Raw genomic sequence first — 43798 nt, forward strand, 5'->3', positions numbered from 1 at the left:
TCTATCAAAAGTGCGTATTTTTGTCAATCAATTCAACACCGGAAAATCGTATAGTATCTAATTAGCCATTTTATGTCGCATTTTTTAGACAAATTCTTAATTTCATAATATTTATATTTAATATTAATCAACACTTTGTCAAAGTATTGGTTACATTGATTGAGAGCAAATCCAATAATATTTATAAAAAAGTCAACAAATAGGTTTTATGGCTATTATTTTCTCTTTGGGCTGACATCTAGAGCAGAAACGCGCATTTATGCTAAATATGCCAAACATGAGTTATCACTAAGTATATCAATAACCTATGACTTTCACCGTGAGGAAGTTTACTATGAATGACTTAAATGAGTTAAAGCGCTGGGTTGAAATTGTGCAAAGATCTGCAATCCCTTCTGATGGTGATCAACTCACAACAAATGAAAAAGAAGCGCTTGCACAATGCTGCCGGATTCTAGCTCAAACAGCTCAGCTGATTGCGGATAAAGTTGCTGCCTAGTTGGTACTATGCCCCAAAGGTCGATATAAATATTCCAATGGGCGCATAGTAAAATCATGTTATGCGTCTATACCGCGAGACTTAAGGAACTCAGCGTAGGTCCCTTTAAAATCAGTAACTTTATTATTTTTAATTTCTATGATTCGGGTTGCTAGTGAATCAACAAACACACGATCGTGAGAAACAAAAAATAAAGTTCCACTGTATTGTTCAAGAGCCGCATTGAGAGATTCAATAGACTCCATATCCATGTGGTTGGTAGGCTCATCCATGAGTAACATATTGGGCTTATGCATCATCAGCTTGCCGAGAAGCATACGACCCTTTTCTCCTCCGGATAGCACTTTTATTGATTTTTTTATGTCATCTTGGGAAAAGAGCATACGACCTAAAAAGCTGCGAATTACTTGCTCATCATCGCCGGCTTGACGCCATTGCCCCATCCATTCCATCAAGTTAAGATCTTGTGCAAAATCAACAGCATGATCTTGAGCATAGTAACCAATATTAGCATTTTCTGACCATTTGAACTGACCAGTCCGTGGAACAAGGGTTCCAGCTAGTGTATTGAGTAATGTTGTTTTGCCCACACCATTTTCACCGATGATAGCAACCCGCTCACCAACTTCGAAAATAGCATCAAATCCAGAAAATAAATCTCCATCAAATCCTTGGGATAAGTTTTCTATAGTCAAAGCATTTCTGAACAGTTCTTTTGACTGCTCAAACCTAATGAATGGATTCTGTCGACTTGAAGCCTTAACTTCATCAAGCTGGATTTTATCAATTTTCTTCGCTCGTGAAGTCGCTTGTTTGGCCTTAGATGCATTAGCAGAGAAGCGAGCAACGAAGGTTTGCAGTTCTGCTATTTGTGCTTTTTTCTTTGCATTGTCAGACAATAAGCGCTCTCTAACCTGAGTGGCAGCTGTCATATATTCGTCATAGTTACCAGGGTAAACTCGTAACTCACCATAATCTAAATCTGCCATATGAGTACATACTGAATTAAGAAAATGACGATCATGAGAAATAATAATCATGGTACAGTTTTTCTGATTAAGTGTGTCTTCTAACCAACGAATTGTATCCATATCAAGGTTATTGGTTGGCTCATCAAGCAACATAATGTGTGGGTCAGCAAATAAAACCTGTGCCAACAAAACACGAAGTTTCCAACCAGGTGCAATCTCACTCATCAATCCATAGTGCTGTTCTACAGGAATGCCCACAGCTAACAATAATTCGCCCGCTTTCGCATCCGCCATATAGCCATCCATTTCTGCAAACTCAACTTCGAGTTCAGCAACTTTAATACCATCCTTTTCTGTCATTTCAGGTAGGGAATAGATACGATCACGTTCTTGCTTTATTTGCCATAACTCTTTATAGCCCATGATAACAGTATCAATGACAGTAAATTCTTCATACGCAAACTGATCCTGATTCAGTTTTGCAACACGCTCATTAGGGTCGTAGCTCACGTTACCGCCCGTAGGCTCTAGTTCACCACTTAAGATTTTCATGAAGGTAGACTTACCGCACCCATTTGCACCTATCAAACCGTAACGGTTTCCATCTCCAAATTTGACAGAAATATTTTCGAATAACGGCTTAGATCCAAATTGTTGCGTAATATTGTTGGTACTTATGATAAGACTATCCCCCTCTCTAACTCATTTTGCTAGAGAAATTTTGTTTGAAAAAAATTAGCGAGGGATTGTATCAAATTAGAACTATGAACTACATCAATTGTTCAAGCCTATTCGTTATCTATGGATTCTGTATTCATGCTGTATTGATTAGGGTTTAAATTGCTCTCCAATCACTCAGCTCAACACATCTACCACGATATAGAATTTCGCTTTCTGGATCTCTATTTACGGTTACTAGTAGCTCTGAACTACTCTTCAACATGTTCCATTCTTTTGGAGACATATAACGAATATCATTAATATTTTTAAGACTATCAATGAGTTTTAACTCGCCTGTCACTTCATCACGCATCCACACCATAGCTTTGCTTTCAGCTATTTTGTCCATAGACAAGTTTCTTTGTATACGCAGACTAGACTGCCCAGGCTTATCTCCTTGATAAGCAACAAGTGCAAAATGATTTTTTTGTTCACCCGAAGACATCATTGCAAGATAGTTTGCCGGGCGTACTTCTACTATTTTTGCCTCTGTAGAACCATACATAAACATTGACTGAAGCAATACACCAACAAACATTGAGAAAGCCATACCTGTAGGTAGCCACCACCAACGTACGCTTTTTTCTCGTTTTCTAAGTCCAAAAGTACTATTGGCAATTTTTTTCCAAACTCGTTGTGGAGGCTTTTTTAGCCTTGTAGAAGAAACGTTGAGATCAGAGCTTGGGTTTATTCCTGATAAATGTTGCTGCCATTGCTCAATATGTACCCACCAACTTGGATCCGCTTTGATTAAAGCTTCCATTCTACGACGTACGCTGGGTGTTTGTGTGCCAAGTACATATTCACCAGCGAGTCTGTCTCTCAACTCGGAGTTTTGATAACGCTGGCTTTTTATTGTGTTAAGCATCGTTTCAATTCCTGTAACCCGCGACGAATCCATGATTTAACGGTGCCGAGCGGTGTTTTTACATGATGCACTATCTCTTGATGGCTCATTCCGTGCTGATACGCCAATACGATTGCATTTCGTTTCTCTTCCCCTAAAGATTCAAGGCAATACGTTAACCCAGAGTCAGGGGTATATTCAGACATTTCGTTTGCTTCTTCAAATAAATTGTCTGTTTGTTCTTCTCTCAGCCGATTTCGCTTTCTGACTTCATCAATAGCCATATTTCTCATAGTTTGGCAGAGCCAGGCCCATGGGTAATCTAAAACACACTCTTGGGGGCTATACCAAAGTTTTACATAGCCCTCTTGCAAAATGTCAGCCGCAATCTGCTCATCTTTGACCACATTATATATAAGACTAAATAACCTTGAACTGGTTAACTGATAAAGCGCTTCGAAAGCCTCTCGGTCTCGAAGCGCAATTTTGGAGAGCAGTAAACCTATCTGATGTTTATCGTTGCTCACTTTTTCCTCATTGAGTGATTAGGTGCCAAACGTTTTTGACACCATCGCCCGTGGTTTCACCAGCTTGGGTGTCTTTAAACCAACGATATAGCGGTTTACCCTCAAAAGTCCACTGATATGTGTCATCCTTGCGTTGTATCACACCAAATCCACCAGTAACCTTGATATTTTCAATACCCTTTTGCGTTAAGTCCGAATTTACATACGCTGGCGGCCATTTAACCTCACAGTCGCCGTAGCAAATAGATTGATCTTCTTTATCTTTGTCAAAGGTATACAGGCTTAAGTTATTGTCATCAACCAAGTATCGGCGAGTGCCATCATTATAAAGCTTTACAGCAACATCATCAGTACGTGCAAGTGGCCATACTCCCTTAACACCAGCGCCCGCAATATCTCCCTCTTTTTTATCTTTGAACCATCGATAAAGCGGCTTACCGTTCAATGCCCATTGTTTACTTCCATCATTTCGAGTAACTTGACTAAACTTTGAATTACTCGATAGCTGTCGGCTTACTTTATCACTGCTCAATAAAGGAGGCCAAAGGGTTTCACAATCATCAGTACATACTGATTTTCCAGCCGGGTCTTTGGTAAAGGTATAAAGCGTTTTCCCAGCTCCATCTACGTAAACTTCACCGACTGAAGTATCCGTTGTATTTGTAGATGCATAAGCCATAGGTGCAATAATAAGTGTCGATAGAATTAATTTTTTCATTATTTAGTTTCCTTAACTATTGAGTCCAGCCTTCACGTGTAAAAAATGGCTTACCTTCTTCACTATTTACAAAATTGATAAAGTCCTGAGTTTGGGGTTCTGCACCCTGAGTTTTTGCTAAGTTCAGATCGCGGTAAATCCGTCTCTCTTGTTCAATTTCGACATAATCAACTTTATCTGAATGGTTTAGAGGCCAGTGAATCCAGGTTATCCAAGCATCAGCCTTCTGTGATTGAAATGCTTTGAAACTCGCCCCGCTTCCTTTGGCGTAGGCAATAATTTTACTGCGAAAGTTTTTAACATCAGCCAACGAGCCTCTACGCCCGGCTATATCCTCCCATACACCTGTACCTGACGTGTTGTATACACCTAGGCCCTCAGTTACCACGATACGCGAAGGACGATCAAGTAAATCTTGAATGCCAGTGATTTTTTTCGGGTTCCCTTTTGGAACGGCGATGACAGCTCTTCTTAGGTAAATAGGTTGAACATTCTCATCGGTGATGAACGGATAGGTTTCAACAAAAGCGCTCATGGATTGCTCCGACGAACCAAAGATTAAATCGGCATTTTTCTGTGCATCACGAGTCCATCTAGATTCAGGGCCAGCAATAACCTCTACAGGTACACCCGTTTTCGTTGTATATGCTTTCGCTGCATTACGCAATGCAGTATCAGGGCCTCCTGGACCATACACATTAATCACACCATCTTTTGGTTGGTGCTTAATAGTCGAGTCAAGTGTTGGCGATGCAATAGAAAATGTACTGACAACTGCCAATGTTAAAACGGCTACGCTAATATGACGCTTCATGTATTCTCCTAACTATAAAAGGTTTCATACAAGAGACGTACTCGGATGAGTTTTGGATGCACCCAGAATATATATTTTTTTAAAAAAACTTATAACCGCTCACTTTTTCCTTAACTAACTAATACTAAAGATAATTCTTTTCCTTTCATTCGCTAGTTTCAATAAATTAACGATTGATGGATGCTAGATTGGTTTCCTAATACTGTATTTTTAACCAACCGTTCATCGGTTAAAGAGCTCGGCTTTTCCCGCAGTAACAATGCTAATGAACTTTAGATCTTGAGCAGATTTTTAGAGAAGGTGACAATTAGCTCACATAAGTGCAAAATACTCCTTATTATATGTGAATTATTACCGCTCTACTGGCAGCAGAGATTCTTATGGCACGTACAATCGAATACACATACAAAGGTAAAAAGAAAACATTGACGTTTTCTTACCAACAACATCACAATATCCATGAAGCCGTTGCCCAAGCAGAAGGCATCGATATCTCTGACTATCTGAAAATGGAACAGCAAATTGAAGCAATATCAGATACAAAGTCAGTTCGAAACTTTCGAGACAATCACTTTAGAAAGTTAGGCTTTGATAAAATCACTCTTGCACAAAAAGAAAATCGCAGTATCAGCTCCAAGGGAAAATAAAATTACTTAGGGGTTATCCTTGTTATAACCCCAGAGTTTACTTAAGTTTTACCTTCACCGTGTAACCAATTTTAAAGCACCTACTATTAAATCTTTCACACAACACGTTAGTAACTTAATGCTTAACCATTAAAGATATACTTCATCGGCCTTTGTTATTACCAATACGTTGAGATTAATCCCTGACGTCTATATTCAACAATACATATAACGTATAGGTTAGATTAATCTTTCTTTATTAAATTCATCTAAAAAACCAAATCCAACCTGGTAATAAAATACCAATAAAATGATAGAATCGACAATAAAAGCACTTAAGATCAGTGATTTAAAATACATGATAATATTTGAATTTTATTGAATTAACATAACAGTCAATAATTCATAATTAATTGATAAATTCATTATTATTTCATTTGTGTTTTTTTAGAACAAAGATAGCATCTGCACCAGTTTTACACAGGTGAGATTCATGATTATTATGCGTTCTATTAAAAGTTTCTATTCATTATCAAGCATGTTGCTTGTTATACCTGCTTTAAGCTTTGCATCAAATATCGAAAACAGCACAAATAGTATTAGTTATTTTGTTGGTGTGGAGGGTGGTTATCAAGTTTCATCTGATAATAACTATGCTCAAAGCGACCCACACAGTGCTATTGGCGGCATCTATGGCGGCATTAACCTAACTGACACTCTAAGTTGGGATTTGGGTTATCAATATCTAGGTCAAATGGATAGCGCTTATAATTTTATCCAAGTAGATACTTCTTTGTTCCGCACTGGCCTCCGTTATACCTACCCAGTTTATAAACAGTTATCTGTCTATGGGTATGCTGGGGCGGCTTATTGGTCGCTAGACAAATCTTCAATCAATACCAATATCAGTGATGATGGATTCTCTCCTATTTACAAACTTGGTATCACCACCCCCGTAGCAGAAAACTTATATCTAGATATTGGTTACCAATACATAGATGGCATAGGAAGCCAGAACACTGGTGAATTTGATAGTCATGGCGCTCTTATCGGGCTGACCTATCGATTTGGACGTGCTGACGAACCTCAGATAATCATTCCTGAACCTATAGAGACTCCCAAAGAAGAATGTAAACCAGAACTTGTAGAACCTCGCACTATTTATCACTTTTCAACTCAACTTTCAAAAGAAATGAAAACATTCGGGGTCGATCAAGCAGAGTTGTCTCTTCAGCAAAAAGAAATTCAGCATATTGCCCAACTACTTGCAGACAACCCTACAGCCAAGGTGAAAGTAATTGGTCACACAGATTCTTCGGGTTCTGAAGCCTACAACCAAAAACTTTCTAAAAAGCGAGCGATATATATTGCAACAAAACTCGAAAATAACGGCGTAGATAAAGAGCGCATCATAGTCCAAGGATATGGAGAAATGGCCCCTATTGCGAGCAACGAAACCATTGAAGGTCGAGCTTTAAACCGACGTGTTGATATCACTGTTTTTGTTTCAGAGTAATTAGGGTCCCAAAATGAACAAAGTAAAATACACTATACAACTGACCACTTTAGCAGCAACAATTTTACTACTAGTAGGTTGCGGCTCCGGAGGCGCTTTCGAAGGTGACAACGTGAGCTCAAATAACTCAAATACAGGTGGATCTAATCAAGTTACCGTGAATCCAGAAGCTCGAGTCTATGAACTCACCATAGAGACAGGAAATAGAGAAATTTATTCTTCTCTTCAATATCAAGTTTCTGGTAAATACGACGATGGCAGTGAGCAAGATATTACTAGTCTGGTCAAGTTTGAAGTCACAAATAACATAGTATCGTTTGATGATGAAGGTGTTGCATTACCTAATATGCTAGGTACGACTCAAGTTACTGCGACCCTCAATGGTGTAACAAGCGACCCTGTTACTCTTGATGTGATAGAAACGTTAGTTTGTGGACACACAACAGGCAACACCCTAAACAAAAACCTGGGCGGTGGTATTGATGATGACAGCAAGAGCACAGCATCAGGCGAGTGTCTGAAGATAAGAGAGATTCTTGATCCAAGCAACAACAAATACAAGTGGTTTACAAGTACACCATCGCTTCAATTAATGAATAAGCTCGGTTACATAACGACTCCTGAAGATGACACTCCAAATAACTCGGGTGACAGTTACGCTCAAGCCAAAACTGAAGATGGCAACGATGGCCCTGCCGGTTTTAGCTTTGCTGCATTTCGCCAAGATGGCCTTAATGCAATACCCCCAACAACTGTTGGCCCAATGGATCATGATGCTGGTAAATTTGGTCAAGCATATCGTTGGTGTGAAAAGCTAAATGAAATAGAGTTCGCTGGTAAAACTGGGTGGCAAATCCCCTCATGGAATGAGCTAATGTATATGACTGATTTTGAAGCATCCGTTGGAAGTATGTACGACCGTTTTGGGTGGCCCGTAGGTCTTCCATATCAAGCTTGGCAATCTTGGAACGGTAAGTTTGATAACTTTAGACTGCTTGAGCCAAGAGAAGCTAATAACCTTACCGATGCAACGGCTGACCAAGCTAGATACGTTTCTTGTGTCGTTGATTTATAATCACTAAACACAGAAAAGATGTGTATCTAAACATATTAAAAGAGCTTGCCTTGGCAAGCTCTTTTTTTATTTGATATTTAGGAACGCAGCACCGCGCACGCCACCGGAATCTCCGTGTTGAGCTTTGATAATCTTTGGACACTTAGCAACAGAAAGCAGATATTTAGGGATACGTTTAGGCATCTCTTCATAAATCGCCTCAAAATTTGACAGCCCACCACCTAAAACCACAGCATGAGGATCATTAATAGTAAAAATATTGGCTAAACAAATTGCCAACAATTCCATAAAACGATCAACATGCTCTACCGCTTTATTCTCTCTAGTTTGATAGGCACTGATAATATCAAGCGCCTTTTTTTCTTCCCCAAAATAGTGCGTATAGAGTAATTCAAAGCCACGTCCAGATAGGTAGTTATCTAAACAACCGCTTTTACCACATCCACAGCCAAATAAAGGTGCATTTTCTCCCAGATAAAGCCATGCATCGAGAGGCAGTCGCATGTGCCCTACTTCGCCAGCTACATGATTCCGACCAGACAAGACCTTACCGTCATGCACTATACCACCACCAAACCCAGTACCGAGAATAAGCCCAAGAACGGATTCTTCTCCCTCAAGGCTTTTGTCCCAAGCTTCAGATAAAGCAAAGCAATTTGCATCATTTTCAATTTTAATTTGACGACCGATCCTCGCTTCCAAATCTTTACGCAGTGGCTTACCGTTTGCAGCTGGAATATTAACGGTCAACACAGTTTGGTCGTCAGCATTTTCCATTCCTGGGATCCCAAGTCCGATATTCCCTTTGTACCCCAGTTGTTCATCATATTTCTCAACTAACTCTGCAATGGTATTGATAAGCAGTTGATAGTCATCTGTTGGTGTAGCAACGCGTTCTGTTACAACACGCTCTAGTTGATCGTTAAAGGCACCAAACTCAATCTTTGTTCCTCCAACATCAAAACCGTAAAACATTAACCTCTCCTAACACTTAGACAAAACACTGTAATTTTTCATTATCTATATCAATAGACCCACAATCAGTGACACCACACCTATTTGTGTACCATCCAAGTCTGATTGATTAGAGCATCACCACAAGCAAGCTTGAACTACTCCAGTTTGTAGCTAAGACTCGCAACCGCCTAAGATGGATTCTCGCGATTAAGATAGTGTTGTAATTTCGGCCTTTGAATATCTGATTTACTTTGGCTTTTACTCATCAGATAAGTCTCTTTAAATACATCAAACCATAATGACAAAGTTTGTGCCGCCAATTTTTCACCCAACTGACTAAATACTATACTTGCGACTTCTGCTGTTGCGAGGTGCTGAGAGTTATCACTACGCCTCATTACATACTGTGAGAGAGATTGAGGCGAAATGGAAAGTACCGGCAAGCTATCTAGATAGGGGGACTTTCTGAACATTCGTCTCGCTTCTCTCCAACTTCCATCCAAAAAAATCAGTAATGGCTTTTTACCATGGTTAAGCCATGCGTTATTTAAATCTAATATACGACACTTAGACTCAACGTTCTCTTTTGGAAAAACCACAATCGGCTGGTATTGTGGGTTGTTCATAAGTTCCAACATTTGTTTATCAGGATCAGTTCGGCTCCATTGATACGCATACCCCTCCTTTATCGTATCTAGAATTAAACGTCCTGTGTTACTGGGCTTAAATACTTCATTACTCGATAATAGTAGTATGATTGCAATATTTGCATCAACTTCAGGTTGATAAGGGCATAGACAGAGGTTTTGTTCAACTTGACAAAATTGACATCGGTTAACCTTACTGCCTCTAGCTTTAAAGGACCGAGTTGAACACAATAAGCGCTGTTTATACAAGCGATGATATGAGTGGATTCTCATTGAGATTGGTAGATAATGATGAAAAGACACTAGCTTACACTGTGATAGACATGTTGCAAACGCAAGACTGGAGGAAAGTTACTCTATGAATAATCTAGATATCATTCGACTGAGTATATTTATTGTCGTTTTATTAGCATGTGCATTGTGGGAATGGACAATGCCGAAAAGACAACTTTGCCAAAGCAAGCGGCTGCGTTGGGTAAACAACCTTAGTTTGGTCTCATTTAATTCAATATTCCTTAGCTTATTCATGCCAATCCTCGCCTTTGAAACTGCCAATATTGCGCAACAAAACCACTTCGGGTTATTGAATTTTATTCAATTACCAAAACTTGCTGAGTTTATCCTATGCATCCTACTCCTTGATTTTGTAATCTATGTTCAACATATTGCCTTTCACAAAATACCATGGCTTTGGAGATTGCATAGAATGCATCATAGCGATCAAGACATTGATGTCACCACAGGAACTCGATTTCATCCTATTGAAATTATGATTTCAATGTGGATTAAAATTGCTGCCGTTATGTCATTGGGTATCTCTCCCATTGCCGTGGTTGTTTTTGAAATCTTACTCAATGCAAGTGCCATGTTTAATCATAGTAATGCTCGTTTATCGTTGAGATTCGACTCATTGATGCGTAAAGTCATTGTCACACCTGATATGCATCGAGTGCATCACTCTAAAACGCCACGAGAAACGCACTCGAACTTTGGCTTCTTTTTGTCCATTTGGGATAAGTATTTTAACACTTACATCGCTCAACCAGAGTTGGGGCATCAGAATATAAAAATTGGTATCCCATTGTTTGAAACAGAAAGTGAACAAAGAATCGATAGAATGATCACTCAACCATTTAGGAATAAATAGTAATTGATACCATGGATAGGCTGATACGACAAATACAAGTAATACTTTTAATCCTCATCATCACTGGGTGCTCTTCTCACACTGAAAATCAATTTTTAGCAGAGAGTGAGATCAGTACTAATACATTAGTTTCACCCAGTGCTAATGAACTCAAACACAACTTACTAAGTTTCTACCATGATTGGGAAGGTGTTCCATACCAGTTGGGGGGCAGCAATCGATACGGAATTGATTGCTCAGCTTTTGTTCAACGGGTATACCTTAGTGTTCTTAATATACGTTTACCCCGAACCACCAGCTTACAAGTAAAGCTTGGTTATAACGTTAATTATCAGAACGCACAAATAGGAGACTTAACGTTTTTCAAAACATCTCCTTCTGTCAGACATGTAGGTATATATATTGGTAAGAAACAGTTTGTACACGCTTCGACATCAAAAGGAGTGATCATTTCTAGATTAGATAACCCTTATTGGGCTTCGAAATTTTGGCATTTTAGACGGGTCACTTCCCCGTCCAATTTGGATTGATTTTTAATCGTATTTTGCCACTGCGGAATCAAATAAGTTTTTGAGAAGAGCTATCAATTCATCGAGAAAAGTAATCTGTCCATTTGTCGCAGGCTTTGACCAAACCCCAGCAAGAACTTCACCCAAATCTTCAACAACAGCATCTACTTCTTTCAACAACTGAAATCGAACCGTGGAATGTAACTCTGGATTTTGCTCAAAAATGGTCATGATATTACTCGCCACCATATCAGTAACAACATCCTCAACACTCTCTGCCCCGACATCACCATCATCCGATGAAAATATATCGAGATTAAAAGCCAAGTGCTCAATAAGTGCAAGATAGCCATCGGTTTCAACAACCACTGTCGTTCTCCATTCGTTTTTATGTTTTCGAGTCACTACCTAATACTAAGACATATGATTGATTTTTCACAACCCAATTCGATTCATAGACATGTATAAATTCTAAAATTCATACATGTCTCATGAGACTATACTTTACAACCTATTAGGGCCAGCTCTGGGACACATATATTGTTAGATCATTTCGCTCAATAATCATGAATTACCTACCCACAAGCATGATGAAGATCACATAATAATTATTTTATCGAAAAGCTCAGCTAAACGATTGAATTTTTTGCTGTCTGATTAAGAATTGAGCAATGCCTTAATCTACAATATCAATATTGAACTCCTCATAATGATGGAACAAGATATGTGGCAAGCCATTGCTAATCAATTGTCTGAAACACTTATGTTTTCCTTTGATATTATCGAAAAAAACGCTATCAGTGGAGGTGATATTAACCATTGTTATATGATAAGTGACGGTGAACAACGCTATTTTGTTAAAATAAATCAACGAGACTTCTATTCTAAATTTGAAATCGAAGCAGAAAGCATCCACATTCTGAGACAAAGTGGCAGTGTTTCGGTTCCCGAACATATCCATACAGGAAAAACCAAAGACCACGCATTTCTTATACTTAATTACTTACCAATAAAACCCCTTGATGAAGCCGATAAAAGCTACGAATTTGGTCAGCAACTTGCAAAATTGCACCAGTGGGGAGAACAAAAAGAATATGGCTTCGACCAAGACAATTATATTGGTTCGACTTTACAACCTAATAAATGGGATCGGAAATGGGGACGTTTTTTTGCTGAACAACGCATAGGCTGGCAGCTACAACTTATGAAAGAAAAAGGAGTAACTTTGGTCAATATTAGTGACTTTACTCACCTAATCCAAGATAGACTGGCCAATCATCAACCTCAAGCATCTTTATTACACGGTGATCTTTGGTACGGAAACGTTGCTAACTCAGTTTTTGGACCAATATGTTACGATCCAGCGTCTTATTGGGGAGATAGGGAGTGCGATCTCGCGATGACAGAACTATTTGGTAAATTTCAGCCTGAATTTTACCAAGGATATAAAAATACATTTCCACTAGAGGCTGGGTATCATCAACGCAAAGGCATCTATAATCTTTACCATTTACTGAACCATTACAATCAGTTTGGCGGTGCTTACTTGGATCAATGTGAAACAGCGATTAATGATATCCTTACATATTAGTTGAATAGTTCTAGCTTGTGGGATAGAAATAAACAAACTATCCACGGTATTGTTTCAATACTTTTTATCGGTTTTAGTTTTCGGTAAACCTATCTAAAAGCCCTCCTATAACTTGATAAAAATCACTTTAATAAAAAATATAATGTCATTATAAATTCAACCACACTGATAACTTTTCACCATGGCATCTGCTCTTAAAATAGTAATTTAGCCATCATGTTTTAGTGGTAGATTTCAGCATAATTATTTATTATCCAAGATTACAATCTTATGACTGCCCAGCCATACTCTTTTCATCAGTATCATGTCTCCCACTGATTTCTTAATCTGGCTTAGCACAAATCACATGACCAATACTTTTGGAGTTAAAGTGCACCTCTACAGACAAGAAGTAATTAAGCTAGTCAAACTTGCAACCCCTGTATTAATTGCTTCTGTAGCACAAACAGGAATGGGCTTTGTTGATACTGTTATGGCCGGTGGTGTAAGTGCAATTGATATGGCAGCTGTATCGATTGCATCCAGTATTTGGTTGCCTTCTATACTATTTGGTGTCGGGCTTCTGATGGTTTTAATTCCAGTCGTGGCTCAACTCAACGGCTCTGGTAGACAAGTCAAAATTCCGTTTGAAGTTCAACAAGGCGGCGCAATGGCAATACTAATTTCTATTCCAATCATTGTTATCTTATTGCAAACACCAACAATAATGGAATGGATGAGTGTCGAGACATTAATGGCAGACAAAACCGCAGGTTACATGTACGCTGTTGTTTACGCTGTTCCAGCCTTCTTACTTTTTCAAACATTACGCAGTTTTACAGATGGTATGTCCTTAACACAACCAGCAATGGTCATTGGCTTTATTGGGTTAGTATTCAACATCCCTCTAAATTGGATATTTGTATATGGAAAGTTTGGCGCACCAGCTCTTGGAGGTGTCGGATGTGGTGTTGCAACAGCAATTGTATATTGGCTAATGTTCATTTTACTTCTGATATATGTTGTCACCTCTAAAAGAGTGGCTCATATTAACTTGTTTGGTCATTTTCATCGACCTCACCTGCATTCACTAATACGACTATTCAAACTAGGTTTTCCCGTTGCTGCTGCGCTCTTTTTTGAAGTCACTTTGTTTGCCGTTGTCTCTATACTCATTGCTCCACTAGGGTCACTGATTGTTGCTGCTCATCAAGTAACAATGAATTTTTCTTCATTGATTTTTATGCTCCCAATGAGTATTGGTGTTGCCACAAGCATCCGCATTGGTCATAGCTTGGGCGAAGGTAATGTTAGAGGAGCCACTATCGCCTCACATGTTGCTATCGGCATATCTGTTGTTTTAGCACTAGTAACCGCTCTGTTCACCGTATCATTTAGAGAATTCATCGCTCTACTCTATACAGACAACCGCGCTGTTATAAGTATTGCGATGCAACTGCTTTTGTTTGCTGCTCTATATCAAGTAACAGATGCTATCCAAGTGGTTGCCGCAGGCGCATTACGCGGATACAAGGATATGGCGGCGATCTTCAACCGTACATTTATAGCCTATTGGGTATTGGGACTACCAATAGGCTATGTTCTGGCGATGACAGATTGGCTTTTTGAACCCATGGGAGCCAAGGGATTCTGGATTGGTTTTATCATCGGGCTTTCCTCTGCTGCATTAATGCTTGGAATTCGCCTTCAATGGATGCATAAGCAACCAGAGAAAACTCAACTAAGTTTTGCAGATAAATAGTATAACCAAATTTAACTGTACTAAACTTTGCTAAAATCTATCATTAAGCCATTGGAAAGTTGAGATAATTCTAAAATTATGCGCATTCTTCTAATTTGTCTTTCTATCGCTATGATCACATCTTGTAATTTCAATAGAAATCACATTGATCAAACTTTACAAACATATTTATATAGAATTTCCAATATACAAGAACATCCAGCATTTGTTCTACCAGATGACCGAAGTATCACTTTACCCAGTAAACAGACACTTTTTATAGACATTCCCAGAGTTAGCATTAGCCTGATTAATAGCTATGAGCTGAGAAAGTGTGGCCTATTTTCCCTTATTGCTGAACGCAACTCTATATTAGGAAAAGTTCAGGACCAATTTCGCAACTATGATTACCAAGTCAAGCTCAATGATGGTCTTAAGGGTTGTATACAAAATCCAAACCTATCTAAATCATTAAGGTCTCAACTCATTGAGATCCAAGCAGAGAAACTTTCCCAACTGCCTAATCATTTATCAAACCTTCTTTTTAGCAGTGATGCGATGAGAAAACAGCTCCAGTCATCTAATGAACTGTCAATTCATGGCCCAAAAGAAAGTTCTATTATTCTAGAGGCGATCAAACAGATCGACCGTGCGTTTTCTGTTAGCAATAACCAAAAAATCTCTGTAGTTTTAAGGCCACTGACACCCTATCAAGAAGTGTTAGATAAACAGCCTATATTGGGCATGCTCAGCTATACGATGCTTAATACCAGTTTAAAGTTACAAATAGTAACGAAACAACTGAAGGAGTACGATAATATTATATTGTGCAAAAACAATAGGGACAGAACTCAATTTAATTATCTACGCAATGTATTTAACGAATTTTTCATCGGGATAATACAACCTTATATGGCCAAAGTAGATAGTATCTATAATGACCTAAACCCCTATCTAGACTTCACCAATGCAGGCCACCCTGAGTACCGCTACCCAATTAGGGAATATCACCAAATATTTAGAGAAGCGACTCTAGATCACGTTAAATATTGGCAAGTTCTCTTTAAACGCTGCGGAATGAGCCCTATTCAATAACATGGTCTACTTTTTCTCGTAAAAAGCGGGCAAACTTAGGGATACCAGTATGCGTATAGCCATTATACCTAAAAGTAATAGTACTACCGAGTCGTGGCGGCCTTTTCCTGAGCTGTTCAGTCAATCCGCTTCCTATATAGAATTGATTGCCAGACTCCAACTGAACTAATAAAGATCCTACCATACCTTCAAATTGCCCTTTACCAGCTTTGTAACCCACAACTTTAGCTTCGGCATCTTGGTGCTTCTTCATTTTAAGTAATTGCTCTCCTCTCCCATGATGGTACTCACCGTCAAACCTTCTCAACATCACACCTTCACCCTTAGACTTATCAATTTTGTCAAAGTATGAAGTAAGCTCTTGTTCAGAGAAGATAGACGTATGCTCAATAAATTTAATATGCTCAACTTGGAGTGAATCAACCAACTGAACAATGTGTGCGTAACGTTGGCGATAACTGCCAGATCCCAATGGCATATCAAACAGCATAAAGTGTATTTGTGACCACGATGCTTCAATCGGCTTTTTATCTAGCACAGTGGTTTGAACCAAGTGAAAATTACCTCTACCAGCCCATAGCTCGCCTTCCAAAGGATAATCAGGTAACTTTTTTATAAACCAAACTGGTGCATATATTTTTCGGCCACTTCGAGTCATGAGCTTGTTTCCGTCCCATATCGCTCGAATCCCATCAAGTTTTTCACTTTTCCAATATAAACTCACATCAATATTGTGATCGTACATGCCTGCCAACATTAATGGAAAGTGTCTACTTGCTTTATCTGTCAGTTCAGCCCGACAAGGAAACACTGATAAAAATACGATAGCTAAACAACTCAGTTTGATATCCATATGTTTCATCCACTATTATTTTAACAAACTTGATTGTTGGTTAAATGACACAAAATTCAATCTCAAAGGTCTATGATTTGAATACCTTCCAAAACTTTAAAATATAACAAAACTATCAATTAACTGACTTTTACTTACTCGCTTTCACATAACAAGGTTAAATCGTCGTAGTGCCTCTCATATTGAGAAAATCCAGTTGTCAATGTGAGAATTACACCTAAATTCTTATTATAATCTTGAAAATTAAGCGTTTATTTCTTGGCACGTAAACTGCTCTAAACAATTAAACTACGTTAGGAGATACGACCATGGAATTACGCAAAATTGAAACTACTGAAATGCTAACTCTTGAAATTAACGGAAACCTTGATGCCGACGGAAGTCGCTATGCTCAAAAACACATTGACGAAATCATTGCAGATCAACATTTAGAGGTTGAGATTGATTTTCGCAATGTCGGTTTCTTAGATTCTTCTGGGGTTGGTGCTTTAGTTTATCTCTATAAGCGTTTGGTAGAACGTGAACGTCAAATGCGTATAGAAAATGTAACTGGACAGCCACTTGAAATCATTAATCTTTTACGAATAGATAAGGCTATCCCTGTGAACTCCCGCACTCATTAAATCTATAAGCGGCAGTCACATACTAATAAAGGACGTTGGCATGGTTAACTTTTTAAAACACATAGCACTAGTTGTACCTACAGCAATACTATGTGTAGGTTGCAGCAACTACCCTGAAGAAAGTCGCGGTGGTTTAGCTGAACAATACATTCAATCAAGCTTTACTCCCGTCATGCCTGATGAACCTCTTGGTCCTGAACATGGACTTCGCTTTGATTGGCAACTCACCAAGCTACACTTAGACTCTTTAATCAGGGAGGGAGCTCGCTGGTGTTTTCCCGCAGCAGTAGTACAGGCTATAGAAAAACAAAATAGAATTGCTCGTGAACTAGAAGGTGGGTTGCTAGTCGATGCAGCTAATGACATTGTGATCCAAAGAAAGCGATTAGACGAACTTGAAAGACAGCTTGACTATGTAACTTCTCAAACCAAATGTGTGCCTCCACATGATCAATTCAGTTTTCAGCAGCAGCTGGCTATCATTGATAAGCTATACAACCTATTAAATATAGACAATCAGTTTGCCTTTAAGTCAAGTGAAGTCAACCCCAAGTACATGGGACATTTAGCTCAAGCAGCCAATATCTTACGCGAACATAAAACTCTTAACCTCATAGTTACAGGTCACGCCGACGCAGTCGGTAATGAACTAAGTAATAGAAAACTCGCAATGGCTAGAGCAAAACAGGTAAAACGATATTTGACAATATTCGGCTTGGAGCCAAACAGAGTAGAGGCAAAATCTTTAGGGGAAAGCCTACCACTTTTTGAAGGTAATTCTGAAGGAACTAAACTCACCAACCGAAGAGTTAGTATTGAGATAATTGAAACAAAAGACCTTGCTGAGAAAAAGTTGAATGGTGGCTACTATGATATGGAATAGATTCATACTCATTATACTGTTTCTTAGCCTTACCGCCCCAGTATATTCTGAACAAGAACGTGTTCAAGTGGGTGATATGGTTCAAGTGAACCTACCCGGAGAAGAAACACTTAACAAAGGGTTCCAAGTAGACAAAAGAGGTCGGATTAATCTGCCTGAAATTGGTGCATTGTATGTAGCAGGTTACACCGAGGAACAACTCGAAAAAGCTGTGATAGAAGCACTTAGCAAGGTTTACCGCGACCTATCCACTGCATCTGTATATATTGCCGAACAACAAATTCTCATATCGATCCAAGGCTACGTAAACTCACCTGGAGAATACACTCTATCTAAGACTTCAGATGTACAAATGGCCATACACGCCGCTGGTGGTTTACGCTCTGGTGCTCAACTGAACAATTTTCTGCTCAAGCGTGGTAAAGAAAAATTCCCATTCAATTATAAAAGTTTCCTCGATACAGGTGATGAAACTTTGTTACCGCAGCTCAAATCACTCGATAGTATTTTCGTACCGGCATCTCCATTAGTCGGTAACATTGAACAACAATTTGATGCCAGCAAACTCGCCAACTCGGGCGATAGTGCTGATGGTCGTACAGCAGTCAAAGTCTTTGGTGAAGTCAATGCTCCTGGCTCTTTTAGCTTTAAAGAAAAATCTGACTTAGTAGACATTCTGATGCGAGCCGGCGGGGTTACCCGCTATGCATCAGTAGAACAAATTCGAGTGATCAGTAATAACAAGCCTCAGATATTCAATCTCAAAGAGTATCTTGATAGTGGTGATATTTCATTGCTACCCCACATTCAACCTGGTACTACCATTTTTGTCCCCAAACAAGAAGAAGAAATTCGAGCTGGTTCTAATGTTATTTACATCATGGGAGAGGTAGATCAACCAGGGGCTTATGAAGGGAAAAAAGGTGCTTCATTTATGGATATCCTTGCCAATGCAGGGGGACCAACACGATATGCTGAATCTCGTCAAATTCGTATTATTAAAGCTGATGGTCAAGTCGTTAAGTTTGACTTAACTGCATACACTGAAGGGCTAAATACTGCGCTTCCCCCGCCTGAAATTACCGCTGGTGACGCAATATTTGTTCCCGAAAAAACAGACATGAATGAGAAATCATGGCTGAAAATCTCTCCTGATCGAGCAGTAAGTGTCATTGGAGAAGTGGTTAGGCCTGGTCGCATTGAATGGTCTGATGAAATGGATATGATGCACTTATTGGCACATGTCGGAGGGCCAACGCTAAGAGCAGATACTTCAAAAATTGAAGTAGTTTCACCGGATGGGCAAATGCATAGTTTTAACCTCGATGAGTTCATTATAAATGGGGCACCTTCAGCCGAACTTCCCGAAGTCAAAGCAGGAACCATCATCCGTATTCACGATCTTCCTCAAGATCCTAGTGACAACAAATCACAGTGGGTACGTCAAAGTTCAGACGCATCAATTTATGTCTTCGGCCAAGTCAATTCTCCAGGGCGATATCGTTTCACTAAAAAAATGCACTTCTTAGATATTCTATCTGCGGCAGATGGCCCAACAAAAGATGCTGATATTCACAATATAAAAATCACTCATCGTGATAAAACCTATTCAAAAGTGAGTAAGTTGAATTTGTCTCTTTATTTTGAAACGGGTGATGAGAGTTTACTACCGAATATCACCATGGGTGATACCATTTATATCCCTGAGAAAGACAAGGTTTGGTTGGATAGAAGCAAGGAGTCAACAGTACGTATACTTGGAGCAATTAATAGCCCCGGACGTTATGTATTTGATGACAACATGACTATCTTAGATATTCTTGCTGAAGCTGGAGGCCCTTCAGAGAGAGCCTACCTCGAGAAAATTTCAATCGTCAACATGTCATGCTGCCAAGGTCAAGCAAGAACCTTTGATTTAATTGATTTTAGTAAAACAGCCAATGTGTATAAGCTGCCAGTCCTTAGAGCTGGAGATACTATTTATATCCCTGATCGAAGCGAAGGCCTATTAGAAAGGCTGAGAGTTGGATTAGAGGACATCTTACGCCTTACTACAACCATTGTTGTTATAGGAGCCTTGTGATGACTATTCCTGCAACGTTGACGGAAGTGGAACAAATTTATCTGGCCGCAGAGTTTAGTGAAGCTCGCTCACTTTGCGTAACCGGCTGCAACTCAGGTGACGGCGTAACTTCTGTCGCATCAGCTATTGCAGAAAGGTACCTACTGGGTGGGCATAAAACGTTATTAGTTGACCTTAACTTATTTCATCCTGCCTTCGAGCCAGTACTTAATGACAACGATTCGGAGGATGGGGTTGGTATATTATTAGAACACAAATCATCACATCAACTATTCACTGGTATGCCTGTACCAAAAGCCACATCAACCTTATTAGCATACAAAGACCCCACAGTACTTAGTACTACCGTTGATCAATGGCTACAACATTATGATCGTGTCATTTGCGATACATCTCCATTGCTGCATATCAATCGTGGCAACATACCAGCTCAGGTTGTTGCAAGTGCCTGTGACCAAACCGTTTTAGTTGTTATGGGTGGCAAGACCTCCTCAGGTCAAATCGAGAAATCTCAAGAGTTGTTAGATAACCCCAAGATTTCCTTTTTAGGTTCAGTACTAAATCTCAAAAACCAAGCCACACTCGGTCAAGAAATGGCCAGAGAACTAAATCGATTAAAATTTTTGCCGAAGTCGTGGCGTGAAAAATGGTGTAGACGGCTAATAACTAATGAATTTTTAGCTCATTCCGCCTAAAAGTAACGGCAAAGTACCAGACTGATAATGGGAGACTATCATTATGTCTTTTAGAGTAAAAACCATATTAGGTATTGCTTTTATTGAAACTATCATGCTTGTTGCTCTGACCTTTAGCGCCATGAGTTTTTTATCAGAATCAAATGAAAAGCAGTTACTTCAACGAGCAAATTCAATAGCTGAAATGTTTGCCCACACAGCAAAAGATGCGATGATTTCAACTGACATTTCAACCTTGGACAATTTAGTTAAAAAGTATATGACTGTCGAAGATATCGCTTACATAAAAGTCATGCGAGGTGATGAAGAGTTATCTTCTGATGGTGATAAAGCGTTACTCAATAGGTCAATTTACGAAGACTTTACCTTAGACTCAGTTCATGACGGTATTTTTGACACTCGTATAAAAGTTGAAAATGCAGGCATTTATTATGGCACCATTGAGATTGGAGTTGAGGTCTCAGATATCAACTCTTTGCTCATTAACGCTCACAATTCGATGATAGGCATTGCCTCTATAGAAGTATTACTAGTTGCAATTTTTTCTTTTTTCTTAGGAACTTATCTAACAAAAAGCTTAGTTAAACTGATAGATGCTGCAAATACGGTAAGTGAAAAAGGTCCAGGTTTTCAAATCAATGATAACTCAAAAGATGAGCTTGGAGATGTTTCTAGAGCATTTGACGAGATGTCTAAAAAACTTGAGAAAAGTTATAAAGACCTAAAAACCGCAAGATGTAAAGCGGATGAAGCCAATGATTCAAAGAGCCGTTTTTTGGCTTCGATGTCACATGAAATTCGTACACCAATGAATGGTGTTCTGGGTATTTTAGACATTCTTGAGGAGTCAAAACTCTTACCTGAACAAAGAAAATTAGTTAATACCGCTACAGAGTCAGGTCGATTCTTACTCAGTGTTATTAACGACATTCTAGACTTCACGAGAATGGAATCAAATACATTAATACTTGACCACAAACCTTTCCAATTCCGTCGTTGTGTTGAAAGTATTGTGGAAATTTTCTTGCCAGCCGCTAGAGCCCGATCATTGGAGTTAAGTTGTACTGTCGACGGTTCCGTACCATCTTATGTTTTCGGAGATGAAAACCGTGTGAAGCAGGTTCTACATAACCTCATTGGTAATGCCATTAAATTTACCAAAGGTGGGAGTGTAACAGTACAAATCGAGGCCAAGTCTTTGAATGTCGGAAAATCCGAGATAACATGCAAAGTTATCGATACAGGAATAGGCATTAATCGCAATGCTATGGATTACCTATTTGAGGAATTTACCATGGCTGACCAAACATACTCACGTAGCCATGAAGGCTCGGGGCTTGGTCTCGCAATATGCAAACGTCTATGTAAGTTGATGGATGGACATATTAAGGTAGAAAGCACACCATCTATTGGAAGCACCTTCTCTTTCTCAATCACGTTAGAACTTGCAGACAAACATATTGGCGCTCCACTTAAACCATACAGTGACTCTGAGCTAAAAGTATCGGATGCTAGTATACTAGTCGCAGAAGATAACAAGGCAAATCAACTCGTTATCCAAGAGATGTTTAACAGACTGAATTTAAGCGTAGATATTGCTGAAAATGGGCAGCGCGTCATAGAAATGATTGGGCTATATCATTACGATTTAATTTTTATGGACATCTCTATGCCAGAGCTTGATGGGATGCAGACCTGTAAACAACTTCGCTCAAACATAGACCCATCAATTAACCAAATTCCTGTTATCGCCCTCACCGCTCACTCATTAACAGGCGATAAAGAAATGTTCTTAAATGCTGGCATGAATGACTATTTAGCAAAACCGGTTAGATTATCTCAACTAATTGAAAAAATTAATCTATTCTTAGGTGATGACTTAAGTACATATCCAAAAGAACACATAGATTGTCAGCTTGAATCGCAGGTTAGCCAAAACAATAATAGTGCAGAAGTGAATACTCGGGACAAACAAGTGAATTTAGAACTGGTAGATGAAACTGTCTTAAGGCAAATGATAGAAGACACAAGCGCAGAAGTGTTACCCATGCTCATTGAGCATTACCTTGATGAATCTCAAGAGCGCTTAAAAAAAATCTATCAAGCAATGGATGATCGTGATAAAGATACTCTCGAATTCGAAACTCACACACTAGGTAGTTCAGCATTAGCTCTCGGTAACAGAGTATTGTCCAACCTTGCACGCAAAATCGAACACCTATGCATCGAAAATCAGGAAGAACAAGCCTATAAACTGCGTGATGATTTGAAAGAGTTGGCTGATAACTCCCTCTCCGCATTAGCATATAGAAAAACACAGGGCTTTATAGAACCTGCTGGCTAGCAAAAAAGGATAACGTCAAATGAGAGCAAAAGTATTATTAATTGAAGACTCTACATCTCTGGCAATTTTATATAAACAATACGTGAAAGAGGAGTCATTCGATCTCTTTCACGTCGAAACTGGGCGAGATGCCATTACATTTATCGAAAGAAATGTACCACATCTTGTTATATTAGATCTCAAGTTACCGGATATGAACGGCGAAGAGATTCTCGATTGGATCAACGAGAGCCAAGTACCAACTTCCGTAGTTATAGCGACTGCTCATGGCTCAGTCGATATTGCCGTTAACTTACTGCAAAAAGGCGCGAAAGACTTTCTCGAAAAGCCAATACAGGCAGATCGATTAAAAACTTCAATAAACTTACATTTACAACAAGTTAAACTTGAAAATTTAGTCGAAGATATTGAGGCTAAATTTGACAGAAATCGCTTCCATGGTTTTATAGGCTCCTGCCTCCCCATGCAAGGGGTATACAAAATCATTGATTCTGTTGCTCCAACTAATGCAAGTGTATTTATTATTGGTGAGAGCGGGACGGGAAAGGAAGTTTGCGCAGAAGCCATTCACAACGAAAGTAAGCGTAAGGATAAGCCTTTCATTGCCATCAACTGCGGCGCAATACCAAAAGACCTCATGGAGAGTGAAATTTTTGGGCACCTTAAAGGAGCATTTACAGGTGCAACCGCTGACAGAAAAGGCGCGGCATCCCTTGCAAACGGTGGAACTCTTTTTTTAGACGAACTTTGTGAAATGGAACTTGATATGCAGAAAAAACTTCTGCGTTTCCTACAAACTGGGACTTTCACCCCATTGGGAGGCTCAAGAGAATTAAAAGTTGATATAAGGATTATCTGTGCAACCAATCGCGACCCTTTACTTGAAGTTGAAGAAGGCCGATTCAGAGAAGATTTATATTATCGAGTGCATGTTGTTCCCATAGAAATGCCGCCACTAAGAGAGCGTGCTAACGATATCACAACACTGGCGACTCATTTTCTGAAAATATTTGCCAAAGAAGACAGTAAAAAATTCACTGGTATTAATAGAGATGCTGAGTCATTACTCAAACGTTATTCGTGGCCTGGTAATGTACGTCAATTACAAAACGTAATAAGAAATATTGTCGTACTCAACAATGAAGCAAAGTTATCGATAGAGCATCTTCCCGAGCAAATATCACACGGAGCTAAAACGCCCAAGTCAAAACCTATTCAGTCTATACCTTCACATTATTCTCCTTCTGTTATGCAGGACGTTACGACTACGCTATCTGAGTCTTCGCCTTCAGAAAGTAAAGATATTGATTTATCACAGCATCAAGCAACAGGCATTACAATACGCCCCATGTGGATTGTTGAACGTGAAACTATTCAGCAAGCCATTGATTATTGTGATGGTAATGTACTCAATGCAGCAGTCATGCTAGAACTCAGCCCATCAACTGTTTACAGAAAAAAGCAAGCTTGGGAAACCGCTGAAGACGAACAACAGTATGCCGAATAAAGTCTGGTTGCTAATTGATAGTCTTACCTTTGGTGGCATCGATGCCTATGTTATTGAGCTTGCTAAAGGACTCAAACAGCATCGAGTCGATGTTGAGGTCTTGTTAATAAAACGCTATGCAGCTTTGTCACCAATAGTCGCTAAGCTTGAAGGAAATAACATAAATTTTAGCTATCTCTCTTCTACAAACAGTTTCCCACTACTGACTTTGCTTAAACGAATTAACCATCGAGGTGGCGACATAATTCATGCGCATGGTTATAAATCCAGTTTACTCGCAAAGTGCGCGCGTATTTTTACGGGCATAACTCAAGTGTCCACCTATCATGCAGGTGAGATACCTAAAGGTAAAGTTAAGCTTTACGACTTAATTGACCGCTACAGTGCATTTTGTTCTTCTGTTTCTCTCTCAGTAAGTGAACAAGTAAGCTCAAGGATCCCAACGAAAACGCGTAGGCTAAACAATTTTATCCATGATAGCCAGGTTAGACCTAACAAAGGTAATCAAATCGCGTTTGTTGGACGCTTAAGCCATGAGAAAGCACCTGATAGATTTATTCACTGCGCCGAACGTTGCCCAAAGCTAGACTTCCATATCTACGGGTCGGGCCCTATGGAAACTGAGATTATTCAAAGTTTGCCTAATAACATAACGTTCCATGGTCATCAGGCAAATATGGACAGGGTTTGGGAAGAAATACTCATCCTGGTGATTTGCTCTCGCTTTGAAGGCATGCCAATGGCAGCCCTCGAAGCTATGGCAAAAGGTTGTATCGTTATCGCTTATGACGTAGGTGATTTGTCTAAACTCATAAACCATGGCAAAAATGGGTTTATCGTGAACAGTTTACATTCATTGGTTGATACACTACAAAACGTCACTCAATTGAATAAGAGCGAAAGGCAGATAATACAAAAAGAAGCTGCTGAGACTATCCAGCAGGGTTTCTCGTCCTCTTCGGTCATTCCCCAAATGTTAAATGTTTATTTGGGCTCTGATGTGCAATCTGACTCTCAATTTGATAAAACGCCTTCCTCTAAATAGATATAATCTTATTCTCCTTATTTAACAGTGATATAAAACATTTATTTTATTGGCATCTCATTTGCGTTGTTATCAGTTGACAGATACCAGGAGAGGCTAAGATGAAAAAAATACTGTTTGTGCACTACGGAAACGACTGGATTAGGGGGAGTGAACGATGTTTACTTGACCTAATACATCACTGCCCTAAACAAGGGTTTGAAGCGTATTTATGGACAAACAACCCAGCGCTTCATCACTATGCAAAAGAGAACAGTATCAGCGCTGAAATAGATCCTTTCCCTATTCTTTTGGGTCATCTGAAGCCTCAGTTCAATGTTATCGGTTGGTTTAATTTGATTGTAAAAGCTTGCCAGATAATTAGGCAGAAAGAAATTGACATAGTCCATGTCAATAACGGAGCACCCTGCCAATGGATGGTTATATCAGCAAGGATAATGAATATTCCTCTCGTCACCCAATTGCACAGCCCCTACTCTGCTCGTGACCGCCTTACCTTAAGTCTACATTTGTCTCCATACACCATTGCAGTAAAACGTAACGTAGGGCAAAAATTGACACTAGAAGGCTATCCAGAAGAACGTTTATCAACCATTCACAACGGGCTCGATGTTTTAAAGCTCGGTAGACAACATAAAATCGATGTGAAAGATATCTTAGGTTTACCCAAGCACAGTTTTCTATATTCCACGGTCGGCTCACTCATCCACCGCAAAGGGATGGATAGGCTTATTATCGCTATACAGAGCCTCAATACCGAACATCCCAACACACATTTACTCATCATTGGCGATGGTCCAATGCGATGTGAATTAGAACGCATGGCCAAAACACTCTATGTTGAAAACAAAATCCACTTTATTGGCGAACAAAGTAACGTTGTAGGCTGGCTTAAGGGCTGCGATGCATTTGCTAGTGGAGCAAGGAGCGGGTCTTCTGGTCATGCTATTGCTGAAGCGACAATAGCTGGCATACCTGTCATTGCTCCTCGCGGAAGTGGTATACCAGAATTTATCCATCACGGTATGACAGGACTTCTTTACTCAAATCATGGGACCGCTCCCCTAACCCAAATGATGACCGTACTTATCGAACACAAAAAATTTGGCAAACAACTTTCTAGCCAAGCTCAAATCGACATTACTAAAAACTTCGATATCGAGTTATCAAGCCAGCAGATTGTTAAGGTATACAATCAGTTATTAGTTGACCATCAAACATCTGTATCTTTTTGGCGAACTTTCATTCCTTTAAAAAGCTACTTAACAAAGCGCTTATTAATTGGAGGCGAACATGGATAATTCAAACATAAATAAGGCTTTGATATTAGATCCTTCGTCTACGCCAAATATAACCAATGCTTTGGAGACATATTTAAAACACAAAACCTGCATCCAGGACTGTCAGACGTGGTAAGATCCTATTTGTTATATTCTGCTTACTATAAATTTGTTAATTGCCGTGCAGAGGAAAGTTGGCCGGCTCGATCACAAACTGATGTCCTTATGTGTTATTGGGCTGCACCTTTATTAAATTGGAAGGAACTAGGTAATTTTATTGAGACGCTAAAATATGCAGCAGAAATCTGGTTACTCACCACAAACATCTGCTATATACGCCCCGCTGATAAATCGATATTGGTCAGTACGGCACCTATTTCAATTCTCGAAGCTCTAGCGACTGGTGCATGTGTTGTAATCCCTCAAGGCAATTCATACTGGGATAAGCGTCTAATTTACAACAAAAATTGTATCAAATACTTGCCTAATGACTCAAACTATCTTTGTGACGCACTACTCTACGTAGCTAAGGATACTGCTTGCTTTCAGCGTTGTATCAAAAATGGCTTAAACGTGACATAAAAGTACAAAACGGAAAATAGCTATCACGATTTTGTGAGAACAATTGATAGTAACCCTTTGTTAAAAGGTATCTTGCGTACCAAACCCGTGAGGGAATAAGGACTAATGATACGACAAAACATACACGCATGGTTGAAGCAAGAACATGTAAAGAGCATGTGCCTTTACGCGACTAGTCTTCTCCTATTATCTTATCTTTACCTAGCTTGGATTTTGAAAAAATCAGGGGTATTTGCCGTACTATTGTATCTGTATTTTGGGCAACTCATATGGCTAAATTTTGTCGCATACTTTACTAAATCTCTTCATTGCATACCCTGTCGAGTCAAATCACTACCCTCTATATTGGTTGCTAGTTTGTTATTTACTTCAAGCAGTTGGTACAATAATTTAGCTCAAGTTGTTGCGTTGATGTTAGTTGCTCAGCCAAGGATCTTTAGGGCATTGCTGCAAAAACTGTATTTCGTAAAATTCAATACCTTTTATCTTAAAAAGAACTCTCCAGGAGAGGCAGTAGGACGGATACTATGACAGGACCACGGGCACTTTACCCTCTGGTGGTCACTCTTGGCGTCTGCTTTCTCATAACGTTAGTTTGGAAGATGGTTCCGCATCCCTTAGTTGCGATTGTACTTTGTATGTTACCACTTGGTATGTTATTTGTTCTTAATCAAACTTTTTGGTTAGTGAGTTTGTTTGTATTGTTTTCATTTTTCCGCATTCATGAGGCATTTCCAGCACTCTACTCGCTAAAAATTCCCTTACTATTGTCGATTGGTGCTCTGAGTGCACTCCTTTGGCATAGTTTGGTTAGTAAACAGCTAGATACTTTCTGGCATCCAAGCCTCACATGGTTTTCGGTTTTTTGGTTCCTTGTATTCATTGGCATACTCTTTTCATCAAACCCTGGCCTCGCAATCAAGTACTTCAAAGCTATTTACTGGAAAATTATCATAATGACATTTGCCATCGCTTGGCTGGTAAATAGTGCTCTCAACGTGCAACGCATCAGTATACTTATTATTCTTACAGGCGGCTTAATAGCATGTGTCGCGCTTTATAACTCAGTTAATGGGATAGGTTTAGTTGAAGGAACTCGAGTCACTATTGGCAGGAATTTAGGTTCAGTTCTCGGAGATCCAAACGACTTATCCTTAGTGCTTATGTTTCCTCTGGCTTTCGCTATAAGCTTAATGGTAACCAAAAACCTAGGAAGTGTACGAATCTTAGGACTAATCGGAACAATTTTATCATTATCAGCCGTTATTGCCACTCAAAGTCGTGGCGGTTTGCTGGGTTCGGTTGCTGTATTCGGTATCTTTGGTTTGAGAATTATACGCTCCAAAACTTTATTGGCTTTCATAGGGACATTGGCCTTGATGATCCTTGCCGCTGCGGCAGGCATTTCAGACCGAAAATCTGGCGGTGCACAGGAAGAAGGAATTGATGAATCGGCAATGGGCCGGCTTTATGCATGGGAAGCCGCATTTGGCATGGCCGTCGATAATCCATTAACTGGGGTAGGAATTCACAACTTTTACTCAAACTATTTCTACTATAGCGCACATTGGGATGGTCTTAATCATGCTGTGCATTCCACATGGTTCGGTGTCCTTGCTGAAACTGGCTTTTTAGGATTTTTCGTATTCATCGGCTGTATTTACTCTTTGGTTAAAACCAGCAAAAATACCCTAAAGATACTTGATTCGAATCCAGCACATTACTCTCCTTACTTACATGGTACTGCTACTGCGGTATATGCTGGCATCATTGGTACGATAGTCTCTGGTACTTTCCTCACTCAAGGTTTTACTTGGCCCATTTATATACTCGCAGCCCTATGTATAGCACTAAATAAAATTGTTCAAAACAGTTCTCAAAATGAGAATATCCCAAAACCTTCACAGAAAAAAACGTAATGTTTTGTTTTAAATTGATTTTTATTTTGGCACGCAACATGTAATACCTCCTATATTAAAGAGATACTAGGAGATTCACATGCTGGCTACTCACTTCAATGAAATAAAAATATGGCTTAAAGAAAACCCAAACCCGGCTTGTCGCAAACTATTTTTGATTCTGAAATACATCCGAGCATGCGACCTTCCTACACCTTATATATTCAATAAAATTGTTGCATTCATCTACACCACTCTGACATTATGCATTAATACGCTTATGCGAATTTTTGTCTATACCCCCGCATTCAAGGCTCGTGTAAGTACACTAGGAAAAGGGTTGTATCTATTCGGGGGAGTGCCACTGATTACTGGCCCACTAAAGCTAGTCGTTGGTAATGATTGTCGAATTTCAGGACATACGACATTCAGTGGACGGCCTCAAACATCACAACCAGAACTTTTTATCGGAAACAATGTTGATGTAGGCTGGCAAACGACCATTGCAATAGGTAAACGAGTGGTCATTGGTGATAATGTCAGAATGGCCGGCCGAGCTTTTTTATTTGGCTATTCTGGACATTCACTAAACGCACAGGAAAGAGCGGCTGGCGTCGGTGACAATGAGAGTGATGTTGGCGATATTATACTTGAAAGCAACGTCTGGTTGGGGACCAATGTCACTGTATGCCCCAACGTAACTATCGGACAAGGCACAATAGTTGGTGCAGGAAGCGTCGTTACCAAAAGCTTACCCCCGTTTGTTGTCGCTGCGGGTAATCCAGCAAAAGTCGTACGAAAGTTAACTAACTAGGAGGCTCTATGAGTCGTGATTTAATCGTATTTGGAGAAGATTTTGGTGGTTTACCTTCTAGCACCCAACATATAGTATCTAGGCTAGCCGCTGATAGAAAAGTACTATGGGTTAACTCGATAGGCTTACGTCAACCCAAGCTCAACAAAAACGACATAACACGCACTTTTAATAAATTGCTTGGACGCGGTAAAAAAGGATACTCATCAAACTCTCAACCGCTCTTAAGCAACATTACGGTAGTTAATCTTAAAACCATCCCTGCTCCAAAATCGTCATGGGCAAGGCGAGTTGCCAAAAAAATGTTACTCAAACAACTTATACCTATTATTGATAAGCTTAATTTGGTTAAACCTATTTTTTGGACCTCACTACCAACTGCTGCCGATCTTTGTGGACACCTCAATGAAGCCGCTGTGGTATATTACTGCGGTGATGACTTTGCATCTCTGGCAGGCGTTGATCATGATACAATCGTATCCCATGAGAATAAGCTTGCCACTTTAGCCGATCTTATCTTGGGAGCAAGCCCGACGATCTGCGATAAGTTTGCTGCACATAAAACAACATTAATTCCTCATGGCGTGGACTACGACTTATTTAGCCAACCTGCAATACGAGCATTAGATCTTCCTAACAATGGTCGCCCTATTGCAGGATTTTATGGCAGCATATCAAATTGGTTAGATTATGAGCTTATTGCTAAGGTGTGTCTTAATAATTCTGGCTGGGACTTTGTTTTTATTGGGCCGATCGAGTTAGACTACAATCCACTTCCTAATTTATCCAATGTCCATTATTTAGGTCCAAAACCTCACGACGAACTACCAGGCTACAGCCAGCATTGGGATGCAAGCTTACTACCTTTTAAGCTTAACCAGCAGATCCTCGCTTGCAGCCCATTAAAGCTGATGGAATACCTAGCAACTGGTACACCTGTTATAACAACGCCATTTCCAGCGATGGAACCATACAAGCAGCACATAAACCTTGTTCATAACGCTGATCAATTTAGCCATAGCCTCAATGATGTGGCACTAAAACAACAAGTGGATTCAGAAATAGTCCGCAGAGACAGTTGGGACGCTCGTTCCTTAGAAGTCAGTCAGCTTCTGGAGTCTCTATGAATAAACTAAAAATCCGCTTCATTGTCATTTTAAATGCTGCTTGGCGTCAGCGCTATGTCATCATGTTACCAATATTAATCATGCCTTTTGCTGGGTACTTTGTTGGTAAAATGGCCCCTGAACAATACGTTTCGCACACCAGTATGCTGATTCAAGAAACAGCTAAAATGAATCCTTTTTTAGAGGATATTGCAGTCTCTACAATGCTAAAGGAGCGTTTAACTGCACTACGTACCCTATTAAAAAGTAGACATATTCTTAGATCCGTTGCCAGTGAACGTGGACTAACTAACGAATCAATGTCAGCCCAAGAAATAGACGATGTTATAGCTAGACTTGCTGAAAATTTGACTGTCAGCCAGCCTGGCAAAGACTTTTTGAAGATTGAATTAAAGGCATCTAAGCCAGAAGGAATGAAAAAGCTGCTTGAATCAGTTAGTGAACGTTTTATTGAACAAATGCTTGCACCTGAGCGCTCGTCAATAAAAGACTCAAGTGAATTTCTAAGCCTCCATATTGAAAAGCGTCGAGATGCGTTGAATGAAGCCGAAAATGCCCTCGCTAATTTCAAAAATGAAAATGCATCAGTCACACCTGAAATGCAAAATCAAAGCCTTACTCGTCTCGCGATTCTAAAGCAAAGCCTCGCTGAGAAAGAAGCCGAGTTATCGGGTGTTGAACGTAGCCTAGGGACTTTGGACCAGCAGCTATCTAGAACGAATCCTGTGGTCGGAAAAATTGAAGAGCAGATCATTGAGATAAGGAGTGAACTCACCCTATTAAGAGCAAGATATACAGATAATCATAGCTCTGTACTCGGAAAACAACGCGAGCTTAATCGTCTTGAAAGAGAACGCACTGAGCTGTTAAAAGTTGAACAGCCCATAATGAGTAGTGATCAGCTTTGGGACATTGCGAGTAGCAATACGCTGTCAGACATCAGTAAAATACAACCTTTACTCGTTACGCAATTACACACTTTACAAGTTGTTCGCAGCAAATTTGAATCATTAAGTGAAGAAACAAAAAGCTTAACAAAGATGATAGCTGACTTAGAGCAACAAGCTAATAAGTTTGGTGACAACTCCAAAGAAATGTTTCAACTACAGAGCGACGTAAGTATTAAAAGACAACTCTATGATGAATTGATCCAACGTTATGAGATGGCCCAGCTTACTGGATCACTAGGAATATTTGAACAAAATAAGAGGGTGAAAATTATCGATCTTCCTTATACACCAAGCGCTCCTTCTAATCTTCCAATCATTTTTTTTATTATAGCCGGCCTTTTTGCTGGTATCGCGCTTGGTAGTGGCATCGCGACTTTAATTGAGATTTTCAATACCGCGGTAAGAAGCCCAATTGAATTGGAAGAACTGACAGGAACACAGGTCATTGCCATCATTCCCAAAATAAAACCATTCCAGTCATAAAGAAACTCAAAATGACATAACCAACAGATACAATATTAAGCACTTGTTTAATATTGTTTTTTTATTGGCACAGGATGTGCTTTAAGTTACTAGACTCGCCAACTTAGGGATTAGTAATGAAGAGCAATTCAAACACCACAATTCATATTGTTCAGCACCTATCACCAGGTGGCTTAGAAACGTTAGCAATTAATATGCTCAAGTTTGCTTCATCTGATTCCAACGTTTTCATTGTAAGCTTAGAAGGTCACAAACAGGGGGCGATTAAAAATTGGCCATTACTGCAAAGCATTAGCGATAAACTCATATTCCTAGGTAAGCCACCAGGGGTGAGTGCCAGCACTGGTTTAAAGCTTTATCGCCTATTTCGTGAGATAAATCCCAAAGTTGTTCATACTCATCATATTGGCCCACTAATCTATGGTTCAACCGCTGCAAAATTAGCAGGTATCAACAATATTATCCACACTGAGCATGATGCATGGCACTTAAACAATACTAAACGACGTTTATTACAAAACTTGATACTTAAACTCTCGAATCCTTGTGTGGTTGCTGACGCAGACGTAGTTAAAAAACAATTTTCTGAAAAGCTTAACTACCAAAACGTTGTAGTCATTAAAAATGGCATCGACTGTGAACAATTTTCCCCTGGTGAAAAAAAGCATGCGAGAATAAAGTTAGGTTTGCCAGTTAGTGGCCTGATTATTGGTTCTGCAGGCCGCTTGGAAGAGGTTAAAGGGCATGATTTACTTCTGAAAGCGATGCCGTTTATCCACCAAGGTGCCAAACTTGTCCTAGCAGGAAATGGCAGCCAGCGAACTCATCTCATGAAACAAGCTAAAGATCTATCAATTACTGATCGAGTCTGTTTCTTAGGTCTAGTTGATGATATGCCAAACTTCTACCGAGCACTCGATGTGTTTTGCCTTCCATCTCGCTGTGAAGGGTTTCCTCTTGCTCCATTAGAAGCACAAGCCTGCGGTATTCCGACCGTCGCCCATGATGTTGGCGGAGCTAACGAAACACTATGCCCTGACACAGGGCTTCTTTCAAAAGCAGGAAATCACCAAGAGCTTGCTATTAATATAAACAAGCAATTAAATTATACATCTAGCCATTCTCCACGCCATTTCGTCACTAGCAATAACGATATTAAGAAAATGGTAGAAGCATATAACGCACTTTCACAGGGAAAATTCGCATGATCGACTTTACTATCGCAGCTTGTTTTACCATATGCGCCGCTTTGATTATTTATCATCATGTTGGTTACCCATTGATTCTTTCATGGTACTCAAAACGCCACCCCGCAGCTGATGTCAAGCATGTAGAGCGTGGATACAAAACAGGTCAAGGTGATGTTGAGTGTTTAGATGTAACAATCCTTGTACCTGCCTTCAATGAAGAAAGGTGGATCGCAGAGAAGATTCGTAACCTAGCCTCGATTGATTACCCCAAAAAACACTACCAAGTTATCATTGCTTGTGACGGTTGCACTGACAACACAGTACAGATAGCTCAAGACACGATTCAAGAAGCCATTTGCTGTGACACTCATTTTGAAATACGAGTATTCGAAGAAAATCGAGGAAAAGTGGCATTAGTCAATGACCAAATGAACACCATTTCTTCTGAGATTACAGCAATGAGTGATGTATCAGCACTCATATCAATTGATACTTTACTTATCGCTAACCAGCATTTTCAAGATGCTAATGTTGGCGCAGTCAATGGCCACTATCAACTACTATCCTGCGGTAGCGCAGGCGAAGAGAAATATTGGCATTATCAGAGCGAAATTAAGCATAGTGAAGCAAGTTTAGGCAGTACTCTAGGTGCCCATGGAGCACTCTACTTATTCAGAACTAAATTATTCGAGCCTCTACAAGCCAACACAATTAACGATGACTTTATTATCCCAATGGAAATCATCCGTAAAGGATTTAATGTCCACTATGACCAGAACATGATTGCATTGGAGCTAGAAGCTACTTCCACAGACAACGACTTCAAACGCAGACTGAGAATTTCTGCTGGCAACATGCAGCAAGCTGTACTGTTAGCTGAGCTTTTCTTACCAAAATACAAAGGCGTAGCATTTGCTTTTATCTCTGGTAAAGGGCTAAGGCTAATCGCACCTTACCTGATGATTGTTTGCTTTGCTTTGTCTATAGCCCTTATCAACCAACCATTCTTTTTACTAGGAACCGTTGTCCAAGCCTCAATTTATACCATTGCTGCTTTGGGACACCTTTTCCCACGAATATTTTGTCACAAGTACTTTCGGTTAGTGACATACATTGTTGCTGGCCATACTGCCAACCTAATCGGTGGCCTACGTTATTTGTTAGGCTTAGAGTCCACCCGCTGGACACGAGTTCAATAAAAGGAGCATCTTATGAGTAATGTATCTTCTTTATATTCAATCTGGTTAGCAAAGCGTATCTTTGATTTTATCTCTGCTTTGCTTGGACTTCTCATTTTATCGCCTGTGATGCCAGTTATCGCACTCGCCATAAAACTTGATTCAAAAGGACCTGTTTTCTACAAACAGTTACGAGTAGGAAAATCGACACCAGAGCAAATGATGTTCTTTGAAATCGTAAAGTTTCGCACCATGTATATTGATGCAGAAACGCGAACTGGCGCGGTATGGGCAACAGAAAATGACCCTCGTATCACCAAAGTAGGACGTTTTCTCCGCAAAACTCGCTTAGACGAAATCCCTCAACTGTTTAATGTTGTTCGAGGTGAAATGTCTATCATCGGCCCTAGACCTGAACGTCCTGGCTTCTACAACAAACTTGAATCAGAAATCCCTTACTTTGCGGATAGAACCTATGGAGTAATGCCAGGTATCACCGGACTAGCTCAAGTTAATCAAGGCTATGATACTTGTATCGATGATGTTAGGAAAAAAGTAGGCTACGACCACAGCTATGCCCTATCTCTTCGTTCATTGAAATCATGGATAATGATGGACTTTAGCATCATTACTAAGACTCTCATTGTAATGGTTGATGGTCGCGGCAGATAAAACCTTCAATAACCCGGAGTTTCTTTCAAGAACTCCGGGCCTTTCAAGAGTAAAAAAACACCAAACTGTCTAGTTGTGAAGCAAACAACTTGAAAACCAATAATTTGGACTTGCACACCAACCAAAGTCTCGGTAATATCCGTCTCGTTCTTAAGGATTGGGTCCGTAGCTCAGTTGGTTAGAGTACCGCCTTGACATGGCGGGGGTCGGCGATTCGAGTTCGCCCGGACCCACCAATCCTTAAAGCATTAAATTGCCAAGAACAAAAATTTGGGTCCGTAGCTCAGTTGGTTAGAGTACCGCCTTGACATGGCGGGGGTCGGCGATTCGAGTTCGCCCGGACCCACCAAATTTAAAAAAATCCCAGTTTAGCTGGGATTTTTTGTGTCTAAAATTCCCTTCCCTACTCCATAATTCTGCCAAGCCATGCGTTTTGCGGCCTTGCCATAATTGGTTTGTTAGAGATACTTAAAACGGAAAGCAACTCAAACTAGTTGGCCTAATTTGGCCAGAAAGCCTTGTTGCAACTTCTGCCCACGAATTACTGCCATTTGAATGTAAAAGTAACTTTGAAATATGACGCTTAATAACATTCCAATCAAATTCTTCGAGCACCAATGTCGGTGGCATAAATGAATTAATAGTCCGATTTTCAATTGCCTTGGGAGAGGCCACATAGAATTCAAAAAACACGCTGTCGGCTTGGTGATTTTCAAAGCACAAGTCTAATTCCATGAGAACATCAAACTCTTCCCAATTACTAGGGTAACCGGAAGTTGATGGCTCTAATTGATCACTTGATATTCCGAGCAACTCGATATTCATGGTATCTCTAATGCCATCTTAAGGGGCTTAAAGCACCCACTTCATGTGAGCTAGCCACCTTAAATACTAAAAATTGATAAGACTAAAAAATGATCCAGTGTTTTTAGTCTCCTTGAAGCTCTGGTTAGGAGCGACCTTCCATGAATCAATCTCATGTACAACGTAACCTGAAAACAAACCTCAAAGTGGCGTGGATAATTTATCTTTCTCTTTATTGGTGTGTGTCAGATATTATTTTTCGATATTATTTTACTCAAAGATAAAAAAAGATATGAGAAAGACTCTCATATCTTCTTTTTTCTTTATTTCACATTCAAACCCTATCTAAAGCATATTGTAGTGGATACCTTGCCCTAATTCGTTTTGTTTCATGATTCCCCATTCAACGATAGCTTGATTGGTTAGTTGTTGATACGTAACATTATTTAACCAAGTTGATATGGGTGATAACCAATGTAGAGAAGGATCTTTAGAGATAGCCAGTAACGCCTCTTTCCATGCGATGAAATTGGACTCACAGCCGCTATTAGACACTTCATTAAACATTCGACTCATACTCACAAGTGTTGTGATTTTTTGACCCAGTTCTGAGGAAGGGTTATAAAGTGCATCAATAGAGCTAAGCAATCTAGCATCATAACTATCTGGAATTAAGTCAGAAATTAGATATCTTAAAATATGAGCGGGTAATATTTCAGAAAACAAGACAGGTGCATTATCTTGCATTTCAGAAACATGGCGGCCAACACTGGTACGTTGTGAATGAACTATTGCCATATAACGTTGAAAATCACCCAACTGAGAATGTAACCAGTTCGCTCCGTTTTGTTTACTTAGCTCAAGTGCCTCAGCCATATGAGATTTTACTATGCCTTTCGCTAATGGAAGGGCATTACCTGATAGATTCGCCACATCAAGGGTTGAATTTTGTAACGCTGATGCGATAAAAGGTGCATATTTTTCTATATCAAAGCTGTTCGGATAAACATAACTGTAAAATTGACGGCCCTGTGTCGCTTTCCATTCACTTTCTAACGCAGGTTCAATCAATTCATCCAGCTGTTCGACTCGTTTACGATGAACATATTGTCCACGACCTGAATAACTAGCCAACCAACGCGCAATGTCATCAAGGGAACTGGTTCGAGATAGATTTTCTTTGGCTAAATATGATGCACTCCATCCCGCACAGGATTGTTCACCAATACAATCACTACCAAGCTGCTGGCGAGAGTCAAACAGCCAACGATACACTTGTGCCTTGGTCGTCACATTTTGTTTGATATTGCGCTGGTGCTCAGAATAAGACAATATTTGCTGCTCTAGCCACTGTTCTTCGGTTTCAGGATTCCAGCCATTTTGTATTAATGTGTTTAGTGTTTCATTAAATATCGAGTAATAGTGCTCTCGCACTGGTACTTTTATTTCACGCACAACCTCATCTTGTGATGGCTCAAAACGACGAGTTTCTGCTGGAACTCGAGTGTATTCTACACAACCACGAAAGTTAGGATCACCTCCCAAAATTCCCAAGCGAGAACAAGACTGATAGCTGGCTTGTAGCACCAAAACCTTAGAAGATAGCTCTCTTGCTGTGGCAGGCCTATAAAGCAGGCTTCTTGCCATTTCATCGACAGCATACCGACTTGCTTGCTCTTTGAAGAAATCATTGGTGTTTGCGATTACACCTGAATCAAATAATTTATCGATTAACTGCAACCCTTCTCCTCTCATCAAACTCTGCAGTTTTGTGCTGATAATGCGAACATGATTATCGGCCGTTTCAGCAATTTTTTTCTTTGCGTTTAATGTCCGAACGTAAAGTTGCGTGAGGGAGTTGCGATCCAAACCACTTAAGTTATTACTGCGCAGTTGATCAAGTTTGGTAATCATTTGCTCAAGCACTGAGTTTTGGCAGTGTTGCAGGGCTGATAAAGCATTAACGGCTGCGCGAGTAGAGGGAGATGCAGATGTGAGGCTATTGCTTCTTTGCTGAGAATAAAGAGCATAAACTGCATCGACTTCAGGCTGGCAAACACTTCTTATATCCGATGAAAACAACCGATTTCTGTCTTTATTAATGTCTAGCTGAAAAAATAAGGTTTTATTCAGCTCTTTATCAACAGTGGTTATCAATTGGTTTGAGAGAACGGTTTGAGCTCTTACCGACTCTTGATAGTAAGCTTGATATTTCAAAGCAACATCAGACGCGTAACTTTTTACGATCGCTTCTATGGTTTTATGTTGGTTAGCAGCCAAAGATGCCCAATGTCTTTTGTCTCTTAAATCTTGCCGAGTAACGATATCGTCATGGATGGTGAAGCTGTAATGGTCACCAGCAGCCATATTATTCCACCGGTTAATCAGAATATGTCGATCAATACTGCGCTGAGGCAGTTTGAGAACACCAAACCAATCGACGAGTTCCATAACGGTGGCAAAACGGTCATAGGATGTTCTTGATTCATCCTCAAAGGCTTGGGCGACATCACGAGCCCAAAAGCCCACAGCAACCGCGCCTCCAATTGGTCCTAATACCTCAAGTGCAGCACCGCCCACTTCAGAGGCAGTGCGGCCAATAGAAGATAGCAGGCGTGAAGCTTCTTCAGCTTCTAGAGCAACAGAGCTTTCTGGACCAGCTTCAAGCAAAGTGGAGGTCTCATTGTATACGTATTTTGTTTCGCTTAAGTTCGTTGACTCGGCTGAGAAATGGTTCGGTGCGGTTGGAAACAGCTCTTCCGGCGTTATACCTTCACTAAAAGATGCATAGTTCTTCTCACTCAAGCGATTAAATGCTTCTTTATCGAGAATAGTAAACTCATCGCCAATAGTACAAAATCCGGCTGCCAAAACGTTTGTTGATAGTATGGCAAAAAATAGTATTAAATGTCTTAACTTCATATTGTTTGATTATTCTTAGGTTTACTGAAAGTGTTAAACTATGTGTTCGTATCAAAAAGTTATTAAAATTCACACGCTTCAAGCGCTGAGATATTCTCTCCGGTGTGCATATCTTTGATGGGTCTATTTCCTATATCGCTTGCCGCTATTTCTCTATAGATCACATTATTCATACCCATTTCAGGGTTGGCATCGATTGCTGTCACTTCAAAGAAAGTGTTTCTATTGACTAAGATTTCTAATTCGTCTGTTCTCATATCAGGCATAATTATGGACGCTTCTCCATTGCTAAGTTCAAACATAGATCTTTGGCCACCGTAAAAACCCTCGGTTGATCTGGCAGACACAGAGGTCGATAGAAAAGTGCTAGGGCTAACAATATCACCCACTTTAATTAAACCATCACTGTAGGCCTTTATTAACGACTCACCACGATAGGTTTCACCTGTAAATTTAATTCCTTGTTCAAACGCTGAATCAATATGCTCAATGATGGGGTTTATTTCCTCGGTATTTTCGCCATTGAGTATTGCTCGTCGAATAGCTTGATACCCATTTTGTTGATAATAATTAAGAGCATCAATGGATTCATAAGATAAAGAATATTGCTGCTGCATTGATAAAGGCTGAAGCCTTGACATTATTTGGTAATACTCATCGACACTTTCTTTTGTAAAAGGGTTGTCTAGTTTTTCTATTAAATCCTTAATTTCTGCTTTCGAGTAATATCCTTTGTTATATTTCAGGCCAGCAAAACTCGCCGATGAAATAGTGAGCAATGTGACAATGGCAGTTGAAAAAATAAGTTTAATTAGCAACTTCACTTATACATATCCTTAACATATTAATCTTGTTTAATACATAATACATGCATATGCGTTGACTTATAATGATAATACTTATATAACAATGGCTTATTTATACATGCGTTCCAACTTTAGGATATCGACCTTTTATCGAACAAGGATTCTGTCGCTTGCATTATTGTTATCAGTAACATCATACCCACCACAGAACCGATGGTGTGTTAACTAGAAAAGAGATAAAAGTAAGAGCTGTGGTGATCACAGTTTTCCACTATCGAATGTCATGCTACTTCAGCACGCCTCTGGACAAAAGTGTGTCAGTGGTTTTGCGAATTTAGCAATTCATGGATTAGTTCAAATATTGAAACCTTGGTCAGTAAAAAGCAGGTCCTAAGGCATTAATTTCTCGAAAGTAGCTCATTAACGCTCCTCGCCGCATGCTTTTTAGTTAAAATCACTATAAATTCAGTTACTTTGTTGTCTTTTCAGTAGGCTTATTGAGCGCTAAAATAGCGACTGCTAGTCGGATGAAGGAGTAAAAAATGGCTAAACGAGAATTTTGCAAAATACAAGGCTTAAAACCGTCACCTCGTACGATGGATTATATCGAACAAATGACCCACATTACGGATATGTCAACGGTTTGGAGCGTATCATCAAAGTTCTACCATTTTTTCAAATTTTTGCAGGTCGAGATTCATACAGAGGTGTTGCCATAGCGTCAGCTTCTTACAATGCAACAACTTATGATTGGAATTTATACCATGAGTCTGTGATGGCAATAGCACCTATTAAGCGTGAGCGCCTAGAGCAGATAGCTTTAAAGGCATCGTTAGACACATCGGGTGAAGAACGGAAATTTTGGGAGTGTGTATATAATGCGCTTTAAATCTCTATTCTTCGGGCTAGTTCTTTGTAGTCTATCAGTCCAAGCCGCCAATCTTGACGAGTGGGCCAATCAGCTTAAACATGAAATGGAATCCAACTATACCCTTCTAAATCAGCGTGTATCTGAATGCAAGTCAATAAGGAAAGAGTTTGACTATTCAAAAACACTTGATACACAGTGGTACACAAACTTAGATAAGTCTAAAAAACAAACCGTCATCCAATATGGTTTTGCTTATGCGTCGCAGCAGTGTTCTTTGAAAGAACGTCAAGCTTACACCAGCTCTTTAGTTAATTACGTTGCCTACTCTGGTGATAAAAAACCATTGAATGAATGGCTAAGGCTTTTGGAGGGCGATAAAGATTTACAACAGAAAGTTAACGATATTGGTATTGAAGATACGCAAAAGTTTATCGCTTCCTATTTATCAACGCCATTTGATGCGCTTCAGTTTCTAAAGGCTCAAGGGTTATTCTAAGATTTGTCCAATTCTTATTGGTAGGCAGATAGGAATTGGACAAAAGTGAGCTAGCAAAATCGCGCTAACCCGCCTTAATCAATTAGAAAAAGTAACTCGCTATATATGTAAGGTCACTAATTCTTCAGAGCTTATTGAAGTGTATTTTTCAACAAACTCTACTGCCCTATTTAACGTTACAAATTCATTTTTGAAAGACTCAACTTCTGTAGAGGTACGCTTTATATGAACAATATAATTATCAGCAACTTTACTCATGGTAACGGTTGTCGTCTTCTCTCCCGTCGTTTTAGACGCGGAAATCACTTCGGTTGTTGCTAGAAGTCTTTCAATTTGACTAACCTTTACTCGGTCTGTAGCCGAAATCCAGATTTCACTATCTGGAGAACTATATCGGTATAAACACACGAGTATCGGTAGAGTTATAATAAGCATTATCCCATTGATAACTAACAATTCAATGCTAAACTCGAATAGAATCGGCATAAGCTGTAGTACTAAAGCAAAGCATTGTAAGTAGAATAGAATACGCCATACTTTTGGAGTGAAAATGGGTTTTTTAAACAAATATCCATAAAAACCAAGTAAATACAAAGTTGTAAACGTAATACTAACTAAAAAACCAACAGAAACAGCACCAGCTAATATTGAAGTAATAATATTAAATAATGAGAGGAGTAGATATGCCGCTCCATACAGTACTAAGCCTATCTTTTTCAATGTGATTTTCCTATATAAAAACAATCGTAGATCACTGCTTAAGCCTCTTTTCACTAATTAAAATACTGAAAAAGATGATAAATGGTGAAAAGAACAGCACCAATAGTGCCAAGAAACATTGTCCATCTATGAGCATAATATGAGCTCATAGTTCCTTCTTGATCATCTGCTTTTTCATCTCCGATTGTTCCATACATCATCATGGACTTACCTTTACAATAACGCCTTAGCCCTAAACCTGAGCATAAAAAAGTAATGAACCATAAGCCTATTAATGAAACAACACTACCAAAAAAGAAAACAATACCTATGAAAATACAGACTAAATAAATACCGTCGGAGATATTTAAATACTTCCATACTTTAGCTTTATTAATCTCCTCCAAGCATACCTCCACCAACATAACTCGTTGCATTTTCTCCTGTCTTCCAGACACGCTCATGAAGGTTAAGAAGCTTCAGTCTATATGCCGCACCTTTACCCATAACAAATGCCCATAGTGGATCCAGATTTCCTTCGAGAACATTAGCTCCAATATCGACATAAACAACTCGCTCTAACACTTTTAGATAAGGATTAGCGATCAACGCCATATTGACGATCTGCATGGCATCGGATCGTTTATCTTGCGTAGCAGCCTCAATATAGTCCTGAAATGCATCATCTTGGAGGTCAAAGTTCGCTCCCTTCATTAAACACTCTGGAGTTGCACATCGCGCTTTTAGTCTAACGTTAAATGATTGATTATTCACGGTCATATTTCGGCGATAACTTCCATCTTGAACAGGTCTTTGTTGACTACGAATTGTTCGATGTCTTTGTGACATTTTAATCGCTCTAACGCCGTCAATAAATCCTAGCTTAAGATTTTTAAATAATTGTTTGGCTTGTTCATAACTGATAGAACGTTTTTGATAGGCTTTTAAAATGCTATTAATCGCCTGACTAAATTCACGGACGGCTTTGGAATGAATTTGACGCTCTAACTTTAA

The 43798-nt window shown here is 39.5% G+C and carries 42 protein-coding genes and 2 tRNA genes; 29 read left to right on the top strand and 15 right to left on the bottom strand.

Annotated elements, in window-relative coordinates; genetic code table 11:
* The first annotated feature begins 334 nt into the window (after positions 1-334).
* Positions 335-499 (top strand): hypothetical protein, encoded by a 165-nt coding sequence (locus tag KO511_RS19980; protein WP_215989140.1) that lies wholly within the window; start codon positions 335-337, stop codon positions 497-499.
* Between the two features lie 59 nt (positions 500-558).
* On the opposite strand, the gene KO511_RS19985 is transcribed toward KO511_RS19980, so the two are convergent.
* The 5 genes from KO511_RS19985 to KO511_RS20005 form a co-directional block, all read right to left on the bottom strand.
* Entirely contained in the window at positions 559-2151 is a 1593-nt protein-coding gene (locus tag KO511_RS19985) for an ABC-F family ATPase (protein WP_215989187.1), read from the bottom strand.
* Between the two features lie 154 nt (positions 2152-2305).
* Positions 2306-3058, bottom strand: a complete 753-nt coding sequence (locus tag KO511_RS19990) for a hypothetical protein (RefSeq protein WP_215989141.1) — start codon at positions 3056-3058, stop codon at positions 2306-2308.
* Positions 3043-3564, bottom strand: a complete 522-nt coding sequence (locus KO511_RS19995) for an RNA polymerase sigma factor (protein ID WP_215989142.1) — start codon at positions 3562-3564, stop codon at positions 3043-3045. Before KO511_RS19995 ends, KO511_RS19990 begins: the two co-directional genes overlap by 16 nt.
* Positions 3565-3571: 7 nt before the next feature.
* On the bottom strand, positions 3572-4282 hold the full coding sequence (locus KO511_RS20000) for a hypothetical protein (RefSeq protein ID WP_215989143.1): 711 nt from the start codon (positions 4280-4282) through the stop codon (positions 3572-3574).
* 16 nt (positions 4283-4298) lie between these two features.
* On the bottom strand, positions 4299-5096 hold the full coding sequence (locus tag KO511_RS20005) for a substrate-binding domain-containing protein (protein WP_215989144.1): 798 nt from the start codon (positions 5094-5096) through the stop codon (positions 4299-4301).
* Positions 5097-5476: 380 nt separating this feature from the next.
* Between KO511_RS20005 and KO511_RS20010 the strand changes: the two genes are divergently transcribed.
* The 3 genes from KO511_RS20010 (at position 5477) to KO511_RS20020 (ending at position 8313) form a co-directional block, all read left to right on the top strand.
* On the top strand, positions 5477-5743 hold the full coding sequence (locus KO511_RS20010) for a DUF2960 domain-containing protein (protein ID WP_215989145.1): 267 nt from the start codon (positions 5477-5479) through the stop codon (positions 5741-5743).
* Positions 5744-6215: 472 nt separating this feature from the next.
* Positions 6216-7238 carry an OmpA family protein gene (locus KO511_RS20015; protein WP_215989146.1) on the top strand — a complete coding sequence of 341 codons (1023 nt, stop codon included), beginning with the start codon at positions 6216-6218 and terminating at the stop codon, positions 7236-7238.
* Between the two features lie 13 nt (positions 7239-7251).
* Positions 7252-8313 carry a DUF1566 domain-containing protein gene (locus KO511_RS20020; RefSeq protein WP_215989147.1) on the top strand — a complete coding sequence of 354 codons (1062 nt, stop codon included), beginning with the start codon at positions 7252-7254 and terminating at the stop codon, positions 8311-8313.
* 66 nt (positions 8314-8379) lie between these two features.
* Here KO511_RS20020 and nagK read toward each other — a convergent pair whose 3' ends face one another.
* Both nagK and KO511_RS20030 read right to left on the bottom strand, forming a co-directional pair.
* The gene (gene nagK / locus KO511_RS20025; RefSeq protein ID WP_215989148.1) at positions 8380-9288 is read right to left on the bottom strand and encodes an N-acetylglucosamine kinase; all 909 of its coding nucleotides are present in this window, start codon (positions 9286-9288) and stop codon (positions 8380-8382) included.
* A 170-nt stretch (positions 9289-9458) separates the two neighbouring features.
* The gene (locus KO511_RS20030) at positions 9459-10190 is read right to left on the bottom strand and encodes a tRNA-uridine aminocarboxypropyltransferase (protein ID WP_215989149.1); all 732 of its coding nucleotides are present in this window, start codon (positions 10188-10190) and stop codon (positions 9459-9461) included.
* A gap of 85 nt (positions 10191-10275) precedes the next feature.
* Here KO511_RS20030 and KO511_RS20035 point away from each other — a divergent pair, with 85 nt between their 5' ends.
* Both KO511_RS20035 and KO511_RS20040 read left to right on the top strand, forming a co-directional pair.
* Complete coding sequence (locus KO511_RS20035) at positions 10276-11064, top strand: sterol desaturase family protein (RefSeq protein WP_215989150.1); 789 nt, start codon at positions 10276-10278, stop codon at positions 11062-11064.
* An 11-nt stretch (positions 11065-11075) separates the two neighbouring features.
* A complete protein-coding gene (locus KO511_RS20040) occupies positions 11076-11594 on the top strand; it encodes a C40 family peptidase (protein WP_215989151.1) in 519 nt (172 codons plus the stop codon).
* A gap of 3 nt (positions 11595-11597) precedes the next feature.
* On the opposite strand, the gene KO511_RS20045 is transcribed toward KO511_RS20040, so the two are convergent.
* Positions 11598-11942: a DUF3802 family protein gene (locus KO511_RS20045; protein WP_215989188.1), complete on the bottom strand. Its 345-nt coding sequence runs from the start codon at positions 11940-11942 to the stop codon at positions 11598-11600.
* 355 nt (positions 11943-12297) lie between these two features.
* Here KO511_RS20045 and KO511_RS20050 point away from each other — a divergent pair, with 355 nt between their 5' ends.
* The 3 genes from KO511_RS20050 to KO511_RS20060 all read left to right on the top strand — a co-directional run bounded on the left by KO511_RS20050 (position 12298) and on the right by KO511_RS20060 (position 15979).
* The gene (locus tag KO511_RS20050) at positions 12298-13164 is read left to right on the top strand and encodes a fructosamine kinase family protein (protein ID WP_215989152.1); all 867 of its coding nucleotides are present in this window, start codon (positions 12298-12300) and stop codon (positions 13162-13164) included.
* 346 nt (positions 13165-13510) lie between these two features.
* The gene (locus tag KO511_RS20055) at positions 13511-14905 is read left to right on the top strand and encodes an MATE family efflux transporter (RefSeq protein WP_252724463.1); all 1395 of its coding nucleotides are present in this window, start codon (positions 13511-13513) and stop codon (positions 14903-14905) included.
* 78 nt (positions 14906-14983) lie between these two features.
* Positions 14984-15979: a DUF3080 domain-containing protein gene (locus KO511_RS20060; protein ID WP_252724464.1), complete on the top strand. Its 996-nt coding sequence runs from the start codon at positions 14984-14986 to the stop codon at positions 15977-15979.
* Here KO511_RS20060 and KO511_RS20065 read toward each other — a convergent pair.
* Complete coding sequence (locus tag KO511_RS20065) at positions 15969-16832, bottom strand: DNA ligase (RefSeq protein ID WP_215989153.1); 864 nt, start codon at positions 16830-16832, stop codon at positions 15969-15971. The two genes, KO511_RS20060 and KO511_RS20065, sit on opposite strands and share 11 nt — an antisense overlap.
* Positions 16833-17140: 308 nt before the next feature.
* On the opposite strand from KO511_RS20065, the gene KO511_RS20070 reads away from it, so the two are divergent.
* The 18 genes from KO511_RS20070 to KO511_RS20155 all read left to right on the top strand — a co-directional run bounded on the left by KO511_RS20070 (position 17141) and on the right by KO511_RS20155 (position 36535).
* Positions 17141-17455: an STAS domain-containing protein gene (locus KO511_RS20070; protein WP_125322966.1), complete on the top strand. Its 315-nt coding sequence runs from the start codon at positions 17141-17143 to the stop codon at positions 17453-17455.
* A gap of 40 nt (positions 17456-17495) precedes the next feature.
* Positions 17496-18338, top strand: coding sequence for an OmpA family protein (locus KO511_RS20075; RefSeq protein ID WP_215989154.1), 843 nt, complete (start codon positions 17496-17498; stop codon positions 18336-18338).
* Positions 18325-20421 (top strand): SLBB domain-containing protein, encoded by a 2097-nt coding sequence (locus KO511_RS20080; protein ID WP_215989155.1) that lies wholly within the window; start codon positions 18325-18327, stop codon positions 20419-20421. The genes KO511_RS20075 and KO511_RS20080 overlap by 14 nt, the downstream gene beginning before the upstream one ends.
* The gene (locus KO511_RS20085; RefSeq protein WP_215989156.1) at positions 20421-21116 is read left to right on the top strand and encodes a CpsD/CapB family tyrosine-protein kinase; all 696 of its coding nucleotides are present in this window, start codon (positions 20421-20423) and stop codon (positions 21114-21116) included. Before KO511_RS20080 ends, KO511_RS20085 begins: the two co-directional genes overlap by 1 nt.
* 43 nt (positions 21117-21159) lie before the next feature.
* Complete coding sequence (locus tag KO511_RS20090) at positions 21160-23460, top strand: ATP-binding protein (RefSeq protein ID WP_215989157.1); 2301 nt, start codon at positions 21160-21162, stop codon at positions 23458-23460.
* Positions 23461-23479: 19 nt separating this feature from the next.
* Positions 23480-24967 (top strand): sigma-54-dependent transcriptional regulator, encoded by a 1488-nt coding sequence (locus KO511_RS20095; protein WP_215989158.1) that lies wholly within the window; start codon positions 23480-23482, stop codon positions 24965-24967.
* Positions 24957-26012, top strand: a complete 1056-nt coding sequence (locus KO511_RS20100) for a glycosyltransferase family 4 protein (RefSeq protein ID WP_215989159.1) — start codon at positions 24957-24959, stop codon at positions 26010-26012. The genes KO511_RS20095 and KO511_RS20100 overlap by 11 nt, the downstream gene beginning before the upstream one ends.
* 101 nt (positions 26013-26113) lie before the next feature.
* Positions 26114-27313 carry a glycosyltransferase gene (locus KO511_RS20105; RefSeq protein WP_215989160.1) on the top strand — a complete coding sequence of 400 codons (1200 nt, stop codon included), beginning with the start codon at positions 26114-26116 and terminating at the stop codon, positions 27311-27313.
* A 204-nt stretch (positions 27314-27517) separates the two neighbouring features.
* Complete coding sequence (locus KO511_RS20110; RefSeq protein ID WP_215989161.1) at positions 27518-27874, top strand: hypothetical protein; 357 nt, start codon at positions 27518-27520, stop codon at positions 27872-27874.
* Between the two features lie 527 nt (positions 27875-28401).
* Positions 28402-29793, top strand: a complete 1392-nt coding sequence (locus KO511_RS20115; protein ID WP_215989162.1) for an O-antigen ligase family protein — start codon at positions 28402-28404, stop codon at positions 29791-29793.
* Between the two features lie 79 nt (positions 29794-29872).
* Positions 29873-30586, top strand: a complete 714-nt coding sequence (locus KO511_RS20120) for an acyltransferase (RefSeq protein WP_215989163.1) — start codon at positions 29873-29875, stop codon at positions 30584-30586.
* 8 nt (positions 30587-30594) lie between these two features.
* Complete coding sequence (locus KO511_RS20125; RefSeq protein ID WP_215989164.1) at positions 30595-31713, top strand: glycosyltransferase; 1119 nt, start codon at positions 30595-30597, stop codon at positions 31711-31713.
* Positions 31710-33146 carry a GumC family protein gene (locus KO511_RS20130; protein WP_215989165.1) on the top strand — a complete coding sequence of 479 codons (1437 nt, stop codon included), beginning with the start codon at positions 31710-31712 and terminating at the stop codon, positions 33144-33146. The genes KO511_RS20125 and KO511_RS20130 overlap by 4 nt, the downstream gene beginning before the upstream one ends.
* 116 nt (positions 33147-33262) lie before the next feature.
* Positions 33263-34354 carry a glycosyltransferase gene (locus KO511_RS20135; protein ID WP_215989166.1) on the top strand — a complete coding sequence of 364 codons (1092 nt, stop codon included), beginning with the start codon at positions 33263-33265 and terminating at the stop codon, positions 34352-34354.
* Positions 34351-35535: a glycosyltransferase family 2 protein gene (locus tag KO511_RS20140; protein WP_215989167.1), complete on the top strand. Its 1185-nt coding sequence runs from the start codon at positions 34351-34353 to the stop codon at positions 35533-35535. Before KO511_RS20135 ends, KO511_RS20140 begins: the two co-directional genes overlap by 4 nt.
* 12 nt (positions 35536-35547) lie before the next feature.
* The gene (locus KO511_RS20145; protein WP_215989168.1) at positions 35548-36186 is read left to right on the top strand and encodes a sugar transferase; all 639 of its coding nucleotides are present in this window, start codon (positions 35548-35550) and stop codon (positions 36184-36186) included.
* A 159-nt stretch (positions 36187-36345) separates the two neighbouring features.
* Positions 36346-36422 (top strand) — tRNA-Val (locus tag KO511_RS20150).
* A 36-nt stretch (positions 36423-36458) separates the two neighbouring features.
* A tRNA-Val gene (locus tag KO511_RS20155) sits at positions 36459-36535 on the top strand.
* A 119-nt stretch (positions 36536-36654) separates the two neighbouring features.
* Here KO511_RS20155 and KO511_RS20160 read toward each other — a convergent pair.
* The 3 genes from KO511_RS20160 to KO511_RS20170 form a co-directional block, all read right to left on the bottom strand.
* Positions 36655-37011, bottom strand: a complete 357-nt coding sequence (locus KO511_RS20160) for an Imm8 family immunity protein (protein WP_215989169.1) — start codon at positions 37009-37011, stop codon at positions 36655-36657.
* Between the two features lie 324 nt (positions 37012-37335).
* Positions 37336-39912 (bottom strand): hypothetical protein, encoded by a 2577-nt coding sequence (locus KO511_RS20165; protein ID WP_215989170.1) that lies wholly within the window; start codon positions 39910-39912, stop codon positions 37336-37338.
* 62 nt (positions 39913-39974) lie between these two features.
* On the bottom strand, positions 39975-40736 hold the full coding sequence (locus KO511_RS20170; protein ID WP_354668179.1) for an ADP-ribosyltransferase: 762 nt from the start codon (positions 40734-40736) through the stop codon (positions 39975-39977).
* 541 nt (positions 40737-41277) lie between these two features.
* Here KO511_RS20170 and KO511_RS20175 point away from each other — a divergent pair.
* A complete protein-coding gene (locus KO511_RS20175) occupies positions 41278-41607 on the top strand; it encodes a hypothetical protein (RefSeq protein WP_252724465.1) in 330 nt (109 codons plus the stop codon).
* Complete coding sequence (locus KO511_RS20180) at positions 41597-42085, top strand: hypothetical protein (protein WP_215989171.1); 489 nt, start codon at positions 41597-41599, stop codon at positions 42083-42085. Before KO511_RS20175 ends, KO511_RS20180 begins: the two co-directional genes overlap by 11 nt.
* Positions 42086-42184: 99 nt before the next feature.
* Here KO511_RS20180 and KO511_RS20185 read toward each other — a convergent pair whose 3' ends face one another.
* The 3 genes from KO511_RS20185 to KO511_RS20195 all read right to left on the bottom strand — a co-directional run.
* Positions 42185-42805 carry a hypothetical protein gene (locus KO511_RS20185; RefSeq protein WP_215989172.1) on the bottom strand — a complete coding sequence of 207 codons (621 nt, stop codon included), beginning with the start codon at positions 42803-42805 and terminating at the stop codon, positions 42185-42187.
* Positions 42806-42858: 53 nt separating this feature from the next.
* A complete protein-coding gene (locus KO511_RS20190; protein ID WP_215989173.1) occupies positions 42859-43191 on the bottom strand; it encodes a hypothetical protein in 333 nt (110 codons plus the stop codon).
* Positions 43178-43798, bottom strand: a 621-nt coding sequence (locus KO511_RS20195; protein ID WP_215989174.1) for a hypothetical protein, incomplete at its 5' end; no start/stop codon positions are given. The genes KO511_RS20190 and KO511_RS20195, both read right to left, overlap by 14 nt.

Origin of the sequence: Vibrio hepatarius (assembly GCF_018860525.1) — a bacterium.
Taxonomy (GTDB): Bacteria; Pseudomonadota; Gammaproteobacteria; order Enterobacterales; family Vibrionaceae; genus Vibrio; species Vibrio hepatarius_B.

Bases quoted from the DNA above. Each gene is read 5' to 3' on its own strand.
- KO511_RS20085 (WP_215989156.1), top strand. From the start codon at position 20,421: ATGACTATTCCTGCAACGTTGACGGAAGTGGAACAAATTTATCTGGCC.
- KO511_RS19990 (WP_215989141.1), bottom strand. From the start codon at position 3,058: ATGCTTAACACAATAAAAAGCCAGCGTTATCAAAACTCCGAGTTGAGA.
- KO511_RS20165 (WP_215989170.1), bottom strand. From the start codon at position 39,912: ATGAAGTTAAGACATTTAATACTATTTTTTGCCATACTATCAACAAAC.
- KO511_RS20075 (WP_215989154.1), top strand. From the start codon at position 17,496: ATGGTTAACTTTTTAAAACACATAGCACTAGTTGTACCTACAGCAATA.
- KO511_RS20145 (WP_215989168.1), top strand. From the start codon at position 35,548: ATGAGTAATGTATCTTCTTTATATTCAATCTGGTTAGCAAAGCGTATC.
- KO511_RS20100 (WP_215989159.1), top strand. From the start codon at position 24,957: ATGCCGAATAAAGTCTGGTTGCTAATTGATAGTCTTACCTTTGGTGGC.
- KO511_RS19980 (WP_215989140.1), top strand. From the start codon at position 335: ATGAATGACTTAAATGAGTTAAAGCGCTGGGTTGAAATTGTGCAAAGA.
- KO511_RS20180 (WP_215989171.1), top strand. From the start codon at position 41,597: ATGCGCTTTAAATCTCTATTCTTCGGGCTAGTTCTTTGTAGTCTATCA.
- KO511_RS20160 (WP_215989169.1), bottom strand. From the start codon at position 37,011: ATGAATATCGAGTTGCTCGGAATATCAAGTGATCAATTAGAGCCATCA.
- KO511_RS20050 (WP_215989152.1), top strand. From the start codon at position 12,298: ATGTGGCAAGCCATTGCTAATCAATTGTCTGAAACACTTATGTTTTCC.
- KO511_RS20115 (WP_215989162.1), top strand. From the start codon at position 28,402: ATGACAGGACCACGGGCACTTTACCCTCTGGTGGTCACTCTTGGCGTC.
- KO511_RS20130 (WP_215989165.1), top strand. From the start codon at position 31,710: ATGAATAAACTAAAAATCCGCTTCATTGTCATTTTAAATGCTGCTTGG.
- KO511_RS20005 (WP_215989144.1), bottom strand. From the start codon at position 5,096: ATGAAGCGTCATATTAGCGTAGCCGTTTTAACATTGGCAGTTGTCAGT.
- KO511_RS20125 (WP_215989164.1), top strand. From the start codon at position 30,595: ATGAGTCGTGATTTAATCGTATTTGGAGAAGATTTTGGTGGTTTACCT.
- KO511_RS20120 (WP_215989163.1), top strand. From the start codon at position 29,873: ATGCTGGCTACTCACTTCAATGAAATAAAAATATGGCTTAAAGAAAAC.
- KO511_RS20090 (WP_215989157.1), top strand. From the start codon at position 21,160: ATGTCTTTTAGAGTAAAAACCATATTAGGTATTGCTTTTATTGAAACT.
- KO511_RS20080 (WP_215989155.1), top strand. From the start codon at position 18,325: ATGATATGGAATAGATTCATACTCATTATACTGTTTCTTAGCCTTACC.
- KO511_RS20010 (WP_215989145.1), top strand. From the start codon at position 5,477: ATGGCACGTACAATCGAATACACATACAAAGGTAAAAAGAAAACATTG.
- nagK (WP_215989148.1), bottom strand. From the start codon at position 9,288: ATGTTTTACGGTTTTGATGTTGGAGGAACAAAGATTGAGTTTGGTGCC.
- KO511_RS20135 (WP_215989166.1), top strand. From the start codon at position 33,263: ATGAAGAGCAATTCAAACACCACAATTCATATTGTTCAGCACCTATCA.
- KO511_RS20015 (WP_215989146.1), top strand. From the start codon at position 6,216: ATGATTATTATGCGTTCTATTAAAAGTTTCTATTCATTATCAAGCATG.
- KO511_RS20000 (WP_215989143.1), bottom strand. From the start codon at position 4,282: ATGAAAAAATTAATTCTATCGACACTTATTATTGCACCTATGGCTTAT.
- KO511_RS20070 (WP_125322966.1), top strand. From the start codon at position 17,141: ATGGAATTACGCAAAATTGAAACTACTGAAATGCTAACTCTTGAAATT.
- KO511_RS20065 (WP_215989153.1), bottom strand. From the start codon at position 16,832: ATGGATATCAAACTGAGTTGTTTAGCTATCGTATTTTTATCAGTGTTT.
- KO511_RS20040 (WP_215989151.1), top strand. From the start codon at position 11,076: ATGGATAGGCTGATACGACAAATACAAGTAATACTTTTAATCCTCATC.
- KO511_RS20060 (WP_252724464.1), top strand. From the start codon at position 14,984: ATGCGCATTCTTCTAATTTGTCTTTCTATCGCTATGATCACATCTTGT.
- KO511_RS20105 (WP_215989160.1), top strand. From the start codon at position 26,114: ATGAAAAAAATACTGTTTGTGCACTACGGAAACGACTGGATTAGGGGG.
- KO511_RS20055 (WP_252724463.1), top strand. From the start codon at position 13,511: ATGACCAATACTTTTGGAGTTAAAGTGCACCTCTACAGACAAGAAGTA.
- KO511_RS20110 (WP_215989161.1), top strand. From the start codon at position 27,518: ATGTGTTATTGGGCTGCACCTTTATTAAATTGGAAGGAACTAGGTAAT.
- KO511_RS20020 (WP_215989147.1), top strand. From the start codon at position 7,252: ATGAACAAAGTAAAATACACTATACAACTGACCACTTTAGCAGCAACA.
- KO511_RS20140 (WP_215989167.1), top strand. From the start codon at position 34,351: ATGATCGACTTTACTATCGCAGCTTGTTTTACCATATGCGCCGCTTTG.
- KO511_RS20035 (WP_215989150.1), top strand. From the start codon at position 10,276: ATGAATAATCTAGATATCATTCGACTGAGTATATTTATTGTCGTTTTA.
- KO511_RS20030 (WP_215989149.1), bottom strand. From the start codon at position 10,190: ATGAGAATCCACTCATATCATCGCTTGTATAAACAGCGCTTATTGTGT.
- KO511_RS20095 (WP_215989158.1), top strand. From the start codon at position 23,480: ATGAGAGCAAAAGTATTATTAATTGAAGACTCTACATCTCTGGCAATT.